Source organism: Pseudogemmobacter faecipullorum (assembly GCF_020539525.1).
Lineage (GTDB): Bacteria > Pseudomonadota > Alphaproteobacteria > Rhodobacterales > Rhodobacteraceae > Pseudogemmobacter > Pseudogemmobacter faecipullorum.
Genome location: NZ_JACDXX010000022.1, coordinates 1 through 44,592, shown reverse-complemented (window position 1 = coordinate 44,592; position 44,592 = coordinate 1). Strand labels below are relative to the sequence as shown.

The following is a 44,592-nucleotide window of genomic DNA, read 5'->3' as shown; positions in this document are numbered from 1 at the left end:
GGCGATGACGCATCAATATACTTTCGATTATCATGATGGCGATGTCTATTGGTGCACCGCCGATGTCGGCTGGGTCACCGGTCACAGCTATATCGTCTATGGCCCGCTGGCGAATGGCGGCACCACTCTGATGTTTGAGGGCGTGCCGACCTGGCCCGATGCCGGGCGGTTCTGGCAGGTCTGCGCCAAACATAAGGTTAATCAGTTCTATACCGCGCCGACCGCGATCCGCTCGCTGATGGGGCTGGGCGCAGAATGGGTTGAGAAACACGATCTGAGCAGCCTGAAGCTGCTTGGTACGGTTGGTGAACCTATCAACCCCGAAGCCTGGTCCTGGTACCATAAAAATGTTGGAAAAGGGCAACTGCCGATCGTCGACACTTTCTGGCAGACCGAGACCGGCGGCCATATGCTGACGCCTTTGCCAGGCGCGGTCGCCACCAAGCCGGGCTCGGCCACTGTGCCGTTCTTTGGCGTGCAGCCGGTGGTGCTCGATGCACAGACGGCCGAGCTGCAGGAAGCGGTCGAGGCCGAGGGCGTGCTGTGTATCAAAGACAGCTGGCCCGGCCAGATGCGCACGCTCTGGGGCGATCACGCCCGCTTTGAGGAGGCCTATTTCAGCCAGTATAAGGGCTATTATTTCACCGGCGACGGCTGCCGCCGCGACGCTGACGGCTATTACTGGATCACCGGCCGGGTCGATGATGTGATCAATGTCTCGGGCCACCGCATGGGCACGGCCGAGGTGGAATCGGCGCTGGTGGCGCATGAGAAAGTCGCCGAAGCGGCGGTGGTCGGCTATCCGCATGAGGTGAAGGGTCAGGGCATCTATGCCTATGTGACGCTGATGAACGGGGTGGAGCCCTCGGAGGCGCTGAAGCGCGAGCTTGAGGCTTTCGTGCGCCAGGAGATCGGCCCGATCGCCAAACCCGATCTGATCCAGTTCGCCCCCGGCCTGCCGAAAACCCGCTCGGGCAAGATCATGCGCCGCATCCTGCGCAAGATCGCCGAGAATGATTTCGCCGCGCTTGGCGATACCTCAACCCTGGCGGACCCCTCAGTCGTCGAAGACCTGATCGAAAACCGCGCCAACCGGGGCTGAGACCGGCTCAGCGCGCGAGGCAGAGGGCCGCGCCCCGGCTGGGGGCGGCCCTTTTCTTTCCGGCGCGCCTTTCCGGCAGGGCAGGGGGATTTCCTGGCCAAAAGAGGCAAGGACAGAGCCCGCAGCTTTTGGCATTCTGGCCCGGGTCCTGCCGCTGTCTGCTGGCTGCGCCCTGACAGGGAGAGAGAAAAATGAGCGCATTTCTGATCGCCGTTGTGAAAGTCATCGATCCGGCCTGGGTGCCGGATTATGCCGCCCGCGTGCATGAGATCGCCGCGAAACATGGTGGCCGCTATCTGTCGCGCAGCGGCAATATCGAGACTTTGGAAGGGGATAAAACCGATGAGACGCTGATCGCGCTGATAGAGTTCCCCGATCGCGCTGCCGCCCATGCCTTTGCCAGTGACCCGGAATATGCGCCCTATGGCGCGGCGCGCAAGGCGGGGTCGCAAAGCCATTTCCGGGTGATTGATGACAGTGACCTCGCCGGGGCGATTCCCTATCTGCCAAAGCCCTGAAAGGCAGCAGTGGGCGTCGCTGAGGCGCGCCGGAGGCCCGGGGCCAGAGGGGGCAGGGCGGGGCAGTCAGCAGGAGTGCAAAAGCAAAGGGCCCCGCACGCGGGGCCCTTTTTCAGATCACTGGTCGAGGAAGCTGCGCAGCTTGCGCGAGCGCGAGGGGTGCTTGAGCTTGCGCAAAGCCTTGGCTTCGATCTGACGGATCCGTTCGCGGGTCACGCTGAACTGCTGGCCGACCTCTTCCAGGGTGTGGTCGGTGTTCATGCCGATGCCGAAGCGCATCCGCAGCACACGTTCCTCACGCGGGGTCAGCGAGGCGAGGACGCGGGTCGTCGTCTCTTTCAGATTCTCCTGGATCGCGGAATCGAGCGGCAGGACCGCATTCTTATCCTCGATGAAGTCGCCGAGCTGGCTGTCTTCCTCATCCCCGATCGGGGTTTCGAGCGAGATCGGCTCCTTGGCGATTTTCATCACCTTACGAACCTTCTCGAGCGGCATCTGCAGCTTTTCGGCCAGCTCTTCCGGGGTCGGTTCGCGGCCGATCTCATGCAGCATCTGCCGGCCGGTGCGCACCAGCTTATTGATGGTTTCGATCATATGCACCGGGATACGGATGGTGCGGGCCTGATCGGCGATCGAGCGGGTGATGGCCTGACGGATCCACCAGGTGGCATAGGTCGAGAATTTATAGCCGCGGCGATATTCAAACTTATCGACGGCTTTCATCAGACCGATATTGCCCTCCTGGATAAGATCGAGGAACTGCAGACCACGGTTGGTGTATTTCTTGGCGATCGAGATCACGAGGCGCAGGTTGGCCTCGACCATTTCTTTCTTGGCCTGACGGGCTTCTTTCTCGCCCTTCTGCACCTGGTTCACGATGCGGCGGAATTCTGAGATATCGACACCGATATACTGGCCGACCTGGGCCATTTCGGCGCGCAGCTCCTCGACCTTGTCGCGGTTCTTCTCCATCAGGCTCTGCCAGCCCCGCGCCGCTTTCGCAGCCATACGGTCAACCCAGGAGGGGTCAAGCTCATAGCCCTGGTATTCGGCAATGAATTCCTGACGGTTGATCCGCGCGATATCGGCCAGCTTCACCATGCCCGAATTGATCGACATGATGCGCTTGTTGATGCCATAGAGCTGATCGATCAGCGCCTCGATCCGGCTGTTGTTGAGATGCAGCTCGTTGACCAGCAGCACCATCTCGCCGCGCAGCTTCTGATAGGCGGCTTCCTCGGTGGTGGTGAAGCGGCTGGAGGAAGAGATCGTCGCTTCCATCCGGGTCTGCTGCATTTCCGACAGCTGGTCGTAATTCTCGGCGATGCGCTCGAGGATCTCGAGCACTTTCGGGCGCAAAGTGGCCTCCATCGCGGCGAGCGACATATTCGAGGCGTCGTCATCCTCGTCATCATCACGCTCGCCGAGGATCGGATTGCCATCGGCATCAAGCTCGGGCTCATTGGGCGAGCGCCGTGCCGCCGGGGCGCCACCGGGGGCAACCACGCCCAGCTCATCCAGCGGCGCGCCTTCCAGCTCTTCATCGCCTTCGAGATTGCGGCCGAAGGTGGCCTCAAGGTCGATCACATCGCGCAGCAGAATGTCTTCCGACAGCAGTTCGTCGCGCCAGATGGTGATGGCCTGGAAGGTCAGCGGGCTTTCGCACAGGCCGGCGATCATCGTATTGCGGCCAGCCTCAATACGCTTGGCGATGGCGATCTCGCCCTCGCGCGACAAAAGCTCAACCGAGCCCATTTCGCGCAGATACATCCTGACCGGATCATCGGTGCGGTCGAGGGTCTCGGTGGTGGTGCCGGAGACCGCGAGTTCGCGCGAGCCCGAGCCGCCGCCGGTTTCCACCAGCTCGCCCGCGCCGGTCGAATCCTCGGCTTCCTCGCCCTCTTCATCCTCAATCACATTGATGCCCATTTCCGAGAGCATCGACATGACATCTTCGATCTGATCACCCGATACCTGATCGGGCGGCATGACGGCATTAAGCTGTTCCATCGTGATGTAACCACGCTCACGCGCGTCAGTGATCATCTTTTTGACGGCGGCCTGGCTCATATCGAGCGAGATGTCGGCCTCTTCGCCTTCTGGCTTAACGTCGTCATTTTCCTTGGGGGCCATGGATGCTCCTGCGGGGATGTGGGCGAATCACGTGGTGATAACGAATCAATAACGCGAATCACAGGGGGGGAAAGAGCGAATCGCCCAATTACTCAGGTCGGGGCTTGCCGCCCCGGCTAAAATCAATGGAATCGAACAGTTTTCTCTGTCTGTTCAGCTCCTCACGGTCCAGTTCAACCCCATTGGGGGCGATCACTGATTCTGCTTTCTGCTCCTGGGGACCTTTCTTTGCATCATGTCGGGCCTGGGCTGCTCGGGACAGGCGCCAGGTCAGCCCTTCATCAGCCAGATGTTCCAGATCCTCAACCGCTTCCGAGAGTTCAATCCGGTGCGCGCGGTCAGCCTGAAGCCAGGCGAGCGCTTCTTCCACACAGGCGGCGGCGAATTCCTCATCAGCGCGCGGTTGCAGGGCCGGCGTAACCCGGAGATGGGGGTTGGCGCGCAGCCGGTCAAGGGCATCGGGGCTGTCTGCGGCGATCAGCGCCGCCGGATCGGCCTCATGGTAATGGGTCAGCAAGAGGTTGCGCAGCCGTTCATGATCGCCGTGGTGAAACTCAATCCGCTCCAGCCCCAGCTCAAATTTTGCCACCAGCGCCGGGAAGCGCAGCAAAGTGGCAAGGATCAGCGCCTCGCGCAGCCCGTCGCCCACCGCATTCACCTCCTCGGCCTGGCCGAGCGCCGAGTTTTTCAGCGAGGCCGAGGGCGGCGCAGAGGGGTCGCCATATTTAAGCGCCAAAGCGCTGCGGCCGCTGAAGCCGCCGCCGGTACGCCGTCCGGGGGTGAAACTGCCGCCATCGGCGCGGCGCTGCGGTTTGCGGCCGGTGCGAAACAGCTCCCAGCGCAGCTCTTTGATATCCTCGCCGTAATGGCTGCGGATCGAGGGGTCGGTGATGCGCTTCAGATGCGCGCGCAGCGCCTTGTCGAGGGCCGCCTTGCGCTCGGGGCTGTCAAAGACCTTGCCCTCGGTCTCACGGGTCCAGAGCAGGCGCACCATGGGCTGGGCGCCGTCCAGCACCTCCTGCATGGCCGCGGCGCCTTTCGCTCTGATCAGATCATCGGGATCCTCGCCCTCGGGCATCAGGGCAAAGCGCAGCGCCTTGCCGGCCTCAAGCAGCGGCAGCGCGAGATCGATCACCCGCAAAGCGGCGCGCAGACCGGCCTTGTCGCCGTCGAGCGCCACCACCGGCTCATCGGCGATGCGCCACAAAAGCCGCAGCTGATCCTCGGTCACCGCCGTGCCAAGCGGTGCCACCGCGCCGGTGAAGCCCGCTTCTGAAAGCGCGATCACATCCATATAGCCCTCGGCCAGGATCACGCTCGCGCCTTTGCCCGAAGCCTCGCGGGCCCGGGCGAGATTGTAGAGATTGCGGCCCTTATCAAACAGCTCGGTCTCGGGGCCGTTCAGATATTTGGCCCGTGCATCGGCGGCCATGGCACGCCCGCCCAGCGACATCGCGCGGCCCCGGCCATCGCGGATCGGGAAGATGATACGGTCGCGGAAACGGTCATAGGGCGCGCCGCCATCCTCGGGCTTTGCACAAAGGCCCGAAGCGATGATCAGCTCGGGGGCAATGCCTTTCTGGCTCAGCGCCTGAAACAGCGCCTGGCGATTGTCAGGCGCGAAACCGATCTCCCAGCGGGCCTGGGCCTCTTCCGGGAGGCCGCGCCGGGCCAGATAGGCGCGCGCTGCGGCGGCGGGCGCGGTTTTCAGCTGCAGCCGGAACCATTTAAAGCCCTCTTCCATCACCTCAGCCAGCTGGCTGCGCCGGTCGGCCTTCTCGGCGGCACGGGCATCGCGCTCGGGCATCTGCATGCCGGCCTCCTGGGCCAGCAAAGCCACCGCCTCCATAAAGCCGATATTCTCGCTTTCCTTCAGAAAGGTCAGCACATCGCCTTTGGCCTGGCAGCCGAAGCAATAGTAAAAGCCCTTGCGGTCATCGACATGGAAGCTGGCGGATTTTTCCTGATGGAAGGGGCAGGGCGACCACCAGTCGCCCTTGGCCATATTGGACTTGCGCAGATCCCAGGTGACTTTCCGGCCAATAATGGCGGAAAGCGAGACGCGGGTGCGCAGCTCATCAAGAAAACCAGGCGGCAGGGACATGGGGCCAGTATGAGCGCTCTGCCGGCAGTGTCGAGTCGCATTCCGCAGCTGCAGGCCCGGGGCGCGGGCCTGCCCGCCCGAAGCCTGGCAGGCCCGACCCGAATATCTGCGTGGGGCAAGGGAGAGCCCGCGCGCTTTTGTCCCTTGCCCTTCATCCAAAATCCCGGCGGCGGCGGGGGCTGGCCCCCCGCGCCTTAGAGCCCCAGCCGGTCGCGGCTGCGATACCAGAGCATGGCTGCAACCAGCAAAGGCCAGCGCAGGGAATCACCGCCCGGGAAATCGCGGGCGGGCAGATCGGCCAGCAGATCAAAGCCCTCGGGCTCGCCCCGGATCGCATCGGCGACCAGCTTGCCCGCCATGGTCGAAAGCGCCACGCCATGGCCCGAACAGGCCGAGGCCGAGATGACATTCTGACCGGGGCGCAGGAAGCCCGGCATACGGTTCACCGTGATCGCCAGCGTGCCGCCCCAGGCGTAATCGATGCGGATATCTTTCAGCTGCGGATAGATCTCAAGCATCGGCTTGCGCACCAGCGCCGCAATTTCGGGGAAGCGGTAGCCATAGCTTTCCGCCCCGCCGAACAGCAGCCGGTTATCCTCGGAAAGCCGCCAGTAATTGACGATGAATTTGGTATCATGCGCGGCGATCGGCTCGGCCAGAACCTCGCGCGCGCGCGCACCTAAGGGTTCGGTGGCGATGATGAAATTATTGATCGGCATCACCCGGGCCGAGACCCTGCGGTTCAGTCTGCCGGTATAACCATTGGTCGCCAGCACCAGCTGTTTGCAGCGGATCCGCGCATGCTCCGTCTCGACCAGCGGCTCGGCCCCCGGCGTCATCGCCAGCACCTCGCTTTGTTCGAAGATCTGCGCCCCGGCCGCGCTGGCGGCTTTGGCCAGGCCGATGGCGAAGTTCAGCGGATGGATATGCCCGGCGCCGCGGTCAATATCGCCGCCTTTGAAGACCTGCGAGCCGATCAGACCACGGATCCCGGCCTGATCGAGCGGGGTGATCTGCTCATAGCCATAGTCGCGCGCCAGTTTTTCGGCATTCTGGCGGGCGTGATCCACCTCAGCGGCATGCCAGCAGCCATGCGCAATGCCAGGCTGCCAGCTGACGCCCGGCATCTGATGCTGATCAATGCGCTGGCGCACCATGGCCTTGGCGGCCTCGGCCATGTCCCAAAGCGCGCGGGCGGTCTCGCGCCCGGCGGTTTTTTCGATCCAGTCCTGATCCTGGCGCTGGCCCGAGCCGACCTGGCCGCCATTGCGGCCCGAGGCGCCAAAACCGATGCGATGCGCCTCAAGCAGCACCACCGACATCCCGGCCTCGGCCAGATGCAGCGCGGTCGAGAGGCCGGTATAGCCGCCACCGATCACACAGATATCGGCGCTTATCTCGCCCTCGGCCCGGGGGAAGGGGGCGAGGGCGACGCGCGTGGCCGCGTACCAGCTGGAGGGATATTCCCCCAGCCGGTCATTTGCATGCAGAAGGTTCACAGCCATCAGACGTTCAGGAGCAGATGCTCACGCTCCCAGGGGCTGATGACCTGCAGGAACTCTTTGTATTCGTTACGCTTTACCGAATCATAGCAGCGAATGAAATCGACCCCCATGATCTCTTTCAGCGCTTCATCCTCATCAAGCAGATCCAGCGCCTCGCCGAGGCTCACCGGGATCTCATCAGAATCGATATAGGCCGAGCCGCTGAATTCCGGGCGTGCCGGCTTTTTCTCGATCAGGCCGAGCAAGCCGCAGGCCAGGGTGGCGGCAATGCCCAGATAGGGGTTGCAGTCCATGCCCGGCAGGCGGTTCTCAATCCGGCGCGCCGCCGGGGCCGAGATCGGCACCCGCAGCCCGGTGGTGCGGTTGTCGCGGCCCCATTCGAGGTTAATCGGCGCGGCAAAATCCGGCACATAGCGGCGGTAGCTGTTCACATAGGGGGCGATCAGCGCGATGGCTGCCCCCATATGGTTCTGCATTCCGGCGATATAGTGGTTAAAGGCCTCGGTCTCGACGCCCTTCGGTCCCGCGAAGATATTCTTGCCGGTTTTGCTGTCGACAATCGAGGTGTGGATATGCATGGCAGAGCCAGGCTCATCGGCGATCGGCTTGGCCATGAAAGTGGCAAAGCAGTCATGGCGCAAAGCCGCCTCGCGGATCAGGCGCTTGAAGAAGAACACCTCATCGGCAAGCCGCAGCGGATCGCCATGCGCGAGGTTCAGCTCGATCTGACCTGCGCCGCCCTCCTGCAAAATGCCGTCAATCTCCAGCCCCTGGGCCTCGGCGAAATCATAGATATCGTCGATCACCCTGCCATATTCATCAATGGCCGAGAGTGAATAGGCCTGTTTGCCGGCGGCGCGGCGTCCGGTGCGGCCCATCGGCGGGATCACCGGCTGATTGGGGTCGAGATTGCGCGCGGTCAGGAAGAATTCCATCTCGGGCGCCACCACCGGGGTCAGGCCACGCTCGGCATAGAGGCCAATGATACGGCGCAGCACATTGCGCGGCGCAAAGGGCACATAATTGCCCTCCTGGTCCTTGGCATCATGGATCACCTGCAGGGTGATATCGGCGGTCCAGGGGGCGGCGGTCGCGGTCGACCAGTCCGGCTCAAGGATCATATCGGGCTCGGTGAAAGCATCGAACGGGCTGTCGGCCCATTCGCCGGTAATGGTTTGCAGGAAGATCGAATTCGGCAGGAAGTAATTGGTTTGTTTGGCGAATTTCGCGGCGGGCATGGCTTTGCCCCGGGCCACACCGGCAATGTCGCCGATCACGCATTCAACCTCATCAACGCGGCGGTTGCCGATATATTCCTTTGCCGCTTCCGGCAGTTTGTCAGTCCAACGGGACATGGGTCACACTTTGTTTGGGGCTGGCCCCCGCGCCGCCTGTCTCAGGCGCGGAGCTTCTCGGCCCTGGTTTGGTGATCGTGAAAGAAACGGGCGATGCGCCCGGCCATAGTTGTGGTGCCGAGCGGGGTGTCGAGCCGGTCGGTGGCTGCCTCGAGAATTTCCTGGGGCACAAGGCCGGGGCCGCGGAATTTGATCAGCCCCTCCATGAATTCGCGTCTGAATTCGGGATGCGGCTGCACGGTGAACATCCGGTCATCATAGAGCAGGGCGGCATTACCGCAGAACCCGGTCGAGGCCACAACCTCGGCCATTTCGGGCTTTTGCACCACCTGATCCTGATGCCAGGCGTTCAGCACCACTTTCTCGCCCTGGAAGTCATATTCGGTCGGGCCAACCGACCAGCCGCCCTGATATTTCTCAACCTTGCCGCCCATGGCCTGGGCGATGATCTGATGGCCAAAGCAGATGCCGACCACCGGCACATGCCCGGCATAGGCGTCGCGGATGAACTGTTCGAGCGGCGCGATGAAGGGGTGATCCTCATAGGCGCCAAAGCGCGAGCCGGTGATCAGCCAGCCATCGCATTCGGTGACGCTGGAGGGAAACTCCATATCCATCACGCAGTAGCGCCGGAACTCGAGGCCGCGATCCGCCAGCAGACGTTCGAAGAAATCGGGGTAATCACCCAGATCCGCCTTCAGGGCGTCGGGCGAAGCTCCGGTCTGCAGGATGCCGATCAGCATGGAAGAATCTACCTCAGTCTGTTTCGCCGCGACGGCGGCAAAGGATGCGCAGTGCTAAAGTGTTCCCGGCCCCGCCCCGGGTCAAGGGGGGGCCGGGGAAGGGCGGTTATACCGTGTCGAGATAGATGATCAGCTGCTCTTCCGGCGACAGCTGGTTGATGTAATGCAGCTCCTGACGCTTGGTCTGGACAAAGTTGCGCATCAGCTCACGCGGCAGGAAGCGCGCCACGCGCGGCGAATTCTCAAATGCGGCAATCGCGCTTTCCCAGGTGGTCGGGATCTGCGGCAGCTCGAGCGCATAGGAATTGCCGGTCACCGGGGCCGGCGGCTCCTCCTGATCCTCGATCCCCGAAAGCGCGGCGCCAAGGATGGCGGCCAGCATCAGATAGGGGTTCACATCACCACCGGCGACGCGGTGCTCGATCCGGCGCGCCGCCGGATTACCGGCCGGGATGCGCAGGGCGGCAGTGCGGTTCTCATAGCCCCAGCAGATCGAGGTCGGGGCATGGGCATCGGGCACCAGGCGCTCATAGCTGTTGAGATGCGGCGCAAACAGCAAAGTGGAATCATGCATCGCATCGAGGCAGCCTGCCACGGCATGGCGCAAGGTCGCCGTGCCCTTCGGCCCGCCCGAGTCAAAGATATTATCGCCCTTTTCATCGAGCACCGAGAAATGGGTATGCAGACCCGAACCCGAATAATCGGCATAGGGCTTGGCCATGAAAGAGGCGGCAAAGCCATGCCGGCGGGCCAGCCCCTTGACCAGCATCTTAAAGAGCCAGGCATCATCGGCAGCGCGAAGCGCGTCGTCGCAATGCATCAGATTGACCTCAAACTGGCCGAGCCCGGTCTCTGAGGTGGTGGTATCCGCCGGGATATCCATCGCCTCGCAGGCATCATAGAGATCGGTGAAGAAAGTGTCGAAAGCATCCAGCGCCCGGATCGACAGCGTCTCGGCCGCTTTGCGGCGCTTGCCCGAACGCGGGCTGGCGGGAACCTGCATGGTCTTGCCGCTGTCGTCGATCAGGAAAAATTCCAGCTCGATGGCGCAGACCGGGGTCAGGCCACGCGCCTTATAGCGCTCGACCACGGCGCGCAGAGCATGGCGCGGATCGCCCTCATAGGGCTGGCCGTTTTCGCGAAACATCCAGATCGGCAGCAAAGCCGAGGGCGATTCCAGCCAGGGCATCGGCATGAAGCCCCGTTCAGTCGGACGCAGAGTGCCGTCCTGGTCGCCTTCCTCAAACACCAGCGGGCTGTCGTCGATATCCTCGCCCCAGATGTCGAGATTGAGCACCGAGAACGGGAAACGCGTGCCGTCCTTGACCACTTTATCGGCAAAGCGCGCCGGAACGCGCTTACCCCTTGCCTGACCATTGAGGTCAGCCGCGGCGACCCGGATGGTGCGCACTTCGGGGTGTTTTCTGAGCCAGTCCTTCATCATCATGATATAATGCAGCAAACGTTGACGCGTCCCCGCGCGCTCGCTGTGATGGCCTTGCCCGGTCCTTTCCGGGCCGGCCCACATGATGCGCAAGGTACGGACCACGTTTCTGGTCCTTCCCTTGTTTGATCGCCTCTCCCGCCGGGCTTGGCGCCCCCGGTTCATTCTCGATCCCGGCGTGTTCCGGGCGGGTCCGGGCGGGTGCCCGGATAATTTGATCAAATATAGCCTACTATCGGATCAGCTGCGGACGCAAGCGGATTTTACGCTTCTGATGCGAGGGCAGATGCCGGTTGAGCCGGGTGTTCATCAGGCCAAAGAGCCAGATCAGCAGCAGGGTCAGCAGAATGAAATAACCGCCGACAATCGGATAGGGGATGAAGGGGTTAAAGGTCTGTCCGGCGAAATAGCTGGCATAATAAAGCGCATCGCCGCGCTGCTGGAACACCGGGAAGCCCGAGAAGAACACCAGCGTGGTGGCATGGAACAGGAAGATCGCCTCATTGGTATAGGAGGGCCAGGCCAGGCGCAGCATGGTCGGCCATTCAATGCGGCGAAAACGCTGGCGTCCGGTGATGCCATAGGCCTCGGCCGCCTCGAGATCGCCCTTCGGCACCGCCATCAGCGCGCCATAGAAGATCTCGGCGCTATAGGCTGAGGTGTTGAAAAACAGCGTGAGGGCCGCACCCGCCCAGGCATTGGCCATCCAGGCGGTCTGCAGGGTGAACAGGCCAAAGACATCGACCGAGCCGCGCAGCACCGAGGTGATGAAGAAATAGATCAGGAAGAACTGGATGAACAGCGGCGAGCCACGGAAGGTAAAGATGAACCATTCCGCCGGTTTGCGCAGCACAGCCCGGGGAGAGGCCTTGGCCAGGGCCAGGGCAATGGCAAAGCCAAAGCCAAGGGTCAGGGCCAGCAGGCCGAAATAGAGGTTCCAGATCATCCCCGAGCCGATCAGCACCAGCTGATCGCACAGGGTGATATTCGTGGTCGGCAAAGCCGCCTCGCCAAAGCCGAGCGAGCGGAAGGCATAGGCCTGAAGCGTTTCAAAACAGGTCATGCTGCGGCCTTCCGAAGGGTTTCGCCGGCCCGGGTGGCCTGGCCATGCGAGAAGCGACGCGCCAGCCGCGCCAGGAAAATCTCGGAAACCCGGGTCAGCAGCAGGTAGAAGAGGAGAAGTCCAAGGAAATAGTAAAGCCGCCAGTCAGCATGGGGATAGTCAAACCGCGCCGATTTTGACGCGCCGAGCTCGCGCGCCCAATAGACCACATCCTGAATGCCTAGCAGGAACAATAAAGGCGTCGCCTTGATCAGGATCAGCCAGAGATTGGACAGGCCTGGCAAAGCATAGGTCCACATCTGCGGCACCAGGATACGGCGAAAGCTTTGACGCGGCGACATGCCATAGGCCTCGGCGGTCTCGATCTGGGCGCGCGGCACCGCATCCATGGCGCCCTTCAGCACATTGGCGGCAAAGGCCCCGAAAACAATGGCAAAAGTCAGCACAGCCAGGGCGAAAGCATAGCTCTGATGCAGCAGATGCGAGGCGCTGTTGGGCGGCACTTTGGCGGCGGGGCAGACTTTGAACTCGCTGCCCTGGCGGATCGGCTCAGACCAGTCGGGGCAGATCACCTGATGGGTCAGCCATTCGATGCCCTGATCGAGTGCAATCACGAAGAACAGGAAAAAGACGATATCGGGAACGCCCCTCACCATCGAGGTATAGACCGAGCCGAACCAGCGCACCGGCCGGTGCAGCGAGCGCGCAGCCATCGCACCGCCAAAGCCAAAGGCCAGGGCAGCGGGGGCGGCAATCGCCAGCAGGGCCAGCACGGTCAGGAAAGAAAAATAGAATTCCATATGTTTGCCGGTCGTAAGGTAGCACGACAGCCAGGTCAGCCCTTCGAGCGTCTTGGGCGTGGCGCAGAATTCAAACATGCGGAAAGCCTGTGGCGGGGGCGCGGGGCAGCTGCCTGGGAAAATGGGCAGGCGGGTGCGCTTTGAGGATGGAAAGCAGGTGAAAAGACGGGGCCGTCAGCTGTCGCTGACGGCCCCGCAGTAAGCCGGTTCAGCTCAGAAGTGGATGCCTTCTTCGCCGAACCATTCGGTGATCAGGGTGTTGAGCGAGCCATCGGCCTTCATTTCCTGAATCGCCTTGTCGAATTTCGCTTTCAGCTCGGTGTCGGATTTGCGCAGGCCGATGCCGATACCGCCGCCCAGCAGCACATCCTCGCCGACGATCTCCAGCCCGTCGCCGACCACCGAAAGCACATAGTCCTTATCGGCCATCACCGCCTGGGCCTGACCATTGCGCACCGCAGCCACGCTCTCATCGGGGGTGGCGAATTCCAAGAGCTGCGCGCCCGAAGCGGCGACATAGGCGGCCTGGATGGTGCCGACCTGGGCCGAGACCACGCCTTCGGTCAGCGGGGTGTCAGGCGACATTGCGGCATAGGCCGAAGGCGTCGGCTGGGTGTAGTTTTCCGAGAAATTGATCAGCTCAAGGCGCTCGGGCGTGATCGACATGCCGGCCATGATCGCGTCGTAATTGCTCGACTGCAGGTTCGGGATGATCGAATCCCAGTCGTTTTTCACGAAAACGCAATCCAGCCCGGCGCGCTTGCACAGCTCGGTGCCGAGAATGATCTCGAACCCGGCCAGCTCGCCCGCGTCATTGATAAAGTTGAAGGGCTCATAAGCGCCTTCCGTGCCGATGCGGATGGTCTCGGCCGCGGCCGCGCCAAGGCTGAGGGCGGTAAGCGCGGTGGCAAGCAGCAGTTTCTTCATTCTAATCTCCCTGTAGAATCTGGTTTCGGTTTACGTCTGGTTCAGAACCAGCGCGCATTCAGTCCGGCGAGCGTTCCGTCCGCCGTTATATCAGTGATCGCCTGATCAAGCGCCGCCTTCAATGCGTGATCGCCCTTGCAAAAGGCAATGCCGGTCCCCTCATCGGGGATCAGGGCGCTGGCAACATAATCCAGCCCGGAGCTTTCAATCCCGGGGTTCAGATCCAGGCGTCCGGCAAAGGGGCCAAGCGCCAGATCGGTCGCGCCGGAGCGCACCGCCTCAAGCACCGCAGCCTCACTGGCGAGGCTGCGGTAATCAAGCCGCTCCCCGCGCAGCCAGGCCTCATGGATCGTGCCACGCTCGACCGCGATACTGGCCTCTGCGGGGGCAGGGGCACCGGGATAGCCGATGAACCATTCCTGCTCGTCACTCCAGGTATAGGGTATGGTGAAATCCACCATCACGCGGCGCTCGGGCGTGATGGCGAGGCCCCCGAGCACCACATCAAACCGCCCCTCGCTGACCCCGGGGATCAGCGCGCTGAAAGGGGCGGACTGCCATTCGCAGTCGCGGGCGGTGCGGGTGCAGATCTCTGCCATCAGCTCAACCTCAAAGCCGCTGAGCTGGCCCTGATCATCGCGCATCACATAGGGCGGGAAGCTTTCTTCCGTGCCGATCACCAGCCTGGTGCTGGCGGGCTCGCCCGCCGCCGCCAGCCAGAGCCTGGCCAGCCCGGAGGCAATCTGTGAGGCGCAGGCCATCGGTTCAGGCCGTGCTTGCCGAAAGGAAGCCGCGCAGCCGCTCAGATTTCGGCTGACCGAACAAAGCGGCGGGCGGACCTTCTTCCTCAATGCGGCCCTGATGCAGGAAAATGACGTGATCCGAGCAGTCAGCCGCCAGTTTCATATCATGGGTCACCAGCACCATGGTGCGCCCCTCCTCGGCGAGTGAGCGGATCACCCGGATCACCTCCTGCTCAAGCTCGGGATCGAGCGCCGAGGTCGGCTCATCAAACAGCAGGGCACGCGGCTCCATGCAAAGCGCGCGGGCAATGGCGGCGCGCTGCTGCTGGCCGCCCGAGAGCTGGGCGGGCCAGGCATCGGCTTTATCGGCGATACCGACTTTGGCCAGATATTCGCGGGCCTTTGCCTCAACCTCTTTCGGATCGCGGCGCATCACCGTAACCGGCGCTTCCATGACGTTTTGCAAAATGGTCAGATGCGACCAGAGGTTAAACTGCTGGAACACCATCGACAGATTGGTGCGGATCCGGGTCACCTGGGCGCGGTCAGAGGGGTGACGGCGCAGGCCTTCGCCCTTCCAGCGCACGGCTTCGCCCTCAAACTGGATCTCGCCCGCCTGGCTGTCTTCCAGCAGGTTGCAGCAGCGCAGCAAGGTCGATTTACCCGAGCCGGAGGATCCGATCAGCGAAATCACATGGCCGCGCGGGGCAGTCAGATCGACCCCTTTCAGAACCTCAAGCGGGCCATAGCTTTTATGCAGGCCGCGGACCCTGATGACGGGCGTTTCCGCTGGATGCGTTTCCCCCATTTTATCCCCTGTCACTGGTAGTCGGTCAGGCCGCCGGATGCCGGAAACCCACCGCTGATTTCTTCTCAGTAGGGCGCAGTTTGCACCCTTTTGCAATCTCGTTTCGCCGTGATCGCCCCCTCTGGCGCGGCAGTCTGACCGGCTCAGCCGTCAGATTGTGCGGGAGAGGGCGGGTTCGGGATGGCCCAATAATCTGCCTCGCCGAGAGAGACCAGAGCCTTAAGATGCAGCTGCGCGCTTTCCGCAGCGTTTAGTGCCGAAATTGCTGAACTCAGGGCCGCAAACAGGGGCAAAGGGTCGCGGCCCCTGGCGGTGATAAAGGGCAAAGCGGGGGTGGGCGGGGTGCAGGCGATCACCCGCAGGCCCCGGGCATCGCCCGATCCGTCTTCGCCCATCATCGCCCAGGTGACGGCATCCAGCGCCGCCAGATCGGCTTTGCCCGCGCGCAAAGCCGCCGCCGAGGCGCGGTGCCCGCCGCTGCGGTAAACCGGATTCAGCCGGACCTGGTTTTCGCGGGCAAACTGCCAGGGCGCGGCCCAGCCTGACTGTGAGAGATCCTCATTCCAGGCAAAGCGGGCGTGGCTGAATTCGGCAAAGCTTTCGCGCGGATCATCCTGCCGCGCCACCAGCACCGAATGGTAATGCCCGGGCGGGGTATCGGCGAGGCCGTGATCGGCGGCACCGATCAGCGTGACCCGGCCGCGCAGCAGGGTGCGCAACGGATAGCCGCAGGTTTGCGACAGCAAAAGCGCCGGATCCTGCCAGGCCGGAAGCCAGGCCCCGGGCCCGCGCGTCAGCGCGGCGGGGGCGGCAATGGCATGATCGGCAAGCGCTTCGCGGATCAGCGCCCAGAGCCGGTCGAGGGCTGCCGCATTGGCCGGACTGTCATACATGCCCAGCGATGCGATCAGCCCGGCCATATCAGAGGCTGCGCTCAGCGCGCTGACGCGCCCCGGCGCTCTGGACATCGGTGATTCCGAGCAGGCTGGCGACCATGCGCAGCAGCTGATCCTCCTCGGCATCGCGCGAGCCATCGGCCAGCGCCACCGACCAGAGCGCCTGCATCAGCCCGGCGCGCTCTTCCGGTTCGGTCGCTTCTTTCAGCGCCCGGGTGAAGCGCACGGTATCGGGGGCCTCGGCCTCAAATGTCTCGGCCCCGGCGCGCAGCTTTGCGGCCTCAAAGGCATCCAGCCCATAGGTGGCCGAAAGCACCCGGTCGATACGCTCGACCTCTTCCACCGCATAAAGCCCGTCGGTGCGGGCAATGCGGACCAGCAGCGCGGCCAGGGCCAGCTGCGCATCGGGGACAGTGAGTTTCTCAGGGGCGGGGGCCAGCAGGCGGCGCAGGAGTGCTTCGATCATTGCGGCAGAATAACGCCGGAGAAAGCCCTGCGCCAGCGCGCTCTCACGGCGGGGGCTGTCCTTTGCCCGCTCCAGGGCGGGGGGGGCGCTTCAGGGGCGGCGGATCCGCCCCTCGCTGACCGGCACGGCCGCACCGGCAATGCGGATCTCGCGCAGCGCGCCGCCGCTTACCCTGATGGTCAGACGCAGATCGGACTGGCGGCCCATTTCCACGCCCTGCTGCAGCGAGAAGACCTGCTCTCCCTCGCTGAGGCGCTGGTTCTGCAACAGCCAGGCTGCCAGGATCGCGCTGGCCGAGCCGGTGGCGGGATCTTCGGGGATACCAGCGCCGGGGCTGAACATCCGGGCGCGGAAGGCGGCCGGGCCGGTCGGGGTGAAGAGATAGGCGGAATCGACCCCGGCGGTCTGCATGATCCCGGACCAGGCGGGCTCAGAGGGGCGGGCCCGGCCGAGGGCCCCGAGGTCTTTTACCGGCACATAAAGAAAGCGCGGGCCGCCCTCAAACACCCCGGCCGGCGCATCGGAGAGATCCCCGGGCGCGAGGCCGAGCGCGGTGGCAATGCGGCTGCGCTCCGGCAGCTCTCCGGCCGCAAAAGGCAGGACCGGGGCAATGAATTCGGCGCTGACCCGGCCTGCGCGACGGATGACCCGGACCGGCACCAGGCCCGCCTCTTCCTCAAGCGTGATGTCTTTATCGAAATCGCCGCTTTCATTCTGCGAAGCCAGATGAATGGCGCAGCCAATGGTCGGATGGCCGGCAAAGGGGATCTCGGCGGTCGGGAAAAAGATCCGCACCCTGGCACTATGCGCCGGATCACGCGGCTTCTGGATGAAAATGGTTTCCGAGAGGTTGAATTCGGCGGCAATGGTCTGCATCTGCGCCGGGCTCAGCCCATCCGCGCCTGAAACCACCGCCAGCGGATTGCCGCGAAACGGGGTCTCGGTAAAGACGTCAAGCGTATGGAACTGCAGAAACTCTGTCATCACGGCCATTCTTTTCCCCCTTCAGAGCCTGGCAAAGAGCTCATCGAGCCGGGCGCATTCATCCTCGATTCCCCAGGGCGGATTGACGATGAACATGCCGCTGCCCACCATCCGGTGGCCCTCACGGGCCGGCGGGAAGGTGACCTCATGGCAGAGCGCGCCCTCATGCTGGGATTTCAGCGTGCGGATCATCTGCAGATGGGCGCCGCTTTTCAGGATCGGATACCAGAGCATCAGAATGCCGACATTCCATTTGCGCGCCACCTGGGCAAAGACTTTGGGGATGCGCTCGTAATCCTCTTTCACCTCATAGGAGGGATCGACCAGCATCAGCCCGCGCCGTGGTGTCGGCGGCGTAATGGCCAGCGCCATATCCAGCCCGTCCTCGCGGCGGATATGCGCGCCCCAATCGCCAAGCGCCTCTTTCAGCGCGGCATTTTCCTGGGGATGCAGCTCGGCCAGATGCAGGCTATCGGTCTCGCGCAGGCCCAGAGCGGCAATCAGTGGCGAGCCGGGATAGCAGTCAGCGCCGAACATGGCGCGGGTCTCGTCCAGCCGTTCGCGGTAGGGATGGCCTTCCGGGAAGGCCTGATCCAGCCGCCCGATGCCCTGTTCGGCCTCGCCGGTTTTCAGCGCCTCGGGCCCCGAGAGCCGGTACAATCCGCGCCCGGCATGGGTTTCGATATAGCTGAGCGGTTTGTCTTTTTGCGTCAGATAATCGAGCACCGTGGCCAGAATGGCGTGTTTCTGGACATCGGCAAGATTACCGGCATGGAAGGCGTGTTGATATGAAAGCATAAGCTGTCCTCGCAGGCGGCGCGCCCCGGGTCAAGCGGGCCGAGTACGGGCCGGGGCCGCTGCGGCGGATTGTGCCTTTTCGCCGGGAGATTTGCCGCGCTGGCACAGGCCGCGCTGGCTCCGCCCGGGGCGGGCACAGGCCGGGCAGGCAAAGGCGGGGCGGGGCGCCCGCATTTTCATCTGTCCTGAAATATCCCCGCCGGAGGCTTCCGGCGCGGCTCGCGCCGGACCTGCAGACCGCGGCGGGGATCAGTCCTCCGGGGATCAGTCGCCCCGGGATAAGTCAGGCCGGGATCAGTATTTCTGCGGCACATAGAGCTCGGGCGGCAGCACCGCGCGCTCATAATCAGGATTGAACACCCGCTCGGGCAGCTGGATTTCCTCGACGGGGATATCCTCATAGTCAAACAGCGAGAGCAGGTGGTCGATGCAATTGAGCCGCGCCCGCTTTTTATCGGTGCCCTCGACAATATACCAGGGGGCCTCATCGATATTGCTGCGTGCCAGCATCTCTTCCTTGGCCTTGGTATAATCCTCCCAGCGCACCCGGCTCTGCAGATCCATCGGCGAGAGCTTCCATTGCTTCATCGGATCATGGATGCGCATCAGAAAGCGCATCTGCTGTTCCTCATCGGTGATCGAGAACCAGTATTTCACCACTTTGATGCCCGAGCGTACCAGCATCCGCTCAAATTCCGGCACATCCTGGAAGAACTGCTCAACCTGATCCTCGCTGGCAAATCCCATCACCCTCTCGACCCCGGCGCGGTTGTACCAGGAGCGGTCGAAGAGCACGATCTCGCCGCCGGCCGGCAGATGCGGCACATAGCGCTGGAAATACCACTGGGTCTTTTCCCGGTCGGAAGGCGCCGGCAGGGCGACGGTGCGCACCACGCGCGGATTGAGGCGCTGGGTGATGCGTTTGATTGCGCCGCCTTTCCCGGCAGAATCGCGGCCCTCGAAAATCACCACCACCTTTTCCTTATGGTGCTGCACCCAGGATTGCAGCCGGATCAGCTCGGCCTGGAGCTGGATCAGCGCGCGCAGATAATCGCGCCGCTCCATGCTGGGGCCATGATGCTTTTTATAGATCCGCGCGATCTCCAGCGACAGTTCAGCATCTTCCAGTTCAAGCTCATAATCCTCGTCAAAACTGTCGGAGAGTTCGGCTTCAAGCCAGTCCATCGGGGTCTGTTCGCTCATCGCATCCGTCACGGGGTTAGCAGGTACTGGCCCTGTTCTGCCGGTGAATCGTTTCGATTATGTAACAGCTGCCAGCGCCCGGCGGCTTTGTGCCTAATGCGGCGTCGCCGACGAGAAGAGGTTAATCACCAGCACGCCCGAGAGGATCAGCCCGATGCCGATCACCGCTGGCAGGTCGAGCGCCTGTTTCAGCCAGATCCAGCCAATGCCCGAGATCAGCACAATGCCAAAGCCCGACCAGATCGCATAGGCAATGCCCACCGGCAGGGTCTTCAGGGCATGCGACAGGAAGTAAAACGCCCCGGCATAGCAGAGCAGCATGCCAAGGGTCGGCAGCAGCCGCGTAAACTGTTTGGTCTGCGGCAGCAGCGAGGTGCCGAGCACCTCCATTGAGACCGCGAGGATCAGGGTGCCATAGGTCATGAGGTTCGTGGCCATCAGAAAACCTTGTCTGAGGAAGGGGGCGGAAGACGGGTCAGGGGCAGCATAGCGGCCAGCAGCGCCTCAGCGGGCTGGCGCAGATCGGGGGCGACCTGCCACAGATCGGCCAGCCAGAGCCCGTCGGCGCTGTGGCGCAGGATCTCGAGCTGCAGGCCGTGATCGGTGGCGCGGTGGCGGCTCAGCGCCGCCCGCAGCCAGTCTGACCAGCGCTGGCGCGCCGGGGCGCTGAGCAGCAGCACCGCATTCAGCGCTGCGCTGTCAGCGGGTGCTGGCGCCAGCGTGGCGCGGATATAGGCGCGGGTGAAGCGGCCACAGGCCGCTGGTGGCTCCTCGGCCAGCGCGGCTTCAATCGCCTGGTTGAAAGCATCGAGCAGCTCGTCGAAAAGCACAGAGATCAGCGCATCTTTATCGGCAAAATGATGAAACAGCCCGCCCTTGGTCACCCCGGCCCGGCGCGCAACCGCCTGCACCGTCACCGCGCCGATCCCGCCCTCAAGCGCCAGGGCTGCGGCTGCCTCGAGCAGATTGCGCCGCACCAGTTCGGGCTGGCGGCGACGCGGGGCAGGGGTGGTGGGGCGGTTTGGGGGCTGATCCATTTCTGAATTACATACCGAATGGTATGTTAATGGCAAGAGGGTTTCGCGCCCGCGAACCGCCTGATCGCAGCAGAGGCCCGCCGCGCGATATCCGCGCCCGGGGGACGCCCCCCGCCTGCACTTCAGACTGCACTTCAGACTGTGCCGCCGCTTGCGCCCGCCCGCCGCCGCGCCTATATTGCTTTTTGTCCGGGGCCTGCTCCGGACTATGGCGATAAACGCACCTGTAATAGACGGCTCGGACCCGGGGGCGGTACCCGGCGGCTCCACCATTTCTCCCGGCATTGCGGGCGTGTGGGGCCGAAACAGGATCGACGGACGTTCAAAGAGGCCAGCTTTTGCTCGGTGAGGTACCACCGTTATCGGTCCATGATCACAGTTGCCAATGACAACCGTGCTCCGGTGGCGATGGCTGCGTAAGCAGCTCTCAATACCAAACCTAAGCCCTTACGCTTAGCCGCGTAAGGCGGGGTTCGCAGGTACCTGGCAACAGAAACCTGCACTTCCTCCCCCAAATCTCCCATAACTCCCCAAAAATACTGAGATTATTCTGCTCAGCGCTCCACCGGCGCACAGGGGGCGGCCATAGTGTCTGCCATGATAAAAAAGCAGAGCGCGGGGCCGGTCTGTTCCTGGTTTTTGCGCGATTTTGTTGTTTTCGTAACGAAAATGTATAAAATTCTACATCGAATACTGGCGACAGGCGGGTGGTTTGGCAGTATTGGCGATTTATCCATTTGCCGCGGACGGGATGCCGAAGGAGTTTTTATGTCAGTCGCTTACCTTGTGACCCATTCCGGCGGCTTTCATGCCGATGAGCTGTTATCCTCGGTCATCCTGACCCGGCTCTATCCCGGGGCGCAGATCCTGCGCAGCCGCGATCCGAAGGTCATCACCCCGGCAGCTGATCGCCTGATCTATGATGTGGGCCGCGATTATGATGCTGCGCGCGGCATTTTCGACCATCATCAGAAAGACGCGCCTTTGCGTGAGGATGGTCAGCCCTATAGCTCTTTCGGGCTGATCTGGCGGCATTTCGGCCATGATTATCTGCGGGCCTCGGGCGTGCCAGAGGCTGAGATTGCCGCGATTCATGCCAGCTTTGACCGTCGCTTCGTGCTGCCGGTCGATCTGACCGATAATGGCGCGACCGATCCGGGCGAGACCGGCGGCCCGCTGGCGGATCTGACCCTGCCGGTGCTGCTCGAAAGCCTGAAGCCGGTGTTCGATGACCGATCAGAAGGGGCTGAGGACCGGGCGTTCCACACGGCGCTGGGCATTGCCCGGGCCTTTGTTGAGGCGGCGATCCGGCGCAAGGCGGCGCGGGCGCGGGCCGATGGTGTGGTGATGGCGGCGATTGCGGCGGCGGGAAGTTCAGCGGTGCTGGAACTGCCCCAGGGCATGCCCTTCCGTTCGGCCGTTGTGAAGGCGAAAGCCGATCATCTGCTGTTCGTGGTTCACCCGCGCGACAAAGACTGGACGCTGACTGGCATCCGCCTCAGCGATGAGGGGTTTGAGCAGCGCGCCGATCTGCCCGCCGCCTGGGCCGGGCTGACCGATCACGAGCTCGAGGCGGCCTCGGGCGTGAAAGGCGCGAAATTCTGCCATAACGGCAGGTTCATTGCCGTGGCCGCCAGCCGCGAGGCGATTCTGGCCATGGCCGGGCTGGCAGTGGCTGAGGCGCAGGCGGCGGCAGTGGCAGAGGCGATCTGACGCCGGGGCCTCAGCCGCATTTTGAATAGCCGCAGCTATTGCAGGTCAGGCAGCCCTCGGCCTGGCGCAGATCAAAGCCGCCACAGGCCGGGCAGGCCTTGCCAGGCCGGGCCCCGTGCGGCGGGGTGAAAGGCGGCCTCGCCTCCCCCGGGACGGGGCCCGGCCGCTCAGCGGTGATAAAGCCGGTGGCGATCATATGCTGTTCGATCACCCCGCCAATGGCGGCCAGAATCGAGGGGATATAGCTGCCCTCAATCCAGGCCCCGCCGCGCGGATCAAACACGGCCTTCAGTTCGCCCACCACGAAAGAGACATCGCCGCCGCGCCGGAACACCGCCGAGATCATCCGGGTCAGCGCCACGGTCCAGGCGAAATTTTCCATATTTTTTGAATTGATGAACAGCTCAAACGGCCGCCGTTGCCCGGCCTCGGCAATGTCATTGATGGTGATGTAAAGCGCATGTTCGGAGCCGGGCCAGCGGATCTTATAGGTCTCGCCCGAGAGGGTGGCGGGGCGGGGCAGCGGTGTGTCATGGCTGGCCGGGAGCGCGGCAGGGGCAGGGCTGGCCTCAGCCGCGGGACTGGCCGCGAGCACCGCGCCGGTCACCGCATTGGGGCGATAGGTGGTGCAGCCCTTGCAGCCCTGCTCCCAGGCCGAGCGATAGACATCGCGGAAGGCATCAAAACTGATATCTTCAGGAACATTGATGGTTTTCGAGATCGAACTGTCGATATGGCGCTGTGCCGCCGCCTGCATCCGGATGTGATCTTCCGGCCCGAGGTCCTGGGCGGTGACGAAATAATCGGGCAGTGCGGCGGCGCCGAATCTTGCCCGCCACAGCGCCAGGGCCGGATCCTGCACCAGCTGCTCTGCGCGGCTGCCGTCTTTCAGCAGGATTTTGCGGCGAAATTCCCAGGCGAAAACCGGTTCGATCCCGGATGAGACATTGCCGGCATAAAGCGAGATTGTTCCGGTCGGCGCGATTGAGGTCAGAAGCGCATTGCGGATCCCGTCCTGCGCCACCGCAGCGCGGATCTGCGCCTCCATGCGCTGCATATTGCCCGAGGCCAGATAGGCCTCGGGCTGAAACAGCGGGAAGGGGCCGCGCTCGCGCGCCAGCCCGACCGAGGCGAGGCAGGCGGCGCGGCTGATCTGGCCGAGCCAGTCCTCGCATTGCTGCGCCGCCGCCGCGCTGCCATAGCGCAGGCGGCACAGGATCAGCGCATCGGCCAGGCCGGTGACACCGAGGCCGATGCGCCGTTTGGCCCGGGCCTCTTCCTGCTGCTGCGGCAAAGGAAAGCGCGAGACATCAATGACATTATCCATCATCCGCACCGCCGTGGCGGTAAGGCCTGCCAGCTCCTCCGGGTCGATCCGGGCCTGATCGCTGAAGGCCTCGCGCACCAGTGCAGCGAGGTTGATCGAGCCCAGCAGGCAGGCGCCATAGGGCGGCAGCGGCTGCTCGCCACAGGGATTGGTGGCGCTGATCGTTTCGGCATAATGCAGATTGTTCATCTGATTGACCCGGTCGATGAAGATCACCCCCGGCTCGGCAAAATCATAGGTCGCGCGCATGATCTGATCCCAGAGCGCGCGGGCCGGCAGGCTGCGGTAGCTCTCGCCGCCAAAGCGCAGCTCCCAGGGAGCATCGGCTTCGACCGCCGCCATGAAAGCATCACTGACCAGCACCGAAAGGTTGAAATTGCGCAGCCGCGCCGGATCGGCTTTGGCGGCAATAAAGGCCTCAATATCAGGGTGATCGCAGCGCAGGCAGGCCATCATCGCGCCGCGCCGCGCGCCGGCTGACATGATGGTGCGGCACATCGCATCCCAGACATCCATGAAGGACAAAGGCCCCGAAGCATCGGCCGCGACCGAGGCCACAAGCGCGCCTCTGGGCCGGATGGTCGAGAAGTCATAGCCGATGCCACCACCCTGCTGCATGGTCAGCGCCGCCTCTTTCAGCGCCTGAAATATGCCCTCGAGACTGTCGGGAATGGTGCCCATGACAAAGCAGTTAAACAGCGTCACGCCGCGCCCGGTGCCCGCGCCCGCAAGGATGCGTCCGGCTGGCAGGAAGCGAAACCCCTCCAGCGCGGCGGTAAATTCGGCCTCGCGTGCTGCGGGATCGGCCTCGGGCGCGGCGAGCGCGCGCGCCACCCTGGCCCAGCTGTCGCGAACACCGGCTTCCAGCGGCGTGCCATCCGCCGATTTCAGCCGGTATTTCATATCCCAGATCTGCTCTGAGATGGCATTGGGGAAGGCTGAACTGGCATCACGCATCCGGAGACCCTTTCTCAGGCCGGTCGCAGCAGGGGCAGTCAGACAGCAGTCAGAGCGGCAGGGCCGGGGCGCTGCGGGAGAGGCAGAATAGGATCGGCGGCAGTGACGGTCAATCCGGCCAGGCCGCTTGCGGCGGCAGAGCGGCGGGATATGATTGCCCCATGGGATTCGTGAACCTTCTGAAGCTGTGTGTCGGTGCCGAGAGCGTCGAGGATCTGGAACTCTGGCAAAAGCAGAATGCCGGAGCCTGGCCTGCGGGACAGGCGGTGCATGTCACCCGGATGTGGCCCAAACGCGAGCAGGAGCTGCTGGCCGGCGGCTCGCTTTACTGGGTGATCAGGGGGGTGGTGCTGTGCCGCCAGCGCCTGACCGGGCTGGAGCGGGTTGAGACCGGCGATGGCATCAGCCGCTGCGCTTTGCTGCTTGATCCCGAGATCATCCGCACCGAGGGCGCGGCGCGGCGCCCGTTTCAGGGCTGGCGCTATCTGACAGCGGAAGAGGCGCCGCGCGATCTGCCAAAGGGGCGCAGCTCCCGCGAGGAGGCCCTGCCGCCCGAGATGGCGCGGGCCCTGGCCGAGATCGGTCTGCACTGAGAAACCGCTCAGCCCCTGGAAAAAGACTCTGAGCTGAGCTGTGCCGGCAGGGCGGATTCTGAGCGGACTTTTGCTGCGCGCCGGGCTTTCCCCGGCGCAGTGTGGCTGCCCCTGGGGGGCAGCTCGCTTCGGGTCTCTTCGGGCGGGATCAGCCCTTGAGGCGCGAGAAACGGCCCTCAATCGTGGCACCGCTTTCGATGACCAGCTTTTCATAGCTGACATCGGCCGTGACCTGGGCCGAGGCGCGCAGGGTGAAGCTGGCACTTTCCACGCGACCCTCGAGCTGGCCGGTAACTTCGACGCTTTTGGCCGTGACCGAGCCCGAGACCCGGCCCTGGGGACCGATGGTCAGGCTGTCGGCGGTGATATTGCCGTCAATTTCGCCCAGAACCTCAAGCGCGCCGGTCGAGGTGATCTCGCCGGTGATCTTCAGATCAGTGCCAAGCACCGAGCGGCTTGCATTGGTGCCGCCGCTGCGCGGTTGCGGCTCGGTTACAGGATCGCCGGTTTTCGAAAACATAAAGGGATCTTTCTGAAGTCATCCTGGCGGCGATAGAGCGGGATCTGCGTGGCGGGGTCAAGGGTGGCAGCAGGATTGCAGCCCCGATCAGCGGGAGGCAGCCGGGCAGGGGGCAGGTATCTGGGCTGCTGCAGCAGCGTTTTGGGGGAGAGAAGATCTCTCCGGTGCCGCGAGGCTGCAGCAGGCCATTCCGGGCCAGGTGATGCGCAGAGCAGCCGGTTGCGCGATGCAGGCTGCTCGGCCAGCCTTGCTGCGCGCGCCTGCCGGTGGTTCGGGCCAGGGTCTTAGGGCGAGGGACGGGGCTGGCGCCAGGGATGACAGGCTGCTGTGCCGCAAGGCGCAGCCAGGGGGCAGTTGCGGGGCCGCGGAAAGGGAGCCGCGGAACCTGCTCAGGTTGCGCGCCTGATCTGAAAGATGGCCCCGCACCTTGCAGGTCCGGCAGCAGGTATGACCTTTGCAACCGGCCGAGCGCGGTTGCAACGCGACAGGAAGATTTACCGCGCATCCCTCATTTGCTCCGACGGACCAGGGCGCCATCTGTTGCCCATGCCCATGCCCCGGCTCGTCGGCAGGATCGGGAAGCGTGCTTGCTTCTGCTCAGGGCGGCGCGCAGGCACCAGTCACAGGAGCCAGTCACAGGAACTGAAGGGGCAGATGTGGTTGCGAGGTCGGCGACTGTTTCTGAAGCCGGGGCTTGCCGGTGCTGCAGGCAAGGTGGCGTTCTGTGCTGCTGGGGCAGGGCGGGTCTCGCCCCGCCCTGTCTCAGCGCTGACTTCCCCCGGTGTTCAGCCAGGCGCTGCGGCGTGGCATCCGGACCCGGGCGGTCCCGGTGGGGCAGGCTGCCGGCACAGCGGCGAGCGGATCTCCACTTTCGGGCCGCAGCCGGCCCATTTGCGCCCCGGGCCTGAGCGGGGTTTTCAGATCTGAAAGGGCCGCGCGGAACCAACAGGGCTCTCCTTTAGCTTTTTTGATGTGAAAAGAACATGCTGAGTGAAGATCGGTCTTGAAGCCCCCCGCTGCCTGAGTATAGACAACGCCGCACGGACAGTTGGCCGAGTGGTCGAAGGCGCACGCCTGGAAAGTGTGTAGGCGGGGAACCGTCTCGAGGGTTCGAATCCCTCACTGTCCGCCATTCACACATATGTGATTGTTGTTAACCCATTGAATTAAAATGGTTTAGCCTTCTTTGGCGCCGATAGTGCCTCAAATCTGCTATACATTTTGCGTTACATTTTGTGTTACACTTGCCCTTGAACATCCGGGGCAAGGCTATGGCAATTCAGACGCGAAACGGTTCCGTGAAAGGAACCCTCTATCTCTATAAGCGGGTTCCCAAGCGTTACGCCTCAGTAGAGCCGCGCCAGTTCGTCTGGATCAGTCTGCACACAGATTCCCCTTCGGTTGCCAAAACCAAAGAGGCCGCTACATGGGAACAGATGCTGGCGGCATGGGAAGCAAAGCTTGCTGGTGACAGCGCGGATGCTGATCAGCGCTTTGCCGCCGCCCGTGATCTGGCAGAGGCTAGGGGCTTCCGATACATGCGGGCCGATCAAGTCGCCAAGCTCCCAGTTGAAGAATTGCGCGACAGGTTTGCCGCGGTTCCCGGCTTCAAGGATCGGCCCGACAGCCCCGACTTGCTGGAAGCCTCAGCGCTGCTTGGTGGCGCGAAAGAGCCGCCCCTTACCGTCACGAAGGCGCTGGACCTCTATTGGACGCTGGCCAAGGATAAGATCCTAGGTAAGTCAGAGGATCAGATCCGGCGCTGGAAAAATCCGAGAATCAAAGCTGTTAAGAACTTTGTCGCAGTAGTAGGTGACAAGGCAATGAAGGATATTACCGGCGACGATATGCTGGATTTCCGTAACTGGTGGATGGAACGGCTGGAAGAGGAAGACCTTACCCCGAACAGCGCGAACAAAGACCTGATCCACCTTGGCGACACTCTGAAAACCGTGAACCGGATGAAGCGCCTCGGGCTGGTGCTGCCGCTCACCGATCTGGCGTTCAAAGAAGGTGATGCAAAGGTTCGCCCGCCGTTCTCGGCCAAATGGATCACAGAGAAGTTGGCCGCGCCGGGTGCGCTGGACGGGCTGAACCCCGAAGCCAGGGCGATTTTGCTGGTGATGGTGAACACTGGCTGCCGCCCCTCGGAACTCGCGGCGCTATCTGCCAACACCATCCGGCTGGCACACAACGTGCCGCATATATCGATCGAGCCGGAAGGACGGCAGGTGAAGAGCAAGTATGCCAAGCGCACCATTCCCTTGCTTGGCATATCGCTGGATGCCTTGCGGGCGTTTCCCGAGGGGTTCCCGCGATATCGGGAAAGCAGCGCCAGCCTTTCGGCCACTATCAACAAGTTCTTGCGTGAGAACGGTTTGATGGAAAGCCCGGACCACACGCTTTACTCACTGCGCCATGCTTTTGAAGATCGGATGCTTGCTGCCGGGATTGATGATCGGATCAGGCGCGATCTGTTCGGCCATCGGCTGAACCGTGAACGCTATGGGGATGGTGCCACGCTGGAACACAAACAGCAGCTTCTTCAAGCTGCCGCTCTGTAACGTGCTGAAATGGCGCGGGCGCGGCTAACGGCATCGTCTTTGGCCTCATAGGCCGCAAGTTCCTGCTCGATGCGCTCGAACACCGGCAGATAGACGGGATCGGCCACAACAAGCGCGGCAGCCATGCGGTGCATTTTTTGTAGTTCGGCAAGGGTGACATGGGCAGACATAGGGCAGCCTCGGGCGCAATTATTCTATGCTGGTCACGGCATCACCTGTTCATTGAGGGGGTTGGGCGGGATGGGCGAAAGGTCCGCCCATCCCATCAGCATAAGTAAGGTTACTCAGCACCGCGCCGCTCGGAGTAGAGCCGCCGTGCCGTGTCGGGGTTCTGGCAATGCCGCCGCGCACTCACCGACTAATCGCAGCGCATTCATGGGTTCTGAGACCATCAGGTGCGCCAACCTGCTACATACCTTTACGGCAGTCCGGGCAGTGTGTCGCATCAGGGCCAAAGAAAAACGGGCGCGTGGTGAGCCCGTTTTGGTAGTGGTCAGTCTGCGTTACGCGGCCTTGGCCATCCCTACCACATTCTCAAAATCCCCCCGGCAGGCCTCAGGCAGCACGCCCGCACAGGCCAGCGCCTCGGCCAGCTTGTCGTTCAGGTCTGCGCCGCTGCTGGTAGCCGCAGCCATGAACGCGCCGGACAGATCAGCCAGCAGGCGGTGGTAGGTTTCGGTCGAGAGAAAGGTCGGCATGTCGTGGCATTCCAAGTTTGCTTCAATGACAGGAATCTAGGCCGAACGCCAAACAGACCGCAAGCACATTTTGTTAATTTATAAATATTTTCAATTAGTTAGGTAGCTAGATAGCTAGATAGCTAGATAGCTAGATAGCTGCGACCTACTTTCACTCGGCTGCCTCGGCCGCACCGAGCGAAGCCAAGTATTGATCCACCTCTTTCGGTGCAGCCTCTGCCTCTGCGATGTATAGCAGTTCATCATCGGTCAGCAGGCGCGCGGCTCCAGCGCGAAGTTCCTCATGCGCCCTTTTCTCGGCGCGCAACTTTCGCTGCGACTTGGCATTCTGTGGGCGCCGATGCAGACGCTTCTCATCAGCATTCATGCCAGACAGATCCGCATTCTTGCGCGGCGGACGCTTCAGCCGCTGCCTCGTGGCGTCTTTCCAAAGGCTGTATGCCGATTTGAATACTTCCCGGCCTTGCCGGTTGTAATACATCACGACTTTCTGCCGCAGCTTCCAGACGTCGGCAAATTCAGCCAAGGTCAAACCGGACGGCTCACCATACTTTTGATAATCGCGATGGAATTTAACGCTATCGGCTCCGTCATTGGAAACCGCTTTGCTATGCGCCTTAGACTGCGCGTCCACCTGGGCCTTGCTCTCAAGATCAGCCAAGATTGCGCGCAGGCGTGCCTTGCTCTCAGGAGTCGCCTTCTTGCTAGACCCCGGCTTCGTGCCAGACATTTCAACCATGAGCGCGGCATGCAGCGCTTGTGTATCCGTCGGATTGGACATAGATTCAGCCTTGGATTTGGACTTCCGAAAGGGTCAGCGTTGGCGCGCTGGCCCTTTCTCTATTCTGCGGCGCGCTCGATTTGGTCCGCAAGATCAGCGGCGACGCCAAAAGCGAGCGGATACTCTTGGCCGGTGATCGGTGAAATCAGTTTCACACCCTGCGCCATGCGCTTCACCTTGATGCCGGTCAGCGCGGCCATGCCCTCAATGAGCCGGTGCTTTCGCTCAATATCGGCTGGGGTCAGTTTTTCTGCAGCATCGCGCAGGACATCGGCCAAGGCTGGCACTTCTTGAACCGGAACCTCGCCGGAGAACCCCGGCAGCACCACTGCCACGCCGTCGGGAGTCTTTTTGGTGTCAGCAAAGGGCAGATCGGCAGGGATCACGCCCGCCGCGACTTTGGACCGGATGAAATCAGTGATCACATCAACAACAGTTTTCCCCTCGTTTTCGGCGATCAGTTGCAGTTGCTTGCCGCGTTCATCCGGCAGCTTGAGATTAAAGGACATTTACGACACCATTTGATAGATTGCTCACCGCCCATATATAGGCACTGGTGTTCCTATGTTCAAGTAGCATCCCGACACTTAATCACTCGCGTCAGATTTCCTGTCCGAGTTTTGGCGCAAGCTTTGTAATCCCGAGGCGGGTTTGAGGATGGGAGCGTCAGATTTCCTGTCCATGTCTCCGTATATGTATAGTTACTCTTTTATTAAGTATCTTATTCTTTACGGAAGCGTGGACAGGAAATCTGACACACCCTCTCCCGGTCGTATCGCGGGCTGCGCCCGCTCTCCTTCCCTCGGGATGATAAGCCCCGCGCCCCGGCTCCATACCTACAGGCCCGCAGAGACTCAGAGAGGGGTCGCACAGGCGCGTGACCCCTCTTTTCGCTCACACCCGCACCCGGCACCACAGGGGCGCTCCTGCGCCCTCTCCGTGAGTCTCAGCGCAACATGCCGCCCGGTCGCATTTGCTTGACGATCTCGTTCTGCACCAGCGCCCGGAACATGGCCTCGGATTGCTTTGCGACCTGTGCCGCCAGATCGGCATTTGCTTCGGGCGTTCCACCGCTGGCATTCACCGTCACCGGGGCGCTGATCGTGATCTGCGGTGCGGATGCCCTCGCAGAGTCCACAGAACGCGCGCTGGCAGCCTGTGCGATCTTTCCGGCGTCACCGACCAGCCCGCCGCTTGCATAGCCCTTGCGGGCGCTCTGGTGGAGTCTGTCGAGGTTCGCAGCCCCGAGGCGCTGCACCGTCTCTTTCGAGAACACATACTCCCCCTTGTGGACCACGCCCGCCGGTTCGTATTTCCCGCCCGGCCCGGTGAATCCGCCATCGGCAAAGCCCAGCAGCCCGCCGACGAACTCACCGATGCCACCACCGGCCCCGCCCGTGAACATGTTCACGAACATCTTGTTCAATTGCGCCTTAGCGATTTCCATCAGCAGACCGGCCAGTGCTTCCTCGGCAGAGGCAGCCCCGGTCAGGACGCTGGTAAACACGTCCGACAGCGCATCAGCACCTTTCTTGCCGCGATCCTCCACCGCCTGCAGATCATCGGCTGCCTTCTGGGCTGCATTGCCAGCCGCCACATGGGCCTGTGCCAGCCGGTCAATCTCGGCGGTCAGGGCGGGCGTGATTTGCTTCCCGGCCTGTTGCGCCGCGTTCAGCAGCTCGGCGCGGGTGCGGGCCAGTTCAATCGCATCAGCATATCCGGTCCCGGCTTCCCGGGCCGCGACAAGCGCCACCGCCTCGGCCTCCAGAGCGATCCGCTTCTGGTTCAGCCCCTGGACAACGCGGGCGAATTCATCACTTGCGGTAGCACCGCCACCGCCCTTGCTTTTGCTGCTTTCCTGCAGCGCGTCCGGAACACCATCGCCATCCATATCTGCTTCCCAGCCATCCGGGCGGGCATTGGGGCGCGGGCTGGCGGCAACATAGGTGGCCGGGTTCGGCGGCATCAGGCTGTCGACAGTGCCGACAATTGGCGTGGCGGGGTCAGTGGGCGATGCTGCGCCGGGCAGTGAGCCGCGCAGCGTCCTTGCCAGACCGATCAGGCCAGTCATGACACCGCCCATGCGCTGCATTTCAGCAATGGCGCGGGTGAAGGATACGCCGTCTACGTCCTGCAGAGCCGTGAAAGCGGTCTCTGCATCACGCTGCACCGCCTGAATCTTCTCTGCGAACTCATCGGCGGTGATTGCGCCCTGTGCATAGTCCCGCGCCACCTCGCGCAGCCCCTCCGCATAGCTGCGGATAATAGCCGCCTGATCTGCCATGCCCATGGCGTCGAGCTGATCGGCAAGCGCGCTCATCTGGCTGGCGGTCCCAATCGCCTCATGTCCCAGAGAGTCGTATTGCGCCCGCAGCGCCTCCACATCATGCGAGACAGCTTCAAGCGCGTCACGGTCCTGCGCCAGAGCGTCATAGACGCCATCACCCAGCACAGCCCGCCCTGCGGCCTCATCCGGGAACAGCTCATCCATCCTGGCCCGCAGGTCCACCAGCTCGGCTCCGGTGGCGACAAGCCCGATAATTGTAGCCTTTGCCCAGTTGGACGCGGTTGCCGTCATGGCAAGCCATTTAGCGTCAACCTCGGCGGCCTTGCGGATCAGTTCCTCATCCAGCACCGCGCCGGTCTCATGGGCGCGCTGGATGGTCTGGCGCAGGGCTGCCTCACCCTGGCCCAGAAGGGCAGAGAACTGTTCGCCACCGGCCCCGCCAAAGATTTCTTCAAGAAGGAAGGACTGGCTGGCCTGATCCAGTTGAGACAACCGCTCGAGGATTTCCACCATCAGGTTTGAGGGGTCTTTCAGCTTCCCTTTCAGTTCCTCGGCGGAATAGCCCAGCTTCTTGAAGGCTTCCGCACCGGCCCCAGTCCCATCAAGGAAGAACTCGCCCGCCCGGATATGCAGCTCTTTGAAACCATCTGTCAGGGCGTCGATACCGATGCGGTTCTGCTCGGCGACGAACTTCCACTCCTGAAACGCTTCAAGGCCGATCCCGGCGCGCTTCGCCTCATTGGACAGCTCTGCCATCTCTTTGGTGAGGTTGCGCACAGCGCCGACAGCACCGGCCACGCCGATGCCTGCACCCATACCCAGCATCCCCGCCACCTGCGGCAAGCTGATATTCCTGAAGGCATTGCCGATACGCCCGCCCAGCCCCTCATAGGTTCTGGCGATGTTGTCGGCGGATTGCTTCGCTTTGGCCTCCATCTGCCGCGCAGCGCGGGCCTGGATGGAATTGGCGCGGGCAAAGTCGCGCTGAAGATTGCGCGTCTGCGCCTCCAGCTTGATGATCAAGCCCATCATATCGGCGTCGGACATACTCAGTTACCTTTTAAATCGTGGTCAGGCCCAGAACATCCGGGTCATCATAGCGGGATTTCTTGTTGTGGGCGGTCACGGCGCGCGACACTGCCATGGCCGATGCAACGGCGGCATCAATGCGGCCATTGCTGCGCTGCTTGTGCATCCGCACCAAGCCGGATTGCGGGTTCTGGCTCACGGCCACATTGTCAAAATGCTGGCGCAGCACAGGGTCGCCGTCATGCCGGATCATCTCGCCATTCACCACGCGCACCAGATTTCCGGTGGCTTCGGACATGATCACCGCACTTTGCGGATGGGTGAACACCGGCAGGCCATCATCGGACAGGTTCTGCGACAAGACGCGGGCCAGCGCGGGGTCCACCGCGATCTCTTGCACGTCATAGGTGCCGCAAAGTTCGCGGATATGGTCTTCAACTTGGCGCTGGTCGATCACGCCACCGGGGCAAAGCTGGATCAGGTCACGGTCAGCCCATTGCTGGTAAGGCGCGCGGTCGCGGTGCGCGCGGCTTTCCAGATCGGCACCCGGCACAAAGCAGGTATTGCGCAAGGTGATCTGCCCATCCGGGTGCCGGAAGGCAATCGCTACGGCAGTCAAGTCGCCGGTCTGCGACAGGTCCACGCCGATATAGGCCGGAAGTGCTTCAAGGTCGGCAGGATCATCATCGAGCTTGCGGGCGTCATAGGTCGGCAGATCAAACAGCGGGTCACGGCTGTTGGCCTGCCAGATGTTCAGGTTGAATTGCCGGAAGCTGGCAAGCTCGGACGGGTTGCCCTCGGCCTCTTTCGCCAGCGCCCGCAGGCCCGAGAGTGAGGGGAAGCCAAAGGGCAAGCCGGGGTTCACCTTGCACCAAACCTGTTCATCCCGCCAATCGTCATCCGGTTCCGCCATGAACAGCACAGGCAGATACTCGGGGTTGACGATCTCGCCCTTTGCCACCTGCACCGCGTAATTGAACTGATCAGCCGCCAGCCCCTCAGCACCGCGCCCCGCCGTGGTGGCGATGACCATCAGCGTGTCGTCGGTCTTAGCCTGACCTGATTTGATCGCTTCCCAGAGGTCGCGGCCTTTCCAGGCGTGGATCTCATCAATCAGGGTGAAGCTCGGGGTCAGGCCATGCGCTGCGCCGCCATCCGAGGCCAGCGCGGTCAGCGTGGTGCCGTTCCGCAGATAGGTGATCTGTTTCTTGCTGTTGAAGGCATCGCGGATTTTGACCGCATCCAGCAGGCGGCGATCTTCGCGGATGATATTGGCGGCCTCACGGAAACCGATGGACGCCTGTTCGCGGTCACAGGCGGCAAAGAGCACCTGCCCGGCAGCGCGGGATTCCGGGCCGAACAAGTGCAGCAACGCCAAGGCAGCGGCCAAACTGGTCTTGCGGTTGCCCCGAGGCAGCAACAGCATAACGGTCTTCACGATCCGGCTGCCGTCAGGGTTGCGAGGCCCATAGATCATGCGCACAATCCGCTCCTGCCAAGGGTAGAGCTGAAAGCCGCGACCCTTCGCCTTGCTGTTCGGATGCCGCAGAAGCCTCAGAAACTGAACCGCCCGCTCTCCATGCTCGAGAGGGTCAGGGATGGGCGAATTATCAAATACCCACGCCGGGAAGGTGCTACCTGCCATCATGCCACCGCCAGCGGGTTGTCGGTGTCATCCTCGGCTTCAGGGGCAGCCCCCATCCGCGCCCGGCTAGTCGGGGTCAGGCCATATTCAGCGGCAAGCTGGCGGGCTGTTTGCGCATAGCGGATTTGCAACCCTGCCAGCTTCAGGTCAGGCACCGGGTTCAACGCAAGAATATCCGCGATCTGGCGAACCGCGCCCGCCGCCACGCAATAGTTCTCGATGCCTGCCAGATCGGCCCGCGTGATCATCTGCCGGGCGATCAGTTGCGGCATGATGCGCCGCCACTCGGCCTTGGCGTGGCTGGTCAGCCAAGCCGGTGCAGGCGGTGCTTTGGTCAGGGCCTCGGCATCGACAGCGGGTGCGGGCTTCACGCCGCGCAGGTGCTTGCTCATGCTGCCACCGCCCGAAGCTCGATGCCTTTGCGCCGCCCGATTTCGGCAATGGCGACGATGTTCCAGACCTTCCCGCCATGCAGGATGCGATCAGACACGGCCACGCCGGGCAGCCAGCGCAGCAGGAACACCGCGTTATTGCTCATGCCTTCGCCGAAGGTGGTCAGGAACTCGGACAGGCCCGACTGGCGCAGCTCGGCCTTGCCGCTGGCATAGGTGGTCCAGGTCTGCACCGCCTGCCGGTTCGGTCCGAGGCTTTCAGAAAGGCGTTGCAGCTCGATCCGATGTTGCAGTTTTCCGGCCCGCATCATTCAGCCCTCCACCGCAGCACCGCCCGCAGAGCGATGGTGCCATGGGTGTAACTGCGCTCGGGTGCAGGGTCGCGCATCCACACCAGTTCCGGGCGCTGCCAGTCATCAATGGCAAAGCCATCGGACCGGGGCGCATCCATCAGGGCCAGCATCGCGGCACCCGCAACGGCCTGCGCAACCGTGCTGCCATCCTCCACGGCCCAGAGGTGCAGCATCATGCGGACCTCGGCCACGACATGGCCGCCCGAGGCATGGCCCAGAAAGGCCACCCGTGCGGGTGCCAGCACAATTGCAGGCAGATTGTCGGGGCGAATGGCACCGGCCCGGATATTCACCGGGTCCACATGCCCGGTGATCTTCGGATCGGCTGCAAGCAGATCACCGATCAGGGTTTGAAGCGACAGACTCGGATCGGTCATTGCTGCGCCACCTTTTTGGCCTCGGCGCGGATCACACGGCGCAGGCGGTTCTTCACGCGGGTCATATTCAGCCGCCACGCGGGCAGCAGGAACGGCTCAGCGGGCATGGTGCCGGTGCTGGTGCCGTCTTTGTGGTGGCGTTCCTCGGTGCCGAACTCCACCAGATGGCCATGCCGGGCCTCGGGGCTGCCTGCCGTGACGAATGCCTGCCCATCCTCGGCGGTGCGCTTGCCACCATCGGCAGCATAGGCGGGCGTGGTTTCACCGGGGCCGGTGGCATCAATCGAATCCGCAAGGCTGCCCGTGCGCCGTGAAGCCTCTGCCAAGGCGCGGGCATCGGCTGCGATTTCCTCGGCAGATTTCTTCAAGGCAGGGTTCAGGGCGGCAGCCACAGCAGCCGGAAGCGCCGCCAGCTTGCGTTTAAGCGCATCGGCCCCTTGGACATAGCGGGCCATTACGGGGCCACCGTGTCGGGCTGGTAGCCGGTTACGCGCTCTTTCAGCGGCGACAGCAGGTCATGGACGCCGAAGGGGAGTTGATAGGGACTGGCAAAGGTCACGCCCTCGCGGCTCTCATACTGGTGCGCCACCAGCAGGAGGGCTGCCTGCACCATCAGCGCGTTGTCAGCGGTGAAGGGTTGCCCGGTATAGGCCGCGACCCAGAGCGCCGCCACGTTGGCATAGTGGCTCAGCAGATCTGGGTCGCGGTCGTCGTCAAGATTCAGGTGCGCCCGGATGAGGGGCAAGGGAACGGACATGGAACACTCACAACAGCACTAACTGTTATAATGTAACATTACCCGCGCAGCGTGTGAATCCTGAAAAAGTTATATTCCGGCGTATCTTGCGCGCAGCACCACACGCCGGTTCCCTGAATAGAGTGGAAATTGAGAGATACCCCCCCCCCCGCATATCATTTCTTACCCGCACCTCGACAGCACGAATAGCATTTGACTCTCCCGACAGGTTTACGACTATCTTACCCAAAACTGGGTGAATTTGAAAATGACATCAAAGACTAAAATTGATAAAGCCGGACGATACCTTAGCGATTCAAATCGTGACTATGATGAGGAAATGCTTGAACTCGAGGGGGTTTTCGATGAATATCGAAAGAAGCACTTGGATCCCCTGACGAAACTAACTCTTGAGCTTCAAGGATGGCTGCAAGAGAGGGGTGGCGACTACTATATAGCTCAAAGGCTTAAAAGAAAGCCTCAGATATTACGAAAACTTAACAGATTTAGCGTTAGACTTACTCAACTGCAGGATATCGGCGGATGCAGGATCATTGTTGATGACAACAATGATGTTAATAAACTTTTTGACTTCATATCCGGTAAACTTAATGACAGCAATTTCGCAAAGGTAGCGCGAGTAACCGACTACAGGGAAGCGGGAAGAGATGATACCGGCTATCGCGCCCTGCATATAATATTAGAAGTGTCCGGCAAAATGTTGGAACTCCAGATACGTAGTAAAATCCAGCACTACTGGTCGGAAAGTATCGAAAGAACATCTGTAATTTATGGATTTCGCCTCAAAGAAAAAGAAGGAGATCCGCTTGTCATAGATTACTTCAAGGAGTTTTCAAACTGTCTTCACGAAGTGGAAGTTAGCCGCCAAATACCGACAAAGATGGAATTAACCCTCCAGGAGAAGAGGGAAATGGCGGAGGCGATAATAAACTCTGCATCACGTAAAGGGCAGATCTCTGGCTTCATAAATGAGAATGTCATATTGTCCATGAGTCAGATGGAAAAAAGTAAGGCCGGCCATTTTAATAACTGGATCTTGGTTTTTGACTGGACAGACGGAAACTTCGTTACTTGGGAAATGGTCAGCAGGGATTCGGATGCAGCAACCGAGGCTTACCTTAGATATGAATCTGAGTTTCCTGAGGATGAGAACAAAGAGGTGGTAATGATTGGGACATCGAACGTCTCAAATATCCAGCATACGCATAGTCACTACTTTGGAATTGACCATCACAATACCGCTCTTGAAGGGATGGAAAAGTCCATTATAGGTCTTTCGAAGAGAAGCAAGGTAGATGTAGGTGCGAGACGAATACTGATGACCATGAAGAACCGAACATTTTGGGGGCCTAAGAAGGTAATGGTTGCGACCCTGAAAAATCACTTCTGTGGCAATATCGCAAGCTTCGACTACTCGCTGGATGAGCTGAGAGCATTGGATGTCGTTATCGGCACCGATCCGATTTCTCTGGACGTAAGAAAACGAACTGTCATTGACGACTTGATTTAACGCGGATCTGCATATCCCTTCATATACGCGCCCCGCAGATCGTCGGGGCGGAGCACCTCATCCACCGACCTGCCCTTATCCACCCCATTGCAGATGGTGAACCAGTTCACGCCGGTGCACTCAACCTATTGCCGGTAAGTCCGTGCTTCTCCCTCATGTGTGATGGTCTTGGAGTTCATCTGGCCTCGGCGCTTATGCGATTCATCGGGCGCAACCGTCAGCGCATCCGATACCGTCCAGCCAGTGCGCAATCTCGCATGTATCGCACCGGCTGAAATGCCTGTGCGCTCTGACCACTCCCTGACGGTCAGCGCTTCCCCATCGTATTCCAACCGCCTGTTTCGTGTTCGGGTCGGTTGGATTCTGGCCGGTGGCAGCTTTGGCCGAGGCGGCAGCGGGTGGGCATCGGCCAGACGCTTCTGCATCCGATCAAGCAGCGCATCCATATCAATGCCAGCAAGGCTGCACACCTCGGCCAGATCATCGCTAGGGGTCGTCAGGTAGGCTCGAGCTTCATGGGCCTGTTGGATGCGCCGGGACTCGCCTGCGCTTGTCGTGGGGGCGTTCAGGGCGTCATTGATCGCACACAGAAGCACTTCCTGCCAAAGCTCACGCTCCGACATTGGCCCGCCCATTTCGCACACCGCTGAAAAATATACACATACTCACCCCTTCGGCCTCATAGGCGCGTAGATTGCAATGGGTGATAAACTTTCATATCTAAGGGTCAGCCTTAGGAGAGATAATTGAAGAAACTTGCCCTCATCCCGCTTTTACTTATTGCAGCCTGTTCGCAGCCCACCGGGATGACGGGTAAGATGTCTGATGGCGCGCCAGTCGTGATTCAGCGCGTCGTGCATCCAGGCTTCCTTGAGGATTTCACGCTGATCTCCCCGGAGGGCTGGAGCTGCAAGACGACCCTCGACTGGAACAAGCACCTGAACACGCCCTACACCACCACAGCGCGCCTGCCGCTCGCCTGCGATAACGGCCAGACCGGCTACGCTCTGATCACCGTGCCGCACCTGCGCCGCGGCTATGTGCAAGCAGGCCAAAGCTCGATCACCTTCACGCTCAAGAATGGGCGCAGCGGCATCGTTCACTACTGACAAGACTTGCTTCTTTTTGATTGCTTGGAGTTTGGGCATTCGCTGGCTCAGTGAGACTGTTCACGTTCCGACATTGGCCCGCTCTTGCCGCTGCTTCTCGGAATCATGGCAGCGCTTGCACAGCGCCTGCAGGTTGTTCCAGTTCATCACCAGTGCGCGGTCGCCGTGGTGGCGCTTGATATGGTCCACCACTTCGGCCTCACCGCCGCAGAAAGCACAGGTCAGGTGCAGGCGCAGGAACTCGGCCCGCAGTGCCTCCCATTCGCGCGTATAGCCGCGCTGGCGGCTGTTTGGTCGCTGGGCATCATGGCGACGGCCTCGGGCGCGGATACGGTCACGCTGGCAGGCACAGAGGCTGCCAGCGGCCACAATGGCACCGCAGGAACAAAGGCGCGGTGGTGCAGGCATTAACGCTCTTCGCGGCTGAAAAGCGGAAGCAGAGGGTTGGAGCCACTGCTGGTGTCATTGGATTTCTTCTCGTCTGTCGCGTTGCCAACGAACGAACCGAACAGCGTATTGATGTTCAAGGGTTGCTTTTGCTTGCCCTTCGGACCCACCTTGGTGGTCAGAATGCCGTTGATCATGGTGCCGCCGCAGATGACTTCGCCGTATACGATCGGAATGATCCCGCCTTCGCGGGTGGTGTTGACAGGACCGGATGAGGTGAAGTTCTGATCTTCGCTCTCAACCTTTTGTTGCGGCGCAAGCAGCGAGGCCACGCCGGTCAGCAAAAGGCCCGTGCCTAATGAGCCTGCAACCGAAGCCATTGACATAGTGCCGCCTGCAAACAGCGGCGCAGCCAGGGCAGCGCCACCGAAAGCAGAAAGGCCAATCAGAGCGATACCCGCGATGATCTTGCCGATACCGCCGCGCTTGGAACCTTTCAGCACCGGGACGATGTGCAGGTCTTGCTTGCCGAGTTTGAAACCGGGCAGATCATCTTCGCCAAGCTCCATGCCGTTCTTCTGGGTCTTACCCACGACAACGCGATAGAATCCTTCGCGGATGAAGTTGGCGAAGTTCGAGAAATTTGCCCGCAAGGCCTGAATGGCCTCGGGGACGGTCTCAACCGCGAAGTCGTGGCGATGACCAAAGGATTTTCCAAGGTTGCCGTAAAGGTGAATAGTGCGCATTTCACATAGCTCTCAGGCGGGCCAGTCCGGCCCGGTCAAATTCGGGATCGAACCCCTGTTCATCAATCTGGCGCAGGCGTTCTTTGGAATATACTTCTGCGCCTCCGGCTTTGTCTGATGGGATGCCAGCTTGGCGCAGTTCACGCTCGGCGCGGGCCTCTAGCGCGGTGACGATCTCGGCCACACTGGCGTTCCAGACTTCCGAGGGGGGCCAGCGCAGCCAGCTTGTTGCCTGACTGAACAGTTCGGTGAAGAACCGGGCCAGGGTCATGCGCTCGGCTTGTCGGGCTGGTGAAGGGCTTGCCTCGCCCTCGGCTGGCGCAAGGATGGACGCCAGAAGGGCGAGGCAGGCCGCCTGTGCTGGACCAAGAAACTGCACAAGCGGAAGGCCTGCAGCATAGGCCAGAAGCTTTTCCGCTTCCTGCCGATCGGTCGCACCAGCACGAATGACCGAATGCAGCGCGGTGATCTTCTGGCGGGCGATCCCATCCCAGAGGGATGCGATACCGCCCGGCAGAGCTTCAAGGGCGACCGCCACCTGCAAGGATGCCCGCAGCGTCACGGCATGAACGCCGATTTGCAGTAGGACTTCCGTTACAGGTCGCAGCGCCTTCGCCATGGCTTACGCGGCCATCTTCAGCTTGCGGAAGACATCGGTGCGCACGACCCCTGCCCCAACGCGGCGCCGCGCATGGAAGCGCGCAAGGCCGGTGATACGCTGCGTCAGCAGGTCAGGCATCACATCTAGCGCCACGCGGTCATAGATGCGATAGCCCGCTTTGAAGTCGCCGAAGATAATCGGCGCGGCAGCGGCCACCACATTCGGCATATCCAGAGCTTCCACGACCGGACGCCCGAGGATGGTTTCCGGCTGGCCCGCCTGATAGCTCGGCTGCCAGAGGTAGTTGCCGTTGCCGTCTTTCAGCTTGCGCACGGTCGCCAGCGTGGTGCCGTTCATCACCCAGGAGCCGCGGTTCCGGTAGGTGGCGGGCATCGCATAGAACAGGTTGATCAGCGCATCAGCCGAGAGGTTGGTGGCGTGGCCGTTGGCAACCTCGGCAATGCCCGCAGCGGTCATGAAGCCGGCCGGCTCGGTCGCAGCGGTGCCGTTCACAAAGGCCGTGGCCTCTTTCGCGCCAAAGTCTTCGGCCAGCGCAAGGCGAACCTCTGCCTCCACGTTGCCCGAGTCCTCCAGCATCCGCAGCGACAGGTCCACATAGGTCGCCAGTTCCTTCACCGTGATCTCAGACTGGTCAAAGGTCGGTTCCGAGGCGGTGCGGGCCGTGGTCTCTCCCACCCAGACGGCATTGGTGATGCCGGTGCGTTTGGGCAGCAGGATGGTATGGCTGGCGGTGGTCCTTACATCGGCAATCGCGCGGATCGGGCTGAACTCGACCAGATTGCGGATGAACTCGCCCGAGGTTTCTTCCGGGGCCAGAACATAGGCCGGAGCATCGGCGGCAACCGTCAGGGCCTTTTGGTCGATCTGGCCCGATTGCAGGAAGCTGACGAAAGCCTTCTTGTCGGCATCGCCCTGCACAATGGCAGGTGCGCCCAGACGCTGGCCTTTGGCTTCCAGCTTGTCGAGACGCGACAGAACCGCGTTCAGGGCCTTTTGGTCGATTTCCGGCGCATTGGCCGGGGTTTGGGTTTCTTGGTTTTCCAAGAGGGTATCCTTTTCACTCGATACAGATTTAACAGAGGTGATCTGCGCACCCGGATGGGCCGGGACCGCAACAATGCTGATTTCATGCAGTTCAAGGGCGCTGATCGTGCGGCCCTTGGCGTGGCGCTTTGCGTCTTTGGTGACGAAACCGATGGACAAGCCCGAGACCGCGCCCGCCTTGACCATGGCGCGAACCTCGCGGGCGCGTTCAACTTCATCCACCAACAGGCGGCCTTTGACGGTCAGGCCGGTATCGGTTTCTGCGAATTCATCCCAGACGCCGATCACCTGCGCCTGATCATGGGCAAAAAGCATGGGCAGCGTGGCCGGGCCGGTGAACGCGCCTTTCTCGATCACATCGCCCACGCGGTCAGGCGAGCCGAAGGGCCATGCGGTGCCGCTGATCTCGCCAGCGTCCGAGACCGACAGCGCGGCCTTGATCTCGATGCGGTCGCTCATGCGGCCACCGGCAGGGCTTCATCGGCCTTGGCACCCCAGCGGGCCGCCATGATCTCAAAGGCGAGGCTCAGCACCTCGGCCAGCGGGCGGTTGACGCCATAGGCATCGCAGAGGCGCTTGGCTTGCTCGGGGTTCATGCCGCCGCCGATCAGGCCAAGGCGGATGATCTCGCGCAGATATTCGGCGGGATAGGCCAGATTGAGCATTTGGAAATAGAGCGCACCGACACCAAGGCCGGTGATCTGTTCCAGCTCGGCCAGCATGGGGTCGGTCAGGGTGAAGGTATATTCGGCATCACCAAAGAAAGCGCGGTGGCTGATCTGGTCATTCATCTTGGGAATCCTTGGGGGCGTCCGGTGCGGGGGCTGCGCCGGGCGTGGTGGTGAAGGGGTTGGAAAGCTCATTGCCCTCGGGCAGCGCGGTCAGGTTCAGACCGGCGCGCACCTCATTGGCGGTCATGGCGCCCATGGCGCGGTATTGGCTGTAAGCCGTGGCGCGGGCCGCGAACTCCACCGACAGCAGATCGTCGGGCGTGGCTTCGATATAGAAGGCACCGCGTTCCTCGGGTGCCAGAAGCACCCGCGTATAGGCGGCCTGCCAGCGCGCGATCCAAGGCCGCAGGGTGCCGGTCAGGAAGTCGCGGTGCGATTGTTCAAAGTTGGACCAAGTGCCACGCGACAGTTCATAGAGCAGCGCAGGCGGCACATTGAAGGCGCGGGCGATCTCGCGCACCTGTTCGCGCCGGACCTCGGAAAACTCGGCATCGGCCAGCTTCACCGCAATCTCTTTGAAGGTCATGCCCTCATCAAGAATGGCGGTAGAGCCAGACTGTTCGCCGCCATGCGATTGAAACCAGCTGGTCGCCAGTTTCTTCATGGTCTCGGCTTCCAGCTTGTTGGGATGAAGGATCACGCCCGAGGGTCGCCCGCCATTTTTGAAGAAGCCGGACAGATGACCCTCGGCAGCAAGCGCCAGCGCGATAGCCTCGCGGGCCAGCACGACAGGCGAGACGCCCCGCAGGCCTTGGATATGCAAAACATCATGGTGCGCCAGAACTGCATTGCCGCCGTTCTTCAGCTGCACCCGGTAAGACGGTTCGCCAAAGTCGTCATATTCGATAGAGACCGCGCCGGGGTCCATGCGGTGAAGTTCGACCGGACGGCCTTCCACGCGGACCACTTGCGCAAAGCCGTGGCCGGTCAGCAGCGCATCGGCGGTCAGAAGTTCGCGCAATTCCTCGGCGCTGGTCCAGTCATTGGCCCAGTCATGCACCAGCGAATAGGACGGGTGATCCTTCGCCGCGTCCTTGCTCTCGGCATAGGTCTTGAACGGCAGAGTGGCGACGGATTCCGCAATCAGCGACACGGCCCGGCGCACAGCAGGAACGCGCATGGCACTGGCGGCGGTGACAGTTACACCCGAAGCGGAAGGGGCGATGCCGAACAGCGGCAAGGCTGCCGGATCGGTCAGGCGAATTGACTTCTGTTCGGAAACGCCTCGCCCGGCAATGCGGGCGAGGCTGGACATGATACCCATGCGAAACTCGTAAGAATACTACCGGAACAGAATCCCATAGGTTGATTCAAGGCGCAAGAGGAATTGTTATACATTTTGCTATACATTTAGCTATACGAGTTTTCCTTAAGTATCTGATAACAAATGATTTTATGTGATTGTATTCTGGATTTGTCGGACTCACTGTCCGCCATTTTATCAAAATATCCTATATTTGTCAGCCGCTTACAGAGCGGTTTGTCAAGCCGTGTTGTTAGGTTTGACAGTTCATAATCATCCTTATTTCCTCCCGAGCGCAAGCATTGCCTGCGCTGCGAGGTCTCTTCGGCCTGCCGCGACCGTGTAATGGGTCACTTCGGCAAGCGACTTATGACCTGAGATAGCCATAATCTGGTGTGGTGTGCAGCCTGCTTCAGCAAGCCTGCGGCAAGTTGCTTTGCGCAGTCCATGCGTAAGCCTGCGGTGAGGGCCGTCTGCTCTGATTGAGCAAATGGTCTTAAGGCATTGCCTTATGGCATGCGCTTCAGTTGTTTCACCAATCGAGATTTTCGCCGCCGATGAGGTTGGCCGTCGTCGGC

The 44,592-nt window shown here is 61.9% G+C and carries 46 protein-coding genes, 1 tRNA gene and 1 other RNA gene; 9 read left to right on the top strand and 39 right to left on the bottom strand.

Translation table 11 applies throughout. The annotated features are described in order from the left end of the window. Together H0485_RS18190 and H0485_RS18185 are read left to right on the top strand one after the other, a co-directional pair. Positions 1 to 1,102: AMP-binding protein (locus H0485_RS18190; protein ID WP_226937344.1), on the top strand; the 1,102-nt coding region annotated here is incomplete at its 5' end. A gap of 191 nt (positions 1,103 to 1,293) precedes the next feature. Further along, the gene (locus H0485_RS18185) at positions 1,294 to 1,620 is read left to right on the top strand and encodes a DUF1330 domain-containing protein (RefSeq protein ID WP_226937343.1); all 327 of its coding nucleotides are present in this window, start codon (positions 1,294 to 1,296) and stop codon (positions 1,618 to 1,620) included. A 117-nt stretch (positions 1,621 to 1,737) separates the two neighbouring features. Here the strand turns inward: H0485_RS18185 and rpoD are convergent, their stop codons facing one another. The 18 genes from rpoD to H0485_RS18095 form a co-directional block, all read right to left on the bottom strand. Continuing rightward, positions 1,738 to 3,753 (bottom strand): RNA polymerase sigma factor RpoD, encoded by a 2,016-nt coding sequence (gene rpoD, locus H0485_RS18180; RefSeq protein ID WP_226937342.1) that lies wholly within the window; start codon positions 3,751 to 3,753, stop codon positions 1,738 to 1,740. 88 nt (positions 3,754 to 3,841) lie between these two features. After that, positions 3,842 to 5,857 (bottom strand): DNA primase, encoded by a 2,016-nt coding sequence (dnaG, locus tag H0485_RS18175; protein WP_226937341.1) that lies wholly within the window; start codon positions 5,855 to 5,857, stop codon positions 3,842 to 3,844. A gap of 194 nt (positions 5,858 to 6,051) precedes the next feature. After that, positions 6,052 to 7,356, bottom strand: a complete 1,305-nt coding sequence (locus H0485_RS18170) for an NAD(P)/FAD-dependent oxidoreductase (protein WP_226937349.1) — start codon at positions 7,354 to 7,356, stop codon at positions 6,052 to 6,054. Between the two features lie 5 nt (positions 7,357 to 7,361). Then, positions 7,362 to 8,717 (bottom strand): glutamine synthetase family protein, encoded by a 1,356-nt coding sequence (locus H0485_RS18165; protein ID WP_226937340.1) that lies wholly within the window; start codon positions 8,715 to 8,717, stop codon positions 7,362 to 7,364. A 41-nt stretch (positions 8,718 to 8,758) separates the two neighbouring features. Further along, entirely contained in the window at positions 8,759 to 9,460 is a 702-nt protein-coding gene (locus tag H0485_RS18160; protein ID WP_226937339.1) for a type 1 glutamine amidotransferase, read from the bottom strand. Between the two features lie 106 nt (positions 9,461 to 9,566). Further along, positions 9,567 to 10,901, bottom strand: coding sequence for a glutamine synthetase family protein (locus H0485_RS18155; RefSeq protein WP_226937348.1), 1,335 nt, complete (start codon positions 10,899 to 10,901; stop codon positions 9,567 to 9,569). A 235-nt stretch (positions 10,902 to 11,136) separates the two neighbouring features. Beyond that, the gene (locus H0485_RS18150) at positions 11,137 to 11,967 is read right to left on the bottom strand and encodes an ABC transporter permease (RefSeq protein ID WP_226937338.1); all 831 of its coding nucleotides are present in this window, start codon (positions 11,965 to 11,967) and stop codon (positions 11,137 to 11,139) included. Beyond that, positions 11,964 to 12,845 (bottom strand): ABC transporter permease, encoded by an 882-nt coding sequence (locus H0485_RS18145; protein WP_226937337.1) that lies wholly within the window; start codon positions 12,843 to 12,845, stop codon positions 11,964 to 11,966. The genes H0485_RS18150 and H0485_RS18145 overlap by 4 nt, the downstream gene beginning before the upstream one ends. A 135-nt stretch (positions 12,846 to 12,980) precedes the next feature. Next, positions 12,981 to 13,694, bottom strand: a complete 714-nt coding sequence (locus H0485_RS18140) for a transporter substrate-binding domain-containing protein (RefSeq protein ID WP_226937336.1) — start codon at positions 13,692 to 13,694, stop codon at positions 12,981 to 12,983. Positions 13,695 to 13,735: 41 nt separating this feature from the next. Beyond that, positions 13,736 to 14,455 carry an ABC transporter substrate-binding protein gene (locus H0485_RS18135; protein WP_226937335.1) on the bottom strand — a complete coding sequence of 240 codons (720 nt, stop codon included), beginning with the start codon at positions 14,453 to 14,455 and terminating at the stop codon, positions 13,736 to 13,738. A 4-nt stretch (positions 14,456 to 14,459) separates the two neighbouring features. Next, a complete protein-coding gene (locus H0485_RS18130; protein ID WP_226937334.1) occupies positions 14,460 to 15,245 on the bottom strand; it encodes an ABC transporter ATP-binding protein in 786 nt (261 codons plus the stop codon). A gap of 143 nt (positions 15,246 to 15,388) precedes the next feature. Next, positions 15,389 to 16,213, bottom strand: coding sequence for a phosphate/phosphite/phosphonate ABC transporter substrate-binding protein (locus H0485_RS18125; RefSeq protein ID WP_226937333.1), 825 nt, complete (start codon positions 16,211 to 16,213; stop codon positions 15,389 to 15,391). Continuing rightward, positions 16,167 to 16,607 carry a tellurite resistance TerB family protein gene (locus tag H0485_RS18120; RefSeq protein WP_226937332.1) on the bottom strand — a complete coding sequence of 147 codons (441 nt, stop codon included), beginning with the start codon at positions 16,605 to 16,607 and terminating at the stop codon, positions 16,167 to 16,169. Before H0485_RS18120 ends, H0485_RS18125 begins: the two co-directional genes overlap by 47 nt. 90 nt (positions 16,608 to 16,697) lie before the next feature. Continuing rightward, positions 16,698 to 17,600, bottom strand: coding sequence for a PhzF family phenazine biosynthesis protein (locus tag H0485_RS18115; protein WP_226937331.1), 903 nt, complete (start codon positions 17,598 to 17,600; stop codon positions 16,698 to 16,700). Between the two features lie 12 nt (positions 17,601 to 17,612). Further along, positions 17,613 to 18,389: a 23S rRNA (adenine(2030)-N(6))-methyltransferase RlmJ gene (locus tag H0485_RS18110; RefSeq protein WP_226937330.1), complete on the bottom strand. Its 777-nt coding sequence runs from the start codon at positions 18,387 to 18,389 to the stop codon at positions 17,613 to 17,615. Between the two features lie 294 nt (positions 18,390 to 18,683). Next, a complete protein-coding gene (ppk2, locus tag H0485_RS18105; RefSeq protein WP_226937329.1) occupies positions 18,684 to 19,592 on the bottom strand; it encodes a polyphosphate kinase 2 in 909 nt (302 codons plus the stop codon). A 93-nt stretch (positions 19,593 to 19,685) separates the two neighbouring features. Next, positions 19,686 to 20,015, bottom strand: coding sequence for an SMR family transporter (locus H0485_RS18100; protein ID WP_226937347.1), 330 nt, complete (start codon positions 20,013 to 20,015; stop codon positions 19,686 to 19,688). Positions 20,016 to 20,029: 14 nt separating this feature from the next. Beyond that, a complete protein-coding gene (locus H0485_RS18095; protein ID WP_226937328.1) occupies positions 20,030 to 20,629 on the bottom strand; it encodes a TetR/AcrR family transcriptional regulator in 600 nt (199 codons plus the stop codon). Between the two features lie 147 nt (positions 20,630 to 20,776). Here H0485_RS18095 and ssrA point away from each other — a divergent pair. Both ssrA and H0485_RS18085 read left to right on the top strand, forming a co-directional pair. Next, positions 20,777 to 21,133, top strand: a transfer-messenger RNA (tmRNA) gene (ssrA, locus tag H0485_RS18090). 264 nt (positions 21,134 to 21,397) lie between these two features. Next, positions 21,398 to 22,342 carry an MYG1 family protein gene (locus H0485_RS18085; RefSeq protein ID WP_226937327.1) on the top strand — a complete coding sequence of 315 codons (945 nt, stop codon included), beginning with the start codon at positions 21,398 to 21,400 and terminating at the stop codon, positions 22,340 to 22,342. Between the two features lie 10 nt (positions 22,343 to 22,352). Here the strand turns inward: H0485_RS18085 and H0485_RS18080 are convergent, their stop codons facing one another. Then, a complete protein-coding gene (locus tag H0485_RS18080) occupies positions 22,353 to 24,626 on the bottom strand; it encodes an adenosylcobalamin-dependent ribonucleoside-diphosphate reductase (RefSeq protein WP_226937326.1) in 2,274 nt (757 codons plus the stop codon). A gap of 161 nt (positions 24,627 to 24,787) precedes the next feature. Here H0485_RS18080 and H0485_RS18075 point away from each other — a divergent pair, with 161 nt between their 5' ends. Further along, complete coding sequence (locus H0485_RS18075) at positions 24,788 to 25,219, top strand: DUF1489 family protein (RefSeq protein WP_226937325.1); 432 nt, start codon at positions 24,788 to 24,790, stop codon at positions 25,217 to 25,219. A gap of 148 nt (positions 25,220 to 25,367) precedes the next feature. On the opposite strand, the gene H0485_RS18070 is transcribed toward H0485_RS18075, so the two are convergent. Continuing rightward, positions 25,368 to 25,739, bottom strand: a complete 372-nt coding sequence (locus H0485_RS18070) for a bactofilin family protein (protein WP_226937324.1) — start codon at positions 25,737 to 25,739, stop codon at positions 25,368 to 25,370. A gap of 1,042 nt (positions 25,740 to 26,781) precedes the next feature. Between H0485_RS18070 and H0485_RS18065 the strand changes: the two genes are divergently transcribed. Together H0485_RS18065 and H0485_RS18060 are read left to right on the top strand one after the other, a co-directional pair. Next, positions 26,782 to 26,871: transfer RNA gene (locus tag H0485_RS18065), tRNA-Ser, on the top strand. A 139-nt stretch (positions 26,872 to 27,010) separates the two neighbouring features. Further along, positions 27,011 to 28,303 (top strand): site-specific integrase, encoded by a 1,293-nt coding sequence (locus tag H0485_RS18060; protein WP_226937323.1) that lies wholly within the window; start codon positions 27,011 to 27,013, stop codon positions 28,301 to 28,303. On the opposite strand, the gene H0485_RS18055 is transcribed toward H0485_RS18060, so the two are convergent. The 11 genes from H0485_RS18055 to H0485_RS18005 form a co-directional block, all read right to left on the bottom strand. Next, positions 28,285 to 28,473, bottom strand: a complete 189-nt coding sequence (locus tag H0485_RS18055) for a hypothetical protein (protein ID WP_226937322.1) — start codon at positions 28,471 to 28,473, stop codon at positions 28,285 to 28,287. The genes H0485_RS18060 and H0485_RS18055 overlap by 19 nt on opposite strands. 333 nt (positions 28,474 to 28,806) lie before the next feature. Next, on the bottom strand, positions 28,807 to 29,001 hold the full coding sequence (locus H0485_RS18050; protein WP_226937321.1) for a hypothetical protein: 195 nt from the start codon (positions 28,999 to 29,001) through the stop codon (positions 28,807 to 28,809). Between the two features lie 151 nt (positions 29,002 to 29,152). Further along, positions 29,153 to 29,782, bottom strand: coding sequence for a hypothetical protein (locus H0485_RS18045; protein WP_226937320.1), 630 nt, complete (start codon positions 29,780 to 29,782; stop codon positions 29,153 to 29,155). A gap of 59 nt (positions 29,783 to 29,841) precedes the next feature. Beyond that, the gene (locus tag H0485_RS18040; RefSeq protein WP_226937319.1) at positions 29,842 to 30,291 is read right to left on the bottom strand and encodes a hypothetical protein; all 450 of its coding nucleotides are present in this window, start codon (positions 30,289 to 30,291) and stop codon (positions 29,842 to 29,844) included. 437 nt (positions 30,292 to 30,728) lie between these two features. After that, complete coding sequence (locus H0485_RS22035) at positions 30,729 to 33,116, bottom strand: phage tail tape measure protein (RefSeq protein WP_435531519.1); 2,388 nt, start codon at positions 33,114 to 33,116, stop codon at positions 30,729 to 30,731. A gap of 13 nt (positions 33,117 to 33,129) precedes the next feature. Then, positions 33,130 to 34,743, bottom strand: coding sequence for a terminase large subunit (locus tag H0485_RS18030; RefSeq protein WP_226937346.1), 1,614 nt, complete (start codon positions 34,741 to 34,743; stop codon positions 33,130 to 33,132). Then, a complete protein-coding gene (locus H0485_RS18025; RefSeq protein WP_226937318.1) occupies positions 34,743 to 35,135 on the bottom strand; it encodes a phage terminase small subunit P27 family in 393 nt (130 codons plus the stop codon). Before H0485_RS18025 ends, H0485_RS18030 begins: the two co-directional genes overlap by 1 nt. Continuing rightward, positions 35,132 to 35,446: a phage head closure protein gene (locus H0485_RS18020; protein WP_226937317.1), complete on the bottom strand. Its 315-nt coding sequence runs from the start codon at positions 35,444 to 35,446 to the stop codon at positions 35,132 to 35,134. The genes H0485_RS18025 and H0485_RS18020 overlap by 4 nt, the downstream gene beginning before the upstream one ends. Continuing rightward, positions 35,443 to 35,865 (bottom strand): tail completion protein gp17, encoded by a 423-nt coding sequence (gene gp17 / locus H0485_RS18015; protein WP_226937316.1) that lies wholly within the window; start codon positions 35,863 to 35,865, stop codon positions 35,443 to 35,445. Before gp17 ends, H0485_RS18020 begins: the two co-directional genes overlap by 4 nt. Continuing rightward, positions 35,862 to 36,320 (bottom strand): HK97-gp10 family putative phage morphogenesis protein, encoded by a 459-nt coding sequence (locus H0485_RS18010; RefSeq protein ID WP_226937315.1) that lies wholly within the window; start codon positions 36,318 to 36,320, stop codon positions 35,862 to 35,864. The genes gp17 and H0485_RS18010 overlap by 4 nt, the downstream gene beginning before the upstream one ends. Further along, positions 36,320 to 36,622: a head-tail connector protein gene (locus H0485_RS18005; RefSeq protein WP_226937314.1), complete on the bottom strand. Its 303-nt coding sequence runs from the start codon at positions 36,620 to 36,622 to the stop codon at positions 36,320 to 36,322. Before H0485_RS18005 ends, H0485_RS18010 begins: the two co-directional genes overlap by 1 nt. A gap of 247 nt (positions 36,623 to 36,869) precedes the next feature. On the opposite strand from H0485_RS18005, the gene H0485_RS18000 reads away from it, so the two are divergent. Further along, the gene (locus H0485_RS18000) at positions 36,870 to 38,132 is read left to right on the top strand and encodes a RelA/SpoT domain-containing protein (protein ID WP_226937313.1); all 1,263 of its coding nucleotides are present in this window, start codon (positions 36,870 to 36,872) and stop codon (positions 38,130 to 38,132) included. A 125-nt stretch (positions 38,133 to 38,257) separates the two neighbouring features. Here H0485_RS18000 and H0485_RS17995 read toward each other — a convergent pair whose 3' ends face one another. Continuing rightward, on the bottom strand, positions 38,258 to 38,755 hold the full coding sequence (locus H0485_RS17995) for a hypothetical protein (RefSeq protein WP_226937312.1): 498 nt from the start codon (positions 38,753 to 38,755) through the stop codon (positions 38,258 to 38,260). 123 nt (positions 38,756 to 38,878) lie between these two features. Between H0485_RS17995 and H0485_RS17990 the strand changes: the two genes are divergently transcribed. Then, positions 38,879 to 39,241 carry a hypothetical protein gene (locus H0485_RS17990; protein WP_226937311.1) on the top strand — a complete coding sequence of 121 codons (363 nt, stop codon included), beginning with the start codon at positions 38,879 to 38,881 and terminating at the stop codon, positions 39,239 to 39,241. 60 nt (positions 39,242 to 39,301) lie between these two features. Here the strand turns inward: H0485_RS17990 and H0485_RS17985 are convergent, their stop codons facing one another. The 7 genes from H0485_RS17985 to H0485_RS17955 form a co-directional block, all read right to left on the bottom strand. Next, positions 39,302 to 39,649: an HNH endonuclease gene (locus H0485_RS17985; RefSeq protein ID WP_226937310.1), complete on the bottom strand. Its 348-nt coding sequence runs from the start codon at positions 39,647 to 39,649 to the stop codon at positions 39,302 to 39,304. Next, positions 39,649 to 40,374, bottom strand: coding sequence for a tail assembly protein (locus tag H0485_RS17980; RefSeq protein ID WP_226937309.1), 726 nt, complete (start codon positions 40,372 to 40,374; stop codon positions 39,649 to 39,651). The genes H0485_RS17985 and H0485_RS17980 overlap by 1 nt, the downstream gene beginning before the upstream one ends. 1 nt (position 40,375) lies before the next feature. Continuing rightward, positions 40,376 to 40,993, bottom strand: a complete 618-nt coding sequence (locus H0485_RS17975) for a hypothetical protein (protein WP_226937308.1) — start codon at positions 40,991 to 40,993, stop codon at positions 40,376 to 40,378. A gap of 3 nt (positions 40,994 to 40,996) precedes the next feature. After that, complete coding sequence (locus H0485_RS17970; protein ID WP_226937307.1) at positions 40,997 to 42,499, bottom strand: phage major capsid protein; 1,503 nt, start codon at positions 42,497 to 42,499, stop codon at positions 40,997 to 40,999. After that, entirely contained in the window at positions 42,496 to 42,831 is a 336-nt protein-coding gene (locus H0485_RS17965; RefSeq protein ID WP_226937306.1) for a gene transfer agent family protein, read from the bottom strand. The genes H0485_RS17970 and H0485_RS17965 overlap by 4 nt, the downstream gene beginning before the upstream one ends. Then, positions 42,824 to 44,035 (bottom strand): phage portal protein, encoded by a 1,212-nt coding sequence (locus H0485_RS17960; protein WP_226937305.1) that lies wholly within the window; start codon positions 44,033 to 44,035, stop codon positions 42,824 to 42,826. The genes H0485_RS17965 and H0485_RS17960 overlap by 8 nt, the downstream gene beginning before the upstream one ends. Positions 44,036 to 44,293: 258 nt before the next feature. Beyond that, complete coding sequence (locus H0485_RS17955; protein ID WP_226937345.1) at positions 44,294 to 44,497, bottom strand: tyrosine-type recombinase/integrase; 204 nt, start codon at positions 44,495 to 44,497, stop codon at positions 44,294 to 44,296. Between the last annotated feature and the right edge of the window lie 95 nt (positions 44,498 to 44,592).

What these genes read in the sequence shown, in the direction of transcription:
- ppk2 (WP_226937329.1), bottom strand. Translation starts at nt 19,592, where the DNA reads ATGAGCGAACAGACCCCGATGGACTGGCTTGAAGCCGAACTCTCCGAC.
- H0485_RS18115 (WP_226937331.1), bottom strand. Translation starts at nt 17,600, where the DNA reads ATGGCCGTGATGACAGAGTTTCTGCAGTTCCATACGCTTGACGTCTTT.
- H0485_RS18155 (WP_226937348.1), bottom strand. Translation starts at nt 10,901, where the DNA reads ATGAAGGACTGGCTCAGAAAACACCCCGAAGTGCGCACCATCCGGGTC.
- H0485_RS18140 (WP_226937336.1), bottom strand. Translation starts at nt 13,694, where the DNA reads ATGAAGAAACTGCTGCTTGCCACCGCGCTTACCGCCCTCAGCCTTGGC.
- H0485_RS18120 (WP_226937332.1), bottom strand. Translation starts at nt 16,607, where the DNA reads ATGATCGAAGCACTCCTGCGCCGCCTGCTGGCCCCCGCCCCTGAGAAA.
- H0485_RS18070 (WP_226937324.1), bottom strand. Translation starts at nt 25,739, where the DNA reads ATGTTTTCGAAAACCGGCGATCCTGTAACCGAGCCGCAACCGCGCAGC.
- H0485_RS18010 (WP_226937315.1), bottom strand. Translation starts at nt 36,320, where the DNA reads ATGGCCCGCTATGTCCAAGGGGCCGATGCGCTTAAACGCAAGCTGGCG.
- H0485_RS18150 (WP_226937338.1), bottom strand. Translation starts at nt 11,967, where the DNA reads ATGACCTGTTTTGAAACGCTTCAGGCCTATGCCTTCCGCTCGCTCGGC.
- H0485_RS18160 (WP_226937339.1), bottom strand. Translation starts at nt 9,460, where the DNA reads ATGCTGATCGGCATCCTGCAGACCGGAGCTTCGCCCGACGCCCTGAAG.
- H0485_RS18100 (WP_226937347.1), bottom strand. Translation starts at nt 20,015, where the DNA reads ATGACCTATGGCACCCTGATCCTCGCGGTCTCAATGGAGGTGCTCGGC.
- H0485_RS18135 (WP_226937335.1), bottom strand. Translation starts at nt 14,455, where the DNA reads ATGGCCTGCGCCTCACAGATTGCCTCCGGGCTGGCCAGGCTCTGGCTG.
- H0485_RS18025 (WP_226937318.1), bottom strand. Translation starts at nt 35,135, where the DNA reads ATGAGCAAGCACCTGCGCGGCGTGAAGCCCGCACCCGCTGTCGATGCC.
- H0485_RS18060 (WP_226937323.1), top strand. Translation starts at nt 27,011, where the DNA reads ATGGCAATTCAGACGCGAAACGGTTCCGTGAAAGGAACCCTCTATCTC.
- dnaG (WP_226937341.1), bottom strand. Translation starts at nt 5,857, where the DNA reads ATGTCCCTGCCGCCTGGTTTTCTTGATGAGCTGCGCACCCGCGTCTCG.
- H0485_RS17980 (WP_226937309.1), bottom strand. Translation starts at nt 40,374, where the DNA reads ATGCGCACTATTCACCTTTACGGCAACCTTGGAAAATCCTTTGGTCAT.
- H0485_RS18185 (WP_226937343.1), top strand. Translation starts at nt 1,294, where the DNA reads ATGAGCGCATTTCTGATCGCCGTTGTGAAAGTCATCGATCCGGCCTGG.
- H0485_RS18030 (WP_226937346.1), bottom strand. Translation starts at nt 34,743, where the DNA reads ATGGCAGGTAGCACCTTCCCGGCGTGGGTATTTGATAATTCGCCCATC.
- H0485_RS17985 (WP_226937310.1), bottom strand. Translation starts at nt 39,649, where the DNA reads ATGCCTGCACCACCGCGCCTTTGTTCCTGCGGTGCCATTGTGGCCGCT.
- H0485_RS18165 (WP_226937340.1), bottom strand. Translation starts at nt 8,717, where the DNA reads ATGTCCCGTTGGACTGACAAACTGCCGGAAGCGGCAAAGGAATATATC.
- H0485_RS18005 (WP_226937314.1), bottom strand. Translation starts at nt 36,622, where the DNA reads ATGTCCGTTCCCTTGCCCCTCATCCGGGCGCACCTGAATCTTGACGAC.
- H0485_RS17975 (WP_226937308.1), bottom strand. Translation starts at nt 40,993, where the DNA reads ATGGCGAAGGCGCTGCGACCTGTAACGGAAGTCCTACTGCAAATCGGC.
- H0485_RS18040 (WP_226937319.1), bottom strand. Translation starts at nt 30,291, where the DNA reads ATGTCCTTTAATCTCAAGCTGCCGGATGAACGCGGCAAGCAACTGCAA.
- rpoD (WP_226937342.1), bottom strand. Translation starts at nt 3,753, where the DNA reads ATGGCCCCCAAGGAAAATGACGACGTTAAGCCAGAAGGCGAAGAGGCC.
- H0485_RS18055 (WP_226937322.1), bottom strand. Translation starts at nt 28,473, where the DNA reads ATGTCTGCCCATGTCACCCTTGCCGAACTACAAAAAATGCACCGCATG.
- H0485_RS17965 (WP_226937306.1), bottom strand. Translation starts at nt 42,831, where the DNA reads ATGAATGACCAGATCAGCCACCGCGCTTTCTTTGGTGATGCCGAATAT.
- H0485_RS18125 (WP_226937333.1), bottom strand. Translation starts at nt 16,213, where the DNA reads ATGTCCAGAGCGCCGGGGCGCGTCAGCGCGCTGAGCGCAGCCTCTGAT.
- H0485_RS18075 (WP_226937325.1), top strand. Translation starts at nt 24,788, where the DNA reads ATGGGATTCGTGAACCTTCTGAAGCTGTGTGTCGGTGCCGAGAGCGTC.
- H0485_RS18130 (WP_226937334.1), bottom strand. Translation starts at nt 15,245, where the DNA reads ATGGGGGAAACGCATCCAGCGGAAACGCCCGTCATCAGGGTCCGCGGC.
- H0485_RS18020 (WP_226937317.1), bottom strand. Translation starts at nt 35,446, where the DNA reads ATGATGCGGGCCGGAAAACTGCAACATCGGATCGAGCTGCAACGCCTT.
- H0485_RS18110 (WP_226937330.1), bottom strand. Translation starts at nt 18,389, where the DNA reads ATGCTTTCATATCAACACGCCTTCCATGCCGGTAATCTTGCCGATGTC.
- H0485_RS18095 (WP_226937328.1), bottom strand. Translation starts at nt 20,629, where the DNA reads ATGGATCAGCCCCCAAACCGCCCCACCACCCCTGCCCCGCGTCGCCGC.
- H0485_RS18045 (WP_226937320.1), bottom strand. Translation starts at nt 29,782, where the DNA reads ATGTCCAATCCGACGGATACACAAGCGCTGCATGCCGCGCTCATGGTT.
- H0485_RS22035 (WP_435531519.1), bottom strand. Translation starts at nt 33,116, where the DNA reads ATGTCCGACGCCGATATGATGGGCTTGATCATCAAGCTGGAGGCGCAG.
- H0485_RS18145 (WP_226937337.1), bottom strand. Translation starts at nt 12,845, where the DNA reads ATGTTTGAATTCTGCGCCACGCCCAAGACGCTCGAAGGGCTGACCTGG.
- gp17 (WP_226937316.1), bottom strand. Translation starts at nt 35,865, where the DNA reads ATGACCGATCCGAGTCTGTCGCTTCAAACCCTGATCGGTGATCTGCTT.
- H0485_RS17995 (WP_226937312.1), bottom strand. Translation starts at nt 38,755, where the DNA reads ATGTCGGAGCGTGAGCTTTGGCAGGAAGTGCTTCTGTGTGCGATCAAT.
- H0485_RS17960 (WP_226937305.1), bottom strand. Translation starts at nt 44,035, where the DNA reads ATGGGTATCATGTCCAGCCTCGCCCGCATTGCCGGGCGAGGCGTTTCC.
- H0485_RS18000 (WP_226937313.1), top strand. Translation starts at nt 36,870, where the DNA reads ATGACATCAAAGACTAAAATTGATAAAGCCGGACGATACCTTAGCGAT.
- H0485_RS18085 (WP_226937327.1), top strand. Translation starts at nt 21,398, where the DNA reads ATGTCAGTCGCTTACCTTGTGACCCATTCCGGCGGCTTTCATGCCGAT.
- H0485_RS17970 (WP_226937307.1), bottom strand. Translation starts at nt 42,499, where the DNA reads ATGAGCGACCGCATCGAGATCAAGGCCGCGCTGTCGGTCTCGGACGCT.
- H0485_RS18080 (WP_226937326.1), bottom strand. Translation starts at nt 24,626, where the DNA reads ATGCGTGATGCCAGTTCAGCCTTCCCCAATGCCATCTCAGAGCAGATC.
- H0485_RS18050 (WP_226937321.1), bottom strand. Translation starts at nt 29,001, where the DNA reads ATGCCGACCTTTCTCTCGACCGAAACCTACCACCGCCTGCTGGCTGAT.